Origin of the sequence: Streptacidiphilus pinicola (assembly GCF_003258295.1) — a bacterium.
GTDB classification, from domain to species: Bacteria; Actinomycetota; Actinomycetes; order Streptomycetales; family Streptomycetaceae; genus Streptacidiphilus; species Streptacidiphilus pinicola.
On the sequence record NZ_QKYN01000022.1, the window covers coordinates 1 to 57,671 of the forward strand.

A 57,671-nucleotide genomic window follows, 5' to 3' on the forward strand; every position below is an offset into this window, starting at 1 on the left:
CCCCCGCCACGTGGCCGTCAACGAACTGCTCGTTCGCTCCACCGAGCAGGGCTGTCCCACCGAGCCCGCCCCTGTGCCTGCCCCCGCCGGGCAGGGCAGGGCCTCAGGGGAAGTTCGGGTGGGTGGGGTACGCGTGGGCGGCCAGCGGGGTCTCCGGGCGGGTCATCAGCGGTACGGTCCGCCACTCGGCGTCGAAGGTGCCGGTGCGCAGGTCGCAGGTGAGGCGGAGCTTGTGCGCGCTCCGGACGAGCTGGAGGTGGGCGACCACGGTGTCCGGGCTCGTCCTTGTCGCCCGCGCCGCGATGTGTCCGGTCACCGGCCAGGAGCCTGCATGGAGGCGCAGAGTCGTGGTGGCGCCGTGCTTCTCGTACAGCGTCAGCTCCGTCGGGGCGAGGGTGATCCGCTCCAGCAGGGGGAGGGCCGAGCGGGCGGCGGTGAACTCGCCGCGCGGCACCGCGTCGCCTTCGGGGAACGGCAACTGAAGTCCCGTCAGCCTGCGTTGCAGCAGCGCGTCAGCTGTGGCGGAGCCCGTGCCCCCGTCCCCGAGCGCGGGGAGGAGGTGGGCCCACGCCGCGTCGAGTACGCCCTGCATGTTCTCGGTCTCGGCGGTCAGGGCCAGGACGGCGTCCTGTTCGGGCAGGACGACGCAGAACTGGCCGAAGGCCCCGTCACCGCGGTAGCCGTGCCGGGACATCCAGAACTGGAAGCCGTACCCCTGCGTCCAGTCCGGTGTCGCGCCGGTTCCGCTGTTGTCGACCTGGGCGCGGGTCGCGGCGGCGACCCACTCCGGCGCCAGCAGCTGCCGTCCCTCCCAGACTCCGCCCTGCAGATACAGCTGACCGAGCCGGGCCACGGCCTCCGTGGTGGTGTGCAGGCCGGCGAAGCCCGCCTCCCGCCCCGCCGGGTAAGGGAGCCAGAACGCCTCACCGATCCCCAACGGCTCGAACAGTCGGGGCCGCAGGAACTCCGTCAGTGTCTGCCCCGTCACCCGCTGGACGATCGCGGCCAGGGTGTAGGTGGTGGACTGGCTGTAGGCGAAGGTGACGCCCGGAGTCCCGTCCGGCGGCTCCAGCAGGAAGCCGCGCACCGGCTCGGCCGGATCGGTGGCCAGGGCCCGGAACCACTGCTCGGTGGTGTGACCGGCGGACATGGACGCGATGTGCCGGACCAGGATGGACCGGCTGCGTGGGTCCGTGATCTCCGCGGCCAACTCCGGAAAGTACGAGACGACCGGGGCGTCGAGGTCCAGCCGCCCCTCCGCCCGGGCGAGGCCGACCGCCGTGGCGGTGAACAACTTCCCCAGCGAGTAGAGCTGCTGCACCCCCTGCGGAGCGTAGGGGGCCCACCATCCCTCCGCGATCACGTAGCCGTGCCGCAGCAGCATGACGCTGTGCGGCTCGATCCCGGCCACGCCGTCGATCGCGTCGAGGAAGGCGACGACTCCGCGCGCGTCGGTGTCCTGCGCGGACGGCGAACAGCGGGGCACGGATGCCATCGGACCTCCTGACGGGGCGGACGACGCGTCGCGCCCGCACGGTCAATCATGCTCGACCACGACCATCGCGTGCCCGTCCAGGACGGTGACGCGCAGGGTGCCTCGACTGGGTGCGGGTACGGGTGCGGTCCTGGGTGCGGTGAGGGTGCCTGGTCCCGGGGGTGTGTCCGGGGCCAGGCACCGTGTGGGTGTCGGGTGGGTCAGCCGAGGGTCCATTTCTGGTTGCTCTGGCCGCTGCAGGTCCACAGTTGGACCAGGGCGCCGTCGGCGGTTGAGGCTCCGTTGACGTCCAGGCACAGGCCCGACTGGACCCCGGTCACCGAGCCGTCGCTGTTCAGGCGCCACTGCTGGTTGGCCTGGCCGTTGCAGGGCCATTCCACGGCCTTCGTGCCGTTGGTGGTGCCCTGCCCGTACGCGTCCAGGCACAAGGTGGTCCCGGAGTCCGTCACGGTCAGCTGACCGGCCGCGGTGTGGGTCCAGGTCTGGTTCGCGCCACCCCAGCAGCTGTAGATCTGCACCTGCGTCCCCGCCGTCGTCGAGGCGTTCGGCACGTCCAGGCACTTGCCCGCACCCACCGCATGCAACTCACCCGTGGTGCTTCCGGTGGTGCTCGTGCTGTAGCCGGCGGCGGTGATGTTGGCCTGGACGGCGTTCTCGGTGGCGTCGGAGGGGTAGCCGGAGGTCATGACGCCCTCGTAGAAGGTGCCGGTGGCGCCGTTGCTGTTGTCGCCGCCGATGCCGAGGATGATCGCGCCCTCCTTGTGCATCGGGTTGTAGCCGGACACGTTGGGGCGCGGGCCGCTGTAGTCGGTCGACAGGCCGCCCGACTGGGCGTTGCCGGAGCGGATCGCCCACTGGTTGGGCTCGCCCTTGACGATGGCGGTGACGAAGCGGTCGTTGATGCTGGGGTCGTTGGCGTTGTAGCCGGCGTTCACGCCGGAGAACAGGCCGTTCTCCTGGTCGGCCATCACCCACGGCCCGTTGCCGCTGCCGTAGCCCCAGACCTTGATGTTGCCGAAGTAGATGGCCTCCATGGTGCCGTTGCCGTCGTCGTGGTTGGTGGTCTCGGCGTTGCCGTAGTCGAAGCAGCAGCCGCCGTTGTAGTGACTGCCGTCGAAGATCGCGTACTCGCCCTCGGGCTGGTCGCCGGTGGCGATGCCGTTGGTGGAGTCGTCGCGGTAGCCGGTGCCGGGGGCGACGTAGACGCCGTAGGCCTCGTGCCCGCCGACCGAGACGGGCGCGGCGGTCGCGTTCGCGAGGTTGTCCGGGCCGCCGGCCGCGCCGCCCGCCGGGGCGTCGGTGAGGTTGTTGCCCTTGCCGGACTGGTCGTAGATGACGGTGATGACGCAGCTGGTCCCGGCGCAGAAGGAGTCCTGGGCGGCGGCGTCGGCGTAGCCGCCGGCGCTCAGCAGGCCGATGTCCTTGGTTGCCCCGTCCGAGGCGCGCTTCACCTGATACAGCGAGCCGTTGTAGGCCCCGTACAGGGCGCGGGTGCTGCTGTGCGCCGCGACGCACGGGGTACCGGCCGCGGCGTAGATGTCGCAGGGTCCCTGGGCGGCCGCCTGTGCCGGGCCGGTGGTGGCGCCCGTCGTGACGAGTGCGCCGAGCACGATGGCCGCGGCAGCGCCCGTGCGGGCCAGGGCGCCCGTCCGAAGCAGCCGCCAGAGGCGGAATTTGCTCATGCAAATACTCCCTAAGTAGCGCAACTTGGTGGTTGTTAGCGCTAACATCCTGTTCCGTCCTGAGCTGCCGGGCTGCAGGATGGGTGGGATGCTCTGGGGGGAGACGGTGCAGCCTGACCGGACGCCGTGTCAAGTACATGCACGGAGAGACTTGTTGATCGGGCCTTGGTCGGGCCAGTGGTTTCCGAAACTTCTACGAAAGTTTCCGCCGCGTCTTGACGGCTCGCGGCGGCTCCGAGTTACTTGGCGGCGGGACAAGCTCACCGAGCACCGTTGCCGGACGGCTGCCGTGTCGCTGCTCCCGTTCCCCGAACCGGCGGCTGGAGTCCGCCGTCATCGCTCTCGCGCCACATCCGCGCGGAGCGTCGCGGGGCATGCCGTTCCCCCACCCACACATGCAGGAGGTCCACCATGCTTCTCGGCAGGATCCGCACCGGATTACACCCTGCGCGGGCCGTCGCGCCGACCCTGGTGCTCGCCGTCGCGGTCGGCATGCTGGCCGCGACGAGCCCGGCCGTGGCGTCCGGCAGCACGCTGAAGGCGGCCGCGGAGTCGGGCGGCCACTACTTCGGCACCGCCCTGACCGACGGCGACCTCGGCGTCAGCGGCGAAACTTCCATCGCCGGCGCCCAGTTCGACATGGTGACCCCGGGCAACGAGATGAAGTGGGACACCACCGAGCCGTCCAACGGCTCGTACAACTTCGCCCCCGGCGACCAGATCGTGCAGTACGCCCAGGCCAACGGCATGCGGGTGCGCGGCCACAACCTGGTGTGGCACAGCCAACTCCCCTCCTGGGTCTCGAGCCTGCCGCTCAACCAGGTGCAGTCCGTCATGGAGTCCCACATCACCACCGAGGCCACCCACTACAAGGGCAAGGTCTACTCCTGGGACGTGATCAACGAGCCGTTCAACGACGACGGTTCGCTGCGCCAGGACGTCTTCTACCAGGCGATGGGCTCCGGCTACCTCGCCGACGCGCTGCGTACGGCGCACGCCGCAGACCCGGGCGCGAAGCTCTACATCAACGACTACAACATCGAGGGCGAGAACGCGAAGAGCAACGCCCTCTACAGCCTGGCGCAGTCGCTGCTCGCCCAAGGTGTGCCGCTGGGCGGCATCGGCTTCGAGAGCCACTTCATCGTCGGCCAGATCCCCTCGGACATGCAGGCCAACCTCCAGCGGTTCGCGAACCTGGGCCTGGACGTGGCCGTCACCGAGCTCGACGACCGGATCCAGCTGCCCACCACCAGCGGCTCCCTCCAGCAGCAGGCCACCGACTTCGGCGCGGTGGTGCAGGACTGCCTGGCCGTATCCCGCTGTGTGGGCGTGAGCCAGTGGGGCGTGGACGACGCGCACTCCTGGATCCCCGGCACCTTCCCGGGGTACGGCGCCGCCACCATGTACGACGGCAACGACCAGCCCAAGCCGGCCTACTCCGCTGCCCTCTCCGCTCTCGGCGGCAGCTCCGGGACCGGCGGTGGCGGTGGGACCACGGGTGAGTTGCATGCGGTGGGTGCGGGCAAGTGCCTGGATGTGCCGAACGCCTCGACGACGGCGGGGACGCAGGTGCAGATCTACAGCTGCTGGGGTGGCGCGAACCAGACCTGGACCCACACCGCGGCCGGTCAGCTGACCGTGACGGACTCCGGGACCACCTTGTGCCTGGACGCGTACGGGCAGGGCACCACCAACGGCACGAAGGCCGTGGAGTGGCCGTGCAACGGCCAGGCCAACCAGCAGTGGCGCCTGAACAGTGACGGCTCGGTGACCGGGGTTCAGTCGGGCCTGTGCCTGGACGTCACCGGCGCCTCCACCGCCGACGGCGCCCTGGTCCAACTGTGGACCTGCAGCGGCCAGAGCAACCAGAAATGGACCCTCGGCTGACCCACCCGACACCCACACGGTGCCTGGCCCCGGACACACCCCCGGGACCAGGCACCCTCACGGTCAGCCCCAGGGAGAGGCGGTGAGCCAGCTGGTGTCCTGGCTCCACGAGGACGCGGAGTCCCAGGCGTTGGAGCCGCCGTCGCTCGCCACATACACCGTGTAGTCGTAGTGGCGGAGGTACTTCGTCGCGTAGTTGACGGACTGGAAGGAGTGGCCGACCCCGCTGTTGCCCGGGGTGGGGCAGAAGGTGGCGTCCTGGGCGAAGGTGCTGCCGCCGTCGTCGGTGTTCAGGTAGAGCTCGAAGGCGTAGTGGCGCAGGAACTGCCCGGGGTTGTTGGCGGACTCGAAGGACAGGCAGGAGCTGTCGGCCAGCCCGGCTCGGACGATCCAGCTGGCGTCGGCCTTCTCGGTGGCCGAACTCGCGGAGTTGACAGCCGAGATGACGACCTTGGTGTCCGCGTCGTCGTGGCGGAGGTAGTCGGAGGTGCAGCACGCCGTGGTGGCCTGCAGGGACACGCGCGAACCGGGCGTCAGCGAGCCGGTGCTCGTCGAGGCGCTGCTGTAGCCGGCGGCGGTGATGTTGGCCTGGACGGCGTTCTCGGTGGCGTCGGAGGGGTAACCGGAGGTCATGACGCCCTCGTAGAAGGTGCCGGCCGATCCGTTGCTGTTGTCGCCGCCGATGCCGAGGATGATCGCGCCCTCCTTGTGCATCGGGTTGTAACCGGAGACGTTGGGGCGCACGCCGCTGTAGTAGGTGGACAGGCCGCCCGACTGCGCGTTGCCGGCGCGGATGGCCCACAGGTTCGGGCCGCCCTTGGCGACGGCGGTCAGGAACCGGTCGTTGACGCTCGGATCGTTGGCGTTGTAGCGGGCGTTGACGCCGGAGAAGAGGCCGTTCTCCTGGTCGGTCATGATCCAGGGCCCGTTGCCGCTGCCGTAACCCCAGGTCTTGCTGTTGCCGAAGTAGATGGCCTCCATATGGCCGTTGCCGGTGTCGGTGCTGCTGGTCTCGGCGTTCCCGTAGTCGAAGCAGCAGCCGCCGTTGTAGTGCGTGCCGTCCAGGACCCCGTACTCGCCCTCCGGCTGGTCGCCCGTCGCGATGCCCGAGGTGTGGTTGTTCCGGTAGCCGGTGCCGGGGGCCACGTAGACCCCGTAGGCCTCGTGACCGCCGACGCTGACCGGCGCCTCGAAGGCATTCGCCAGGTTGTCGTTCCCGCCGGCGGCCGGGCCGGGCCAGTAGCCCTTGAGCGCCTGGGTGAGGTTGTTGCCCTTGCCGGACTGGTCGTAGATGACGGTGATGACGCAGCTGGTCCCGGCGCAGAAGGAGTCCTGCGCGGCGGCGTCGGCGTAGCCGCCGACGCTGAGCAGGCCGATGTCCTTCGTTGCTCCGTCGGAGGCGCGCTTCACCTGGTACAGCGGGCCGTTGTAGGCCCCGTACAGGGCGCGGGTGGTGCTGTGCGCCGCGACGCACGGGGTGCCGCCCGCCGCGTAGATGTCGCACGGCTCCTGGGTGGCGGCCTGCGAGGTGGTGGCCGTGGCGGTGAGCAGGCCGCCCGCGAGCACGGCGGTGGTGCCGGCCGCGAGGAGGGCGCGTCTGACGCGGTGGATCCACGGTCGCTTCATCAGGAGGAACTCCTTCACAGGGTGGGGTGTGAGGCGCGGTTCTCGGAGGGGCTGCTCGTCAGCTCCAGGGGGAGGCGACCAGCCAGCTGGTGTCCTGGGCCCACAACGCGGTCGTGTCCCAGGCGTTGGTGCCGCCGTCGCCCGCGACGTAGGCGGTGAAGTCGTAGTGGCGCAGGTACTTGCTCGGGTAGTCGAAGGACTGGAGGGAGTAGCCGGTGCCGCTGTTGCCGGGATGCGGGCAGAAGGTGGCGTCGTCGGCGAACTGCGTGGTTCCGTCGGTGGCCTGCAGGTAGAGCTCGAAGGCGTAGTGCCGGAGGTAGCGGCCGGGTTGGTCGGCCGACTCGAAGGAGAGACAGTTGCCGTCGGCCAGGCCGGGCTCGACGAGCCAGGTCGCGGCGGCCCTGGCGGTCGACGAACTGGCCGAGGTCACCGCCGCGATCACGACCTTGTCGTCACCGGCGTCGTGCTGCAGGTAGTCCGAGGTGCAGCAGGAGGTGGTGGCCCGGAGCGAGATCCTCGCCCCCGGGGTGAACGGCGTGGCCGTCGTGGCGTAACCCGCCGCGGCGATGTCGGCCTGGACCGCCGCGTCCGTCGCGTCGGAGGGATAGCCCTTGGTGACGGCACCCTCGTAGAAGGTGCCCGCGCTGGCGTTGTGGTTCGTCTGGCAGCAGTCGCCGCCGCTGCCGAGGATGATGGCCCCCTGCTTGGCCATCGGGTCGTAGCCGCTGGGCAGCGCTCCGCTGTAGAGCGTGGTCAGGCTCCCGGACCGCGCGTCGGCGGCCTTGAGCGCCATCTGGGTCGTCCCGTTGTTCTTGAGCATCGCCGTGACGAAGTGGCTGGTCTCCGCGACCTGGCTCGGGTTCCACTGCGCGCTGCCCCCGGAGAACAGGCCGTTCTCGAGGTCGGCCTGGACCCACGGACCGGATCCGCCGCAACCGCCGAACCAGCACTCCGTGCCGAAGTTGATCGCGTCCATCGCGCCGTTGCCGTCGGCCCTGTGGTTCGTCTCGGTGTTGCCGTAGTCGAAGCAGCAGGCGTTGTCGGTGTGGGTGCCGCTGGTGACCATGTACTCGCCCTCCGGCGAGCTGCCGGTGGGCACGCCGGAGGAGGAGCCGTCGACCCAGTAGCTGTTGCCGGGGTTGACATAGAGCGCGTACGCCTTCTGGCCGTTGACCGTCACCGCCTCCGAGGTCGCGGTGGCCGCGGTGTCGGCGCCGCCGGTTCCGCCCGGCCCTTGGTAGAGCAGGGTGTTGCCGTGACCGGACTGGTCGTAGACGCGGGTGATGGTGCAGACGGCGCCCGCGCAGAAGGCGTCCTGAGCCGCGGCGTCCGCGACGCCTCCGGGGGAGAGCACTCCGATGTCCTTGACGGCGCTGTCCGAGGCGCGCTGCACCTGGTAGAGCACGCCGTCGTAGGCGGCGTAGAGGGCGCGGGTGGTGCTGTGGGCGGCGACGCACGGGGTGCCGCCGGCCGCGTAGATGTCGCAGGGCTCCTGCGTGGCGGCCTGTGACGGGCCGCTCAGCGCGAGGAGTCCGGTCATGGCGAGCGCGAGGGTGGCGAGGAAGGCGAGTAGTCGCCTCAGCGTGGGGTGAGAAGCGCACAGGGCAGGCAACACGCGCGGACTCCCGAATGTTAGCGCTAACAATTTTGCGGGTGCCGAGCCCATGGCGAAATCCACGGTGATGGCCGGCCCCTGGGGGCGTTGCGGCCCTCACTATCGAGTAGGTGCTGAAGCCCCGTCAAGGCTTACGACACGGTGCATTCGAACCGGTTCGATGATGGGCGCCGGCGCGCTCAGTGGGCCGCGAGCACCAGGGCGAGCGCGATCAGGGCGGGAACGGTCTGCACGAACAGGATCTTCCGGCTGGCCGTGGCCGCACCGTACGCGCCGGCCACGGCCACGCACACCAGGAAGAACACCTTCGCCTGGAAACCCACCGGGTCGGAGGCCACCGCACCCCACACCAGGCCGGCGGCGAGGAAGCCGTTGTACAGCCCCTGGTTGCCCGCGAGGGCCTTCGTCGCGGCGGCGAACTCGGCCGTGGTCCCGAAGGCGGCGCGCGCCCTCGGTCCGGTCCACAGGAACATCTCCAGGACCAGGATGTAGGCGTGCAGGGCGGCGAGAAGCAGGACCGCGACGGTTGCGATGATCGACATGGGCACCATGGTCACACACGGACATGGCCGGCCCGGGCAGGTGTGGGAGGGGCGGCCGTGGCACCGAGCGGCCCCTCCCGGGAGCCGGTGTTCAGAGCGCGACGAGCTGCCAGTCCTGGTTGGCGCCGCCGGTCGAGGGCCACTGGATGATCTGGGTGCCGTCGGCGGTCGAGGCGTTCGCGACGTCCGCGCACCAGCCGGTACGGCTGTTGACGAGCCGGTAGTACCCGCTGGTGGTCGAGGGGACCAGCTGCCACCACTGGTTGTCGCTGCCCGTGTCGGTCCACTGGTCCAGGCTCGCGCCTTGGGCGGAACCGCCGGGGCTCTCCAGCAGCAGGCCGCTGTGGCCGTTGACGAGCCGGGAGGACCCGTCCACGTTCGACACCAGGTTCCACTGCTGGTTGGACCCGCCGCTCCAGGGCCACTGGATGACCGCGGCGCCGTCGGCGGTCGAGGAGCCGTTGACGTCCAGCACCTTGCCGCTGTTGCGGTTGACCAGCTTGAACGGGCCCGAGACCGCCGAGAACGGCCGGTCGTAGAGCTCCAGGCTGCGGATGGAGGCCCACACGCCGGACGGCAGCCCGGTGACGGTGACGCGTACGAACCGTGCCTGGGCCCGGAAGGCGGCCGCCTGCACCTGGCTGGTCGCGGTGGTGGCGGTGTTGTCGACGAGCGTGGTCCAGGAGCGGTTGTCGGTGGACGCGTCGATCCGGTACCGGTAGTTGGTCTTGTCCATTTCCCAGGCGATCCGGGTGCCGGTCAGCGAGCGGGTCGAGCCGAGGTCGACGGTGAGCCAGTGCCCCGTGTTGCCGTCGTTCGCGCACCAGCGCGTCGCGGTGTTCCCGTCCACCGCGTTCGCGGCGACGTTGCCCTTGGACGCCTCGACGCTGTCGGCCGTCGCCGTGCTGCCGACGGCGATGTCGGCCGGCTGCACGGAGCGGTCCAGGGAGACGCCGACGACGCTGTCCTCGGGGTGGGCGGTGCGGTCGATGCCGTTGATGGTGACCCGGCCGTCGCTGCCGGTCGAGTACGTCAGAGCGGCGCCGGAGCGGACGTCGAAGACGCGCGTGACCTGTGCGTCACCGATCGGCGGGGTGGTGAAGGAGGTGCCGCTGTACCCGGGCAGCAGGTGGACGTAGAAGGTGTCGCCCAGGTAGGTGAAGCCGTACTGGCCGTCGACCGGGTTCCACGGGCCGCCGCGGGTCTTGTAGATCGACTGGCCGCAGTCGGTCATGAAGGCGCCGATCTGCCGTAGCAGGGCCGCCTGCGGGGCGGAGACCGTGCCGTGCCGGTCCGGACCGACGTTGACCATCGCGGTCATGTTCCGGATCCAGCAGTTGACCAGGATGTCCATGGCGGTGCCGTAGCTCATCACGGTGGCGGTGGCGTTGTAGCCCCAGGTGCCGTCGACGGTGAAGACCTTCTCGACGAGCTGACCGGTGCGGATCGCCCCGCTCGGCACCGAACCGCCCTCGTCGCTGGCGTAGTCGCCCATCCAGCCGGAGCGTGAGGTGGCGACGATGCCGGGCTGGTGCTTGCGGACCACGCCCATCAGACCCAACGGGTTGCCGCTGCTGTCGGTGTCGCCGTAGACCGCGTCCACCGGCCACTGGTTGGCGGTGTCCCGGTACTGGCCGGGCTCCCAGAAGAAGGCGGCGTCGGCGTCGGTGCCCTGCTCCGCGATCCAGCCGCCGTCCCACCACAGGTCGTCGATCACGCCGTACTGGGTGACGAGCTCCTTGACGGACTCGTACACCTCGGTCTTCATGATCCGCGCGTTCTCCTTGTGCGCGGGGTCGGTGGTGTAGTTCCAGGGGTTGGGCGCGCAGTTGGTGCCGTACACGTCGTAGTAGCCGGGGTAGCGCCAGTCGATCGGCGAGTAGTAGAGGCCGACCCGCAGCCCGGCCGCCCGCACCGCCGCCACGTACTCCTTCACGAAGTCGCGGCTGAGCGGCGCCTGACCGGAGTTCCAGCTGTTGGGGTGGTTGAGCGGCCACAGCGCGAAGCCGTCGTGGTGACGCGTGGTCAGCGTGACGTACCCGGCGCCGAAGTCCTTGGCCAGCTGCACCCAGGCCGACGGGTCGTAGGCGTCCGCGGTGAACTGCTCACTGGTGGCGTCGGTGACGTACAGCTGGTAGTCGGCGGGGGTGATGGCCGCGTTGTGCATGTACCACTCGCCCTTGGCCGGGCCCGCGTACACGCCCCAGTGGATGAACATGCCCAGCTTGGCGTCCTGCAGCCACTGGATCCCGGAGTCCGGCTGCTGTTCGACGCCGAGGTCGGACTGCGGGATCCGCAGGGGCGGCAGGGGTAGGGGGTCGGCCGTGGCGGCGAACGCGGGCGTCGCCAGGGCGACGGGGCCGATCGCGGCGGCCGCGGTCATGGCCGCCATACCGGCGAGCACCGCCCGGCGGGATAGGGGTTCCGGCATCGTGGTTCCTCCAGTTCGATCAGTGCTGAGTTCGGTGGCGGGAGGGGATCACAGAGCGACGAGCTGCCATTCCTGGTTGGAACCGCCGTTGGCCGCCCACTGGATGATCGGGGTGCCCGCCGCGGTGGAGCCGTTCTGGGCGTCGGCGCACCAGCCGGTGCGGACGTTGACGAGCCGGCCGTAGCCGCCGCTCGTGGGGGCGAGCTTCCACCACTGGTTGTCGCTGCCGCTGTCGGTCCACTGGTCCAGTTGGGTGCCCTCGCCGGAGCCGCCGGGGCTGTCCAGGACGAGACCGCTGTTGACGTTGCGGAGCCGGAAGGAGCCGTCCGCGTTGGTCTCCTGCCGCCACTGCTGGTTGGGTCCGCCGGACCACGACCACTGGATGAGGCCGCCGCCGTCGGCCGTGGACGCCCCGCTCGCGTCGAGGACCAGGCCGCTGCGCCGGTTGACGACGCGGAAGAGCGTGGACGGCCCCAAGCTGAGCGTGAGGGTTATGCCGGTGCCGGCGGTGAGCGTCACCCGGCGCGCGTCCGCGCCGAGGGGGGAGGAGGTGACCGGGGCGCTACTGGTGACGGCGTTGATGCCCCGGCGGCAGATCACGGTGAGCGTCTGGTCGATGTCCGAGGTGAGGGTCACCGTCGCCGTGGGGACGGTGGTGTCCCAGGTGAGGGACTGGATGTGGACGCGGTTGCGGCCGCGGATCCCGTTGATGGCGCCCTTGGCGAGCTGGTAGGGCAGCGCGGGGAGGAGTTCCAGGATTCCGGGCCGGGTGTAGACCAACGCCTCGGCGAGTACGGCCGGGAGGGTGTTGGCGACGTCGCAGTTGTAGACGCTGAGGTCGGGGTAGTGGGAGGTGATCATCCCGCGGAAGACCATGTCGTTGCCGAGGATCTTCAGCAGGTCGGTGTAGACGCCGGTGCCGTCCTTGAGGCGGGCGCGGGCCAGGGCGCGGTGCAGGCTGCCGTGGCCGGCGAGGTTCTCGTCGCCGCGCAGGTCCAGGGCGCGCAGGGCGGGTTGGACGAGTGCGGGGTTGTCCTCGGGGTTGATCTCGTGCAGGGGCCAGGCGCCGTAGAGGTGGGAGATGTGGCGGTGGTCGTAGTGGTCGGTCAGGCCCGGCCAGGACCATTCGGCGAGGGCGTGGTCGCTGTTGACCGTGTAGGCGGGGAGTCGGGCCAGCAGGGCGGTCCAGCGCTGGACGCCCTGGCTGCTGCCCTGTTCGACGCCGAGGGTGTCGGCGGCGTCGATGGCGGCCTGGAGGGCGTGTCTGGCGGCGGCGATGTCGACGGTGGCGTTGACGGCGTAGGACTGGCCGGTGCCGGCGGGCTGGTTCTCGGGGGAGAAGGAGGGGACGAACACGGCCTTGCCGTTTTTGTCGGTGGTGGTGAGGAAGTCCTCGTAGAACAGGGCGAGGGTCATCAGGGCCGGGCCGAGCTTGTTCTGCAGGAAGGTGCTGTCGCCGGTGACCTGGTAGTACTCCAGCAGCGGCCACAGCAGCCAGTCGGCGCCGCCGGTCCAGGCCTCGCCGGGGAAGCCCCCGCTGTCGAAGTGGAGCATGTGCCCGTACTCGCCGTCGGTGCGGGTGGGGGCGAGGTAGCCACGGCAGCCGTAGATGTTGCGGGCGTTGGTCTGCCAGTCGGGGAGCTGGCCGAGGACGAGGTCGAAGTACCCCTGCATGGCGTCGCTGAGGTCGAGGATGTTGCCCCCGGCGACCTGCAGGTTGACGTTGGCGTCGGTGGTGAAGTCGTCGGCCCAGGACCCGCTCCAGGTGCCCGTCCACAGTCCGGTGAGCCGCGGTGGCAGGACACCGCACGAGGAGACGAAGACGTACCGGCCGGAGTCGTACATCCGCTCCAGCAGGGCGACGTCGACAGCGCCGCGGTTGGCGTTCTGCCGGGCGATCAGGTCGCTGGTGGCGAGCGCGCGGTCGGCGGCCGGGACGTCGAGGTCGATGCTGGACCGGTTGAACATCGCCGCGTGCAGCGGGCTGTGGCGGGTGAGGAGGGTCGCGTAGTCCGCGGTGAGCCGGGCGAGCGCCGTCTGCAGGGGGTGGGCGTTCCAGTCGGTGGCGTTCTCGTAACGCCCCAGCATGCTGAGCAGCAGCAACCTGCTTGCGCCGGAGACGGTGACGGTCTGCCCGTTCGCGGTGACCGAGCCGCCGATGGGCACGATGCGGGTGGTTCCCTCGAACCCGTAGGCGCCGCCGGCGGGGTAGATCCCGCGCAGGTCGAGGTAGCCGTCGCCGTTGGCGACGGTGGCGGTGGTGGTGAAGGCGACGCTGCCGGGGACGCCGTCGAGCGCGGTGTTGACGCTGAGGGTGGCGCTGAGGGTCTGGCCGGAGGCGGGCAGGAGCTCGTGGACGACGACCTTGTCGGCGCGGGAGACGAAGCCGTGGCGCAGCCAGGTGCCGCTGCTGTCGCTCCAGGTGGCGCCGACCTCGCCGGTCTGGAAGTCGGTGGTCCGCGCGTAGTTGTCCGCGGTGGTCATACCCGGGGTGCTGATCTGCAGTTCGTGGCTGGGGTGGAAGGTCTGCGTCCACCGCAGCTGCCAGCCGTGGTCCAGGGTGGCGGCGGCCTGGGCGTAGTTCCCGGCGAGCGCCTGGCTGCGGGAGGTGGCGAGCTGGGCTGCGACGACGGGGGGCTGGAGGTCCCGGGTGCCGTTGGGCAGGACGAAGTGGTGGCAGGTGAGGATGACCTTCTCCAGCGTCGGCGCCCCGTGGAAGACGGCGCCGAACTCCCCGTTGCCGCTGACGAAGCCGTCCGTCCAACTGCTGGCGGAGGCGCTGTCCCAGATGCCGCGTCGGGGCAGGGTGACGCCGGGTGGCACTGGCGCCGCCGCGGACGCCCTGGCGGTGAACACGGCGGGCAGTGCGGTGGCGCCGGCGGTGAGGGCGGCGGCGACCAGGAAGCGCCGTCTCCCTAACGGAACGTTGGGCATATCCATGACAGGTACTCCTTCGGCTCGGGCCGGACACGGGGTGGGTGCCGGGTGGTGCTCCAGGAAGTCGGTGTTCCAGGACGTCGGTGCTCGGGGACGTTGGTGCTGCGGGAAGGTCAGTCCTGCGCCTTGCCGCCGGTGATGCGGGAGATGACCAGGGCGACCAGGATGATCGCGCCGTTGAGGGCGCCGATCCACTGGGCCGGGACGCCGCCCAGGGTGAGCACGTTCTGGATCAGGAAGAGCAGCAGGATGCCGGTGAAGGCCCCGAACATGCTGCCCTTGCCGCCGTTGAGGCTGATGCCGCCGATGACCGCCGCGGCGAAGACGGTGAAGATGTCGCCGTTGCCCTGCGCGGAGGCGACCGAGGCGAGGCGTCCGGAGAGCATCAGGCCGCTGAGCGCGGCCAGCAGGCCGGCGGTCACCATCACCGTCCACAGCACCCGGTCGGTCCGGATGCCGGCGGCCTTGGCCGCGTCGATGTTGCCGCCGATGGCGTACAGGGAGCGGCCGAAGCTGGTGAAGCCCAGGACGACGATCCCGGCAGCGAACAGCAGCAGGCAGATCCACACCGAGGCGGGGACGCCGAGCCACTCGGTGGTGCCGAGATAGAGCATCGAGCCGGGCAGGTTGAAGAAGGTCTGGCCGCTCGAAATGCCGGTGAGCAGGCCGCGCAGAACGATCAGCATGCCCAGGGTCACGATGAAGCCGTTCAGTCCGAAGCGGATGATGAACAGGGCGTTGACGGCGCCGACCACCAGGCCCACGGCCAAGGTGACCGGGACGGCCCAGGCGCCGGGAAGCAGGCCGAGCCCGTGGCCCGCCCCGGCCGGGACGGTGAGCCAGGCGGCGATGCCGGGCGCGAGACCGACGGTGGACTCGAGCGAGAGGTCCATCTTCTTGACGATCAGGACCAGCGTCTCCGCCAGCACCAGGACGGCCATCTCGGACATGGTCTGCAGGACGTTGACGAGGTTGTCGGTCTGCAGGAACACCGGGTTGACGAGCTGTCCGACGATCGCGATCACCACGATCGCGGGGATGAGCGCCAGGTCCCGCAGCCGCGCCACGGCGATCCGGCGCACCGGGCGGGCGCCGGCCGGTGCGCTCGGAACGGTTGTCGTGGTGGTGGTCTCGGTGGTCTCAGACACGGAGATCCATTCCTTCCATGGCGGCCACCAGGGCGTGGTCGTGCCAGCCGCGTTGCATCTCGCCGACGATCCGGCCCTGGAAGAAGACCAGGACCCGGTCGCACAGCCGTAAGTCGTCCAGTTCGTCGGAGGCGACCAGCACGGCGGTGCCGCGGTCGGCGGTCTCCTCGACCTTGCCGAGCAGGAACTCCTTGGAGCGCACGTCCACACCCGCGGTGGGGTTGATCAGCACCAGCAGTCCGGGGTCGTTGGCCAGGGCGCGGGCCATGACGACCTTCTGCTGGTTGCCGCCGGAGAGGCCGGAGACGTGCTGACCGGGCCCAGGGGTCTTGATGGCCAGGTTGTCGATCATGGTGTGGGCGAGGGCGTCCCGGCGGCGGCCGTCGATGAGGCCGCGGGGGCCCAACCGCTCCGGGACGGTGAGCGTGCCGTTGTCCGCGATGGACATCTCCGGCACATAGCCCTGGTGGTGGCGGTCCTGGGGTACGAAGCCGACCCCGGCCGCCAGCGCGGCCGGGACACTGCCGGGGCGCGGCCGTCGCCCGCCGATGCGCACCTCACCGGCGTCGGCCGCCCGCAACCCGACCACGGTCTCGGCCAGTTCGGTCCGGCCGCTGCTCGCCGCGCCCGCCAGGCCCACGATCTCGCCGGCACTCACGGCGAACGACACGTCCTGGTACCCGCCGGTGGCGGAGAGGCCCGCCACCGACAGGACCTCCGCCGTGCCGTCGGTCCGGGCCGGACGGGGCCGCCCACCCGGTGCCGCTCCGCGGTCCGCATCGCCCGTCATCGCGGCTACCAGCTCCGTCCGCGGCAGGTCGTCGACCCGGGAGGTGAGGATGTGCCGGGCGTCCCGGAAGACCGTCACCGTGTCGCAGAGGTCGTAGATCTCCTGCAGGTGGTGGCTGATGAACAGGAAGGTGACGCCCTGCTGCTGGAGTTCCCTGATCCGGTCGAAGAGCCGGTTGATCGCCGCGCCGTCGAGCTGGGCGGTGGGCTCGTCCAGCACGATGAACCGCGCACCGAAGGAGAGGGCGCGGGCGATCTCCACGAACTGGCGTTGCTCGACCGAGAGTTCGGCGGCCGGGGTGCTGACGTCCACGTCGACCGACCAGGTCTCCAGCAGCTCGCGGGCTTGGCGCCGGACGGTACGCCAGCTGATCAGGCCGCCGCGGGCGTGCGCGTGACGGTTCAGGAAGAGGTTCTCCGCCACGGTGAGCTCGGGAATGATCGTCGACTTCTGGTAGACGCAGGCGACCCGGCGTCTCCAGGCGTCCCGGTCGGCGACGCGGGGCGCCGGCTCGCCGCCGAACGTGACCGTTCCCTCGTCGGGTGCCTGCAGGCCGGTCAGGATCGAGACCAGCGTGGACTTGCCGGCGCCGTTGCGGCCGACCAGGGCGTGGGTCTCCCCGGCCAGGACGGTGAGGTGCGCGTCGCGCAGGGCCACCGTCGACCCGAACCGCTTGGTGACCGCCGTCGCCTCGGCGACGGGCGGGGTCGTGCTGCCCATTTCACGCACCGCCTTCCGGTCAGCCGAGGTGGTTGCCCCACAGGGAGGAGTCCGTGCTCGTCAGGGAGGTGATGCCGCCGTACGTCCCGCCGTCGGCGGTGACCAGCGGGGCGGAGAGCTGGTCCTCCAGCAGACCGGGCCGGACCTGCACGATCTGGCTGCCGTGGTCGGTCGGGCCGGGCTTGAACACCTTCCCCGCGATCGCGGACTGCAGGTAGTACAGGGCGTACTTCGCGTAGAGGTCGGCGGGCTGCGAGACCGTGGCGTCGATCTTCCCGGCGGCGATGTCCTTCAGCTCCTCCGGGATGCCGTCGTTGGAGACCACGAACACGTGCTTCGGATCCTTGGGGCCGGCCAGCAGCCCCTTCTGCTGGAGGACCTGGAGGGTGCCCGCAAGGGCGAAGCTGGACTGCATGTAGACGCCCTTGACGTCCGGATGCGCCGTCAGGTCGGTCTGCAGCTTCTGGGCCGCGGTCGCCGCGTCCCAGTTGGTGGCCTCGCCGTAGACGGTGACGGAGGGGAAGTTCTGCTTCATGCAGGCGTTGAACGCCTCGGTGCGGTCGCGGCCGTTGATGGAGGCGAGGTCGCCCTCCAGCATGACCACCGAGCCCTTGCCGCCGAGCTTGGTGCCGAGGAACTCGCACGCCTTCTGCCCGTAGGCGCGGTTGTCGGCGCGGACCACCATGTAGACGTCGCCGGTGTCCGGGCGGGTGTCGACGGTGACCACGGGGATCTTCTTGGCGTTGAGCTGGGCCAGGGTCGGCGCGATGGCGGCCGTGTCCTGGGGCGCCATGGCGACGCCTTTCACGTCCTCGGCCACGAAGGTCTGGACGTTCGCGGCGAGCTTGGCGACGTCATTCTGCGAGTTGGTGGTTTTCAGGCTCAGGCCGAGCTGCTTGGCGTACTGCGGTGTGTACTGGATGTAGGAGTTCCAGAAGTCGGTGTCGGACCGGGGGTAGTCGACGCCGACGACCTGGGCCCCGGCACCGCCGCCGGCGGATGTCGTGCTCGCGCAGCCGGCGAGCGGGGCGAGGGCGAGGAGAGCGGCGGCACGTACGGTGAGGTGTCTGAGCTTCATGGTGGCCTGCCCAAGGGATACGAGGGTGGTGGAGGGTGGCTCAGCTGGGACGGGGAGGGCGCAGGCGGAGGCCGTCCATGCCTCCGTCGACGGCCAGGTCGGTGCCGGTGGTCGCGCCCGCGAGCGGGCTGGCGAGGTAGGCGATGGCGGCGGCCACCTCGTCGGGGGTGACCAGTCGCCCGAGGGGCTGACGGGCCCTGAGCGCGGCGCGTTCGTCGGCCGGATCGTCGGCCCGGCCGAGCAGCCGGTCGACCCAGGGGGTGGCGACCGTACCGGGGTTGACACAGGTGACGCGGATGCCGTCGGCGACGAGGTCGGCGGCCATCGCGCGGGTCATCGCGAGCACGGCGCCCTTCGAGGCCGAGTAGAGCACGCGGTCGGGCAGCCCGGCGGTGGCGGCGACGGAGCAGGTGTTGACGATCGCCGGGGCGGCCGACCGCCGCAGGTAGGGTAGGACGGCGCGGGTCGTTCTGACCACGCCGAGGACGTTCACCTCCAGGACCTGGCGCCATTCGTGGTCCGGGTTGTCCTCGATGCCACCCTGGGCGCCGATCCCGGCGTTGTTGACCAGGATGTCCACGCCACCGAGGAGTTCGGCGGCCCAGGTCACCCCGGCGCGGACGGACTCCTCGTCCGCGACGTCGACGTGGGCCCTGACCATCGGCTCGGGAACGTCCTGCGGGTTGAGGTCCAGACATGCGACGCGAGCGCCGCGCGCGGTCAGCAGTTGGGCGGTGGCGAGCCCGATGCCCGAGGCCCCTCCGGTGACGACGGCGGTCAGGCCGTCGAACTCCAGGTCGCTCATGCGGGGTGCTCCTCGCGCCAGACGGGGCCGTCGGGGTAGCGGTGCTCGGCGGCGGAGGCAGGGTGGAGTTCGGCGCCGATGCCGGGGGCGGTGGGCGCCAGGTAGCGTCCCTCGCGGATCCGTACCGGGGCGGTGAAGTGCTCATGCAGGTGGTCGACGTACTCGACGACCCGGTCCTCGGTCGTGCCGCTGACGGCCACGTAGTCGAACATCGCCAGGTGCTGCACCATCTCGCACAGCCCGACGCCGCCCGCGTGCGGGCAGACCGGCACGCCGAACTTGGCGGCCAGCAGCAGGATCGCGACGTTCTCGGTGACGCCGGCGGTGCGGCTCGCGTCCAGCTGCAGCACGTCGAGCGCCTGGGCCTGGAGCAGCTGCTTGAACATCACCTGGTTGTGGCAGTGCTCGCCGGTGGCGACCTTGACGGGTGCGACCGCGCGCCGGATCGCCGCGTGGCCGAGGATGTCGTCGGGGGAGGTCGGCTCCTCGATCCAGTACACGTCGTGCGCCGCGAGCGGGGCCATCCAGTCGATCGCCTGCCGCACGCCCCAGGCCTGGTTGGCGTCGACGGCGATCCGGATGTCAGGGCCGACCGCCTGGCGGGCCAGGGCGACGCGGCGCAGGTCGTCGGCCGGATCCGCGCCGACCTTCAGCTTGATCTGGGTGAAGCCGTCGGCGACGGCCTGCTTCGCGAGCCGGACGAGCTTCTCGTCGGTGTAGCCGAGCCAGCCGGGGGAGGTGGTGTAGGCCGGGTAGCCCTCCGTGAGCAGGCGCTGCCTGCGTTCGGCCCGGCCGGGCTCGGCGCGGCGCAGGATGTCCAGTGCCTCGTCGCGGGTGAGGGCGTCCTCCAGGTACCGGAAGTCGACCAGGTCGACGAGTTGTTCGGGCGTCAGGTCGCTGAGGAGCTCCCAGACCGGCTTGCCCTCGCGGCGGCCGTACAGGTCCCAGACGGCGTTCACGATCGCGGCGGCCGCCATGTGGATCGCGCCCTTCGCCGGTCCCAGCCAGCGCAGTTGGCTGTCGCCGACGAGCCGGCGGGAGAACCCGCCGAGGTCGCCCAGCACCTCGTCCACCGGCAGGCCCACGACGAGTGGGGCGAGCGCCCGCACCGCCGCGACCTCCACCTCGTTGCCGCGCCCGACGGTGAACGCCAGCCCGTGGCCGGCCTGGCCGGTGCTCGTACGGATCGTCACGTAGGCGGCGGAGTAGTCGGGTTCGGGGTTCAGCGCGTCGGAGCCGTCCAGCTGACGGGAGGTCGGGAACCTGATGTCGGCGGCCTCGACGGCGGTGATCACTTCGGTCACGGCGCCTCTTTTGCCTTGCCTGGATACATGGGATGGATTTATAGGAGGAGCGGCTGTCGGCGTCCAGGGGTCGCGCAGTGGAAGTTTGAAAGTCCCAGGTGAATAAGGTTTTTTGACAGGCTGGCATGGCTTGGTCAGATGACAGGCGATCCAATGTCTTCCGTAGACATGGGATCTCCTGTTAGGTTGTGGCCGTGTCACTGACCGACAAGGCCATCGCCCGTATCCGCCGGATGATCAGGGACGGTGAGCTTCCCCCGGGGTCCAAGCTGCCCCCGGAGCAGGAGCTCGCCGCCGAGCTCGGGCTGTCGCGGAACATGATGCGCGAGGCCGTCAAGACGCTCGTGGTCGCCCGGGTCCTGGAGATCCGGCGAGGCGACGGCACCTACGTGACCAGCCTGGAGCCCGGCCTGCTGCTGGAGGGCCTGGGCGGCGCCGTCGAACTGCTGCAGGGGGACACCGTCCTGGAGCTGACGGAGGTGCGCAGGCTCCTCGAACCGGCCGCCACCGGTGTGGCCGCGGCGCGCATCACCGACGACGCCCTCGCGGAGGTGGAGCACCACCTGTCCGCCATGCGCGCGGCGCGGGACGACGTCGAGCGCTTGAACCACCACGACGCCGCCTTCCACCGCGCCGTGATCCGCGCCACCGGCAACGAGACCCTGGCCACCCTGCTGGAGCACATCTCCGGTCGCACGCTGCACGCACGGATCTGGCGCGGGCACGTCGACGCCGACGCGGCCGACCGGACCATCGCCGAGCACGAGGCCATCCACCAGGCTCTCCGAGCCCACGACTCTGCCCTGGCCCAGGCTGCGGCGCTGCTCCACGTCGACACCACCGAGCGCTGGCTGCGTGAGCACCTGGCCGAGGGAGCAGCCCTCCCCGCCGACGCCTCCGAGCCCGCCTTGGACCCACCCCGTTCTGCCTGAACTCCTAGCGACCCACCACACGCCGACCGAGGAGCGTCGCGGGTGAGAATCGACGCGCACCACCACATCTGGCAGTTGACCCGCCGTCCGCAGTCCTGGCTCGACGTACCGGAGTTGGCGCCCATCCGGCGCGACTTCGGCCTCGCCGACCTGGCGCCGCAGGCCCGGGCGGCGGAGATCGAGGGCACCGTGCTGGTGCAGGTCCTGCCGGACCTGGACGAGACCCGCGAGTTCCTCGTTCTCGCCGCCACCTCACCGCTGGTTGCGGGCGTCGTCGGCTGGGCGGACCTCACCGCGCCGCAGCTCGCCGACACCCTGGCCGAACTGCGCCGAGGCCCCGGCGGCGAACTGCTCGTCGGCGTGCGCCACCTGGTCCAGGGCGAGCCCGACCCGGCCTGGCTCTCCCGGCCCGACGTCCGGCGCGGACTGCGCACCGTCGGTGACGCCGGACTCGGCTACGACCTGCTCACCCTGCCCCGCCAACTGCCCGCCGCCATCGACACCGTCCGCGCCCTGCCCGGGCAGACGTTCGTCCTCGACCACCTCTCCAAGCCGCCGATCGCCCGTGGCACGCTCCAGCCCTGGGCCGCCCTGCTGCGCGAACTGGCCCGCGAACCCAACGTGTTCTGCAAACTCTCCGGGCTGGTCACGGAGGCCGACCCCGCCGCCTGGAGCGTCGCCGACCTGCGCCCTTACACCGAGACCGCCCTCGACGCCTTCGGACCCGAACGGGTCATGTTCGGCTCGGACTGGCCGGTCTGCCTGGTGGCCGCATCGTACGAGCAAGTCGTCAGCACCGCCGACGAGTTGACGTCATCTCTTGACCCGTACGAACGGGCGCAGGTCTTCGGCGGCACGGCGGCCCGGGCCTACGGGCTGCCGCGCGAACCGAAGCCGCCGGGCGCCGAGGAGGAGCCGGCATGAAGGTCCGCCTGGCCTACGGCGAGACCGGACTCGACATCGACGTCGACCCGGCCGTCACGACCGTGGTCGAGCCCCTGCACCACCCCGGCGCCGCCGACGAGTCCGCCGTGCTGCGGGAGGCGCTGCGCCGTCCGGTCGCCGGGCCGCCGCTGCGGGAGCGGGTCAGGCCGGGGCAGACGGTGGCCATCTCCGCCTGCGACGGGACCCGACCGCAGCCGCGCCACCTGATGATCCCGGCCGTCCTCGCCGAGCTCGACGGGATCGTCCGCCCCGAGGACGTGGTCGTCCTCGTCGCCACCGGCACCCACCGGGGTAACGACCCGGACGAGCTGCGGCGCATGTTCGGCGACGAGGTGGTCGACCGGATCCGGATCGTCAACCACGACGCCCGCGACGCGACCCGGCTCGCGTGGATGGGGATCTGGGGCGACGGCGTCCCGGTTCGGCTCAACCGCGCCTGGGTCGAGGCCGACGTCCGCATCACCACCGGTTTCGTCGAACCGCACTTCTTCGCCGGCTTCTCCGGCGGACCCAAGCTGGTGGCACCGGGCCTCGCCGGACTGGAGACGGTGCTGGTCCTGCACGACGCCGAGCGCATCGCGGACCCCCGGGCCACCTGGGGCGTCACCCACGGCAATCCCGTCCACGACGACGTACGGGCCATCGCCGAGGGCACCGGTGTGGACTTCGCCCTGGACGTCGTCCTCAACCGGGAGCAGCGCATCGTGGCGGCCTTCGGCGGCGACCTGCTGCCGATGCACGCCGCGGCCACCGCCGCCGCCCGCCGCATCGCGATGTGCCCGGTCGACCAGCGCTTCGACGTGGTCGTCACCACCAACGCCGGACATCCGCTCGACCAGAACCTCTACCAGTCGGTCAAGGGCATGTCCGCAGCGCACACCGTGGTCCGGCCCGGCGGGCTGATCGTCTGCGCGGCCGAGTGCCGCGACGGCTTCCCCGACCACGGCTCCTACCGCGAGGTGTTGGCCTCGGCGCCCTCCCCGCAGGCGCTGCTCGCCGACATCCGCGCCAGGTCGCAGACCGTGCCCGACCAGTGGCAGGTGCAGGTCCAGGCCCGCATCCAGGCCTCGTGCCGCGTGGTGATGCACACCTCCCACCTCAGCGACGCCGAGCTGGCCACCGCGCACCTGGAGCAGACCGCCGACATCTCGGCGACCGTGGCCGAGGCGCTGGCCGCGGCGGGCCCGGACGCCCGGGTCTGTGTCCTGCCGGAGGGGCCCATGACGATCCCCTACCTGCGGAACGGCGCCGACACGGCGAGATGACGCGCGCCAGGATCCTGCCGCGCCCGCCGTTCGGCCGCTCACTCTTCTCGTAACAACTGCACCAGGAGCACAGCCACATGCACCCCACCCGCGTCCACGATCTCGACTTCGCCCAACTGGACGTCGGCCGCGAGCAGCGCCAGGGACTGCCCGAGGTCGTCTACGGCCCCGGCAAGACGCCCGCCCAGATCCGCGCCATCACCGCACAGTTGCTGCAGCACAACGCCGGACCGGTGCTGGTCTCCCGGGTGGACGCCGAGACGGCGGCCGACGTCCTCGACGACGTCCCCGGAGGGTCCTACGACGTCACGGCCGGACTGCTCGTCTGGCGTCCGGCCGCGCCGAACGGCTTCGCGCTGACCGTTGTCTCCGCCGGAACCTCAGACGGGCCGGTCGCCCAGGAAGCCGCCGCCGTGGCGCGGGCCGTGGGCCTGTCGGTCACGACCGTGAACGACGTCGGAGTCGCGGGCCTGCAGCGCGTACTCCGGGTCCAGGAACAGCTGCGCGACAGCGACGCGGTGGTCGTCGTCGCCGGAATGGAGGGCGCGCTCGCGAGCGTCGTCGGCGGCCTCGTCGGCTGCCCGGTGATCGCCGTGCCGGTCTCGACCGGCTACGGGGCGTCGCTCGCCGGCGTAACCGCCCTGCTGGCCATGCACGCCTCCTGCGCCGCCGGGATCACCGTCGTCAACATCGACTCCGGCTTCGGCGCGGCCATGGCAGCCCACCGTCTCGCCTGGGCGAGGAGCCGGCGCACATGATCTGCTGGATCAACCCCTTCACCGGCCTGGCCGGAGACATGCTCCTGGGCGCCCTGCTGGACGCGGGAGCGCCGCTGGACCTGGTCAGGGCCGCGATCGGCGCGACCGGCCTCACCGGCTGGGAACTCGACGCCGAGCGGGTCACCACCCACGGCCTCGTCGCGACGAGCGCGCGGGTGCGGGTGACCGACACCGCCACCGAGCGGCGCGCCGCCGAACTGCTGGAGTTGGCCGCTCGCGCGCGGCCGGAGCCGGTGGCCGCGTGGAGCATCGCGGCGCTCACCGCGATCGCCCGCGCCGAAGGCCGCCTGCACGGCACCGATCCGGCCGAGGTCCACCTGCACGAACTCGGCGGCCACGACGCCCTGGTGGACATCGTCGGCGTCGCCGCCGCGCTCCACGCCCTCGGCGTGACCGACGTGGTCTGCGCGCCGCTGCCGCTCGGGACCGGACACGTCTCGGCGGCCCACGGCCGGCTGCCCTGCCCGGCGCCCGCCACCCTGGAGCTGCTGCGCGGCGCAGCCGTGGTCGGCACCGACCTCGGCGGGGAGACCGTCACGCCGACCGGCGCCGCCCTGCTGCGCGCGGCCGGAGCCCGCTACGGCCCACTGCCGCCGATGACGCCGACCGCCACCGGATACGGCGCGGGGACGCGCGAACTGGCCGACCGCCCCAACGTCGTGTCCGTCACGCTCGGCCATCCGATGTCTCCGCCCGGCCCGCCCGGCCCACCCGGCCCGATCGGTCCGGCCGTCGCGACGGAGGACGTCGTGACCCTGGAGAGCAACCTCGACGACGTCACCGGCGAGACCCTGGCCCACACGATCGCCCGCGCCCTCGCCGAAGGCGCGCTGGACGCCTGGACGACGCCGGCCGTGATGAAGAAGGGCCGTCCCGCGCAGGTGCTGCACGTCCTGGCCCGGCCGGAGGACGTCGGTCGGCTCCGCGAGCTGATCCTGGCCGAGACCGGCACGCTCGGCGTCCGGCAGACCGCCCAGACGCGCGTCGCGGCACCCCGTCGGACGAGCGGCGTCGAGGTCGACGGGCTGCCGGTCCGGGTGAAGTACGGACCCTTCGGCGTCAAGGCGGAGCACGACGACGCCGCGGCCGTGGCCGGGCGACTCGGCCTGCCGTTGCGCCTCGTCGCCGACAGGGCCCGGAGCCTGGCCGAGCAGGAACACCCCAACGCGTCGACGACGGAAGGCGGAACCCGATGAACAGCCCGACCGAGGGCGAGCACGCGGTCGAGGCGAAGGCCGCCGCGCTGCTGTCGACCGTGCGCGAGATCGGGCCGTTCGCCGTCGCCTACTCGGGCGGCACCGACTCCGCCCTCGTGCTGGCCGCAGGCGTCCGCGCGCTGGGAGCCGGCCGGGTGCTCGCCGTGACGGCGGTCTCCGAGAGCCTGGCCGCCGGCGAGCTCGCCGCCGCTCACGCCCTCGCCGACGCCCTGGGCGTGGCGCACCTGACGCCCCGCACCGACGAACTGAGCCGCCCCGGATACCGCGCCAACGGCCCGGACCGCTGCTACTTCTGCAAGTCCGAGGTGCTCGACGTGATCACGGCGCTGGCCCACGCGCACGGCTTCGCGCAGGTCGCGACCGGCACCAACGCCGACGACGCGGCCGACCCCTTCCGGCCGGGCATCCGCGCCGGACAGGAGCGCGGCATCCGCACCCCGCTGCGGGACTGCGGGCTCACCAAGACGGACGTACGCGCCGTCAGCCGCCTGTGGTCCCTGCCCACCTGGGACAAACCGGCCACTCCGTGCCTGGCCAGCCGGATCCGCTACGGCATCCCCGTCACCGGCCACCGTCTGGCCCGCGTCGACCGCGCCGAGGCGGCCGTGCGCGCCTCACTCGACAGCGCCGGGCTCAGATCCGGACAACTGCGTGTGCGCGACCTCGGCGACACGGTCCGCATCGAACTCGACATCGAGATCGTGCAGGCGGCCGCCCGGCTGCCCTCCCTCGTCGACGCCGTCGCGCGGGCGGGCTTCGGCGCGGCGCCCGTCGTGGTTGACGGATTCGCCTCGGGCCGGCTCAACCACGAGCAGCGCTGAAACAGGAAGGGTCACCCGCCAGATGTCCACCGTTTCACCCCATGCGTACGTCGAGGACCCGTCGCCCGGCGCGGGCCGCCTTCGTCCGCGCGCGTAGGACCTCCACCTCCGCCTGGACGCCGACCACCACTGCATCGGCAGCGCCGCGTGCGGTCCGCTGCTGCCGGCTCCGCACACCCTGGCGGCCGTCCCGACGACCTTCACGATCGGAATGACACCGTGCTGACGGACTCCCACCACTCCTGCATCGACCGGCTCTGGTACCGCGGCCCCGCCGACGCTTTCCTGGAGGCGCTGCCGCTCGGCAACGGCCGACTGGGCGCGCTGGTGTACGGCGGCGTGCACACCGAGCGGATCGAACTCAACGCGGACACCCTCTGGTCCGGCGGACCCGGCCCCCGGGACCGGGCCGGAGCCGCCGACCACCTGCCCGCGCTGCGGGAGGCGGTGCTACGCGACCGCGACTACGCCCGTGCCGACGCGATCGCCGCCGCCCACCACCAGGGCCCCGACACCGAGGCGTACCAGCCGCTGGCGGCCCTGCTGCTGACCTTCCCGTCCGTGGGCGCGCTCGGAGCGGCGGACGCGGAGGACATGACCGACGTGACGGACTACCGGCGGGTTCTCGATCTCGACCTGGCCGTGCACACCGTCTCGTTCACCGCGGGCGGGGTGCGCTACCGGCGCGAGAGCTTCGTCTCCGCCCCGGCGGGCGTGCTGGCGGTGCGGCTGACAGCGGACACGCCCGGCGCGCTGTCCTTCCGCGCGGGCTTCAGCACGCCCCACCTCGGCGCGGAGGTGACCGTCGGGCCCGACGGCGCGGGCCTGTCGATCCAGGGCCGCGCCCCGGCACGCGTTCCCCGCGGGCAGGAGGCCTCGACCGCGTACCGAGCCGGCACCGGCTCGGGCTTCGCCGCCGCGCTGCGGGTCCACGCCGTGAACGGCCGCATCACCGCCGACGCGGGCGGCATCGAGGTCACCGGCGCCGACGAGGCGGTCATCCTCACGGCCGTCGGCACCGGGTACCGGGGCTGGCAGGAGAAACCCGGGGGCCCCGAGGCGGCGCTCACGGAGGCGCGCCGGTGGCTGGACGAGGCGCAGGCGCAGGAGTTCGACACGCTGCGCGCCGCCCATCTGGCCGACCACCGGCGGCTCTTCGGTGCGGCCGGGCTGCGCCTGCACGGGCCGGCCGAGGCGGACGAGCTGCCGACGGACGAGCGGATCGTCGCCGCGAACGGCGGCGCCGACGATCCGGGCCTCGCGGCTCTGCTCTTCGCCTACGGCCGCTACCTGCTCATCGCCTCCTCGCGGCCCGGCACCCAGCCCGCGAACCTCCAGGGCATCTGGAACAACGAGGTCGCTCCGCCCTGGAACTGCGACTGGACCTCCAACATCAACCTCCAGATGAACTACTGGCCCGCCGAGACCACCGGCCTCGCCGAGTGCCACGAGCCGCTCTTCGACCTCGTCGCCGATCTCGCCGAGTCCGGGCGGAACACCGCACGGGCCTACTACGACGCGCCCGGCTGGTGCTGCCACCACAACGTCGACGTCTGGCGCGCCACCAACCCCGTCCTGGGCGACCCGGTCTGGGCCAACTGGCCGATGGCCGGGCCGTGGCTGGCGGCCCACCTGTGGGACCACCACCTCTTCCACGGCGACCGTGCCTTCCTCGCCGAGCGCGCCTACCCGGTCCTGCGCGAGGCCGCCCGGTTCCTCACCCACCTGCTGGTCGAGGACCCGGACGGCACCCTGGTCAGCTGCCCCTCCACCTCGCCCGAACACCACTTCCGGCTCGACGGCGACACCCTGGCCGCCGTCTCCGCCGGCTGCACCATGGACTACTGGCTCGCCGCCGAACTGCTCGACAACACCGTCGCCGCCGCGCGCGAACTCGGCATCGACCAGGAGTTCGCCGAAGAACTGGCCGGCGTCCGCGCGCGGCTCCGGCGACCGGCCGTCGGGGCGGACGGGCGGTTGCTGGAGTGGTGGGAGGACCTCCCCGAGGAGGACCCCGGCCATCGGCACCTCTCCCACCTCTACGGCGTCTACCCGGGCAGCGCCGTCGACCCGCTCGGCGACGACACCCTGCTGGCCCCCGCGCGCCACGCGCTGGGCCGCCGCCTCCAGCACGGCGGAGGCGGCACGGGGTGGAGTCTGGCCTGGGTGGCCGCACTCGCCGCCCGGCTGGGCGACGGTCCGCTAGCCGGACACGCGGTCGCACGCCTGCTGGAGACCTCCATCGCGCCCAACCTCTTCGACCTGCATCCGCCGCAGCTGTTCCAGATCGACGGCAACTTCGGCATCACCGCGGCAATCGCCGAGATGCTGGCGCAGAGCCACAACGGCATCCTGCGGCTGCTGCCCGCCCTCCCGCCGTCCTGGCCGGACGGCGAGGCACGCGGGCTGCGCGCACGAGGCGGCGTGGTCCTCGACCTGAGTTGGCGTCACGGTGCCTTGCATCGAGCGGAACTGCGCGCCGTACGGGACACGAGCGTCGAACTGAGCCTGCCCGAGCGTGCGGGCCGCCCGAGCGTCACCGATGAGGGCGGCGCCGAGGTCACGCTCACCCCCGTCCCGGGGGCGGGTCTGCTCCGGCTGCACCTCGCGGCGGACCGTGCGTACCGGCTCACGTTCACGGGCGCGGGTGCCGGACGCTGATCGGGTCGTGCCCGCCGGCCCTGTGCGTGGGGACGCACAGGGCCGGCGGTGTTTCAGGAGGCGTTGCCGGTGACGGAGTTGCCCCACGCCGTCACGTGGTACGTGACGGCCGCGCCGCTCCAGAAGCGGACGGTGAGAGTGACCTGCGCGCCCTCCTTGATCCCCTTGAAGAAGTCGGGGGTGAGGGCGAGGGTGTTGTGCGCGTAGTCGGGGACGAAGTCGGTGTCGAAGCCCTGGAACGGCGTCCAGCTGTTCGCGCCGGCGTTGCTGCCGTCGGCGTAGTGGGCCTCGATGGTCGCCAGCACGTCACCGTGGAACTGCGCCGGGACGGTGAGGCCGCTGGTGCTGCCCGAGGCGCCGGACAGGACCGGGGTCGCGGAGGAGATGACGTTGATCTGCCACGGCGCCCCCGCCGAGAACCGGGCCGTCAGCGTGGCGGCGACGCCGTAGCCGTGGTGCGCCGTCAGCCGGGCGAGCAGGGCCGGGGTGAGGGTGAGGCGGTTGCCGGAGAGTGTGTAGTCCCGGCCCTTGACCAGTGCGGTGTGGCCCTGGAACAGGCCTCGGAAGGCGGTGCCGTTCGGGTTGAGGATCAGGGTGCGGGCGGTGACGTGACCCGACGCCGGGACGAAGACCTGATCGCTGGAGGCGGTGCCGGAACGGGTGGTCCAGCCGTCCTTGATCTCCGCGAACAGGCCCGGGTCCCGCCACCGCAGGGTGGTGCGGTTCAGGTAGGCGCCGTTGTCCCACAGGAAGCCGGTGATGCCGTTGACCCGCTCCAGGTGGCCGATCTCCTCGAAGTACTTCAGCGCCTCGCCCCGTTCGACGATGTCCGGGTGGTTGATGTCGGGGTAGCTGAGCAGCCCGTACTCGCCGAGGATGGCGGGGATGCCCTTGGCGACGAACGTGTTGTGGATACGCGCGAAGACGGTGGTCATATCCCGCAGGCCGGTCGCGTCGAACCGGACCACGCCGGCGTTGTCCGAGCTGAACGGCCAGTAGCCGTAGTAGTGCAGGCTCGCGATGATCCGGTCGTCGTGCAGCGAGGCGATGGTGGTCGCCAGGTCGTTCATCAGCGACTGGTCCGGCGTGTCGACGACGGTGGGCAGGACCAGGAAGCGCGTCGCGTTCGCGCCGCCCGACGCGCGCACGATCCGGTGGAACGAGGTGTTCAGCTCGTTGAGGAGGGCGGTCTTCTGGGCGTCCGACGCACCGGTGAAGGTGGGCTCGTTGACGCTCTCGAAAACCAGGTGGTCGGACTCGTCGCGGAACTGCGCGGCGATCTGCGTCCAGGTGGCGTCGTAGCGGGCCAGGACGCCGTCGTGGTCGGCGGGCATGGCGGAGATCCACTGCCAGGAGTCGTGGTGCACGTTGAGGACCACGTAGAAACCGTCCGCCAGCGCCCAGTTCACCACCTGCCTGATCCGGGCGAAGTAGGCCGGGTCGATCGCCCAGCCGGGGCCGGAGCCCTGGTGGGCGCTCCAGGTGACGGGGATGCGGATGCTGCGGAAGCCCTGCGCGCGGATCGCGTCCAGCTGCGCCTTGGCGACCACCGGGTTGCCCCACGAGGTCTCGGCCGGGATGGCGTCCAGGCTGTTGCCCAGGTTCCAGCCGGGCTGCATCGCGGCCACTGCCGCCACGACGCCGGACGTCGCGTGGTTCACCGCCGCGGTCGCCGGGACGGGCGCGCCCCCGCTGGTCGCGCCGGACGCTGTGCCGTAGACGAGCCCACCGGCGGCGATCAGCGCCACCGGGGTCCCCACCATCAGCCCGAGCTTATTGCGACGGTGCCGTGCGGCCTGGCGGATTGCCTTCATCTCTCAGTCCTTCGTGACGAACGAACGTGATCCGCTCCCTTGTTGCCGCAGGGGGAGCGGAAGGTTGCTCGTGGGAAGGCAGAGATCGCGAAAGGGCGGTTCCTCGGATGTCAGCGCGGCGCGGGGGCGGAGCTGGAGCGCAGCGAGATGGGCGGGGTCAGCAGGATGTGGCGCGGGATGGTGTCGGGTGCGGCGATCCGCTCGACGAGCAGTTCGACGGCCTGCGCTCCCATCTGTTGGGCCGGCACGTCGGCGGCCGTCAGCGGTGGGCGGAAGTCCTGGGCCCACTGGGCGGCGGCGACACCGACGATGGACACGTCCCGGGGCACCCGCAGGCCGGCGTCCTCCAGCCCGTGCTGAACGCCGGGCAGCGCGGCCTCGTTGAGGGTGGCGATGCCGGTGACCTCCGGGTGCTCGGCACGGATCCGCTCGACGACGGAACGGCCGGAGGCGGCGTCGTCCCCGCACAGGTACGCGTAGCCGGCGATGCCGCGCTCGGCCACAGCGGCGCCGAACCCCTCCGCGGCGCGCAGCCCGGGCCCGTAGCCGGAGGCGACCAGCTCGGGCGAGCGGTTGACCAGCGCGACGGCGCTGTGCCCGAGGTCCGCCAGGTGGTGCACGCAGCGGCCGATGAGCGTGGCGTAGTCGACGTCGATCCAGCACATGCGGTCGGCCCGGGCGGTGTGGCCGATGCCGACGAACGGCAACTCCTCGTCGAGAAGTCGCTCGACGCGGGCGTCCTGGACCCGGATCTCCATGACGATGGCTCCGTCGACGCGGCGCCCGGAGATCATCCGCTCGAAGGAGCGGTCGTGGTCCCCCCCGGAGGGTGACAGCAGCACGTCGAGGTCGACCTTGGCCGCGGCCTCGACCACGGCGGCGACGAAGTCGAGCTGCATGTGCGTCAGCCGGGCGGCGGCAGGGGGGATCACCAGGCCGATGGTGCGCGTGCGGCCCTCGGCCAGGGCGCGGGCGGCGGCGTTGGGCTTGTAGTCCAGTTCGTCGATGACGTCCTGGATCCGCCGCCGGGTCGCCTCGGAGACCGGACGCTTGCCGGTCAGCGCGTACGAGACAGTGCTGCGGGACACGCCGGCGCGGCGTGCGATCTCCCCGATGTTCATCGTGCTCCTGCCGCTCTGGCGTCGTCGATCCCTGGTCGAACCGTCGTCGAACCGTGGTCGAACCGGTTCGTCGAGCATAGCCCGGCCGACAACGGCGGTAAAGAAGCAGTTCTGCCCAACCTCTTGACGGTGGGCCTCGGCGTCCTTACGGTCCAGTCGAACCGGTTCGCCGAACCGGTTCGACAGTCGAAGGGACCGACTCCGCATGACCAGATCCGCGCGCCGCCTGGCCGCCGTCTCGCTCGCCGTCGTCGTGGCCGCGTCGGCCGCGGCCTGCTCCACCCCCGCGGCCTCCACCGCGTCCAGCTCCGGTTCCACCGGCACCTACGCGGTCTGGGACCCGTACCCACAGTTCGACGCCGGCTCCGCCTGGGCCAAGCTGCTGGACACCTGCGGCACCCAGGCCGGAGTGACGGTCAAGCGGACCGCCTACGACACCTCGGACCTGACGAACAAGACGCTGCTGGCCGCTCAGCAGGGCGCCTCACCGGACGTGCTGATCGTCGACAACCCCGTCGTGTCCACCCTGGCCGACGCCGGGGTGCTGACCACCACCGCCGACAACAAGGTCGACACCTCCGCCGTCCAGCCCAACCTGCTCGCCGCGGGCCAGGGGGGCGGCAAGACGTACGGCATCCCGATCGGCGCCAACACGCTCGCCTGTACTACAACAAGGCGGTCCTCAAGGCCGCCGGGGTGGACATCACCCAGGTCAAGGACTGGGCCTCGCTCACGGCCGCGCTGGCGAAGGTGAAGGCCGCGGGCAAGAAGGGCATCACCTTCTCCGCGATCGGCACCGAGGAGGGCAGCTTCCAGTTCCTGCCCTGGTTCTGGGGCTCCGGCGCGCAGCTGACGAAGCTGGACTCCGCCCAGGCCACAGCGGCGCTCTCGCTCTGGAACGGTTGGCTCAAGGACGGCTACGCACCCAACTCGGTGCTGCAGAACACCCAGACCACCAGCTGGCAGGAGTTCGCCACCGGCGACTTCGCCTTCGCCGAGAACGGGACGTGGCAGCTCGCCAACGCCAAGAAGGCGGGCTTCGACTACGGCATCATCCCGATCCCCGGCCAGTCCGGCGGCACCGCGCCGGCGCCGACCGGCGGTGAGTTCGTCACCGTGCCCGCGCAGAAGGACACCGGCCGGTACACCGTCTCGGACAAGATCGTCACCTGCCTGACCAGCGCCGCGAACGCCGTCGCCACCGACACCACGCTGTCCTACATCGGCGCCACCGACGCCGTGCAGGGCCAGCAGGCTTCGACCGACCCCGAGTTGCAGGTGTGGATCCAGGCCGTCAAGGCCGCCAAGGGCCGCACCAGTGACGACCTCGGCACCAAGTACCCCAAGATCTCCGAGCAGCTGTGGGGAGCCGTCCAGAACACCCTCAGCGGCTCGAAGTCCCCACAGGCCGCGCTCGCCGCCGCGCAGAGCGCCGCCGGTCAGTGAGGCACCGGCCATGACCGTCCTCATGACGCAGCGGCGCCGCGCGACCGGCTCGGCGGGGTCCGCGTCCCCGCCGTCCACGCTCCGGCGCCCCAAAGCCCCCGAACGGTTGGCGGCCTGGGGGTTCCTCGCCCCGGTCGTCAGCTACCTGGTGCTGTTCTACGCCTACCCGCTCTACCGCAACCTGGACCTGAGCCTGCGCGACTACACGGTGCGGTCGTTCGTCCAGGGCGACGCCCCGTTCAGCGGCCTGGCCAACTACCGTGCCGTCTTCGCCGACCCGACGTTCGTCCCCGCCCTGGTGCACACGCTGGTGTTCACCGCGCTGTCGCTGCTGGTCCAGTACGCCGCCGGGCTGGCGCTGGCCGTCTTCTTCAACCAGAACTTCCGGCTCTCCGCCACGCTGCGGGCACTGTTCCTGGTGCCGTGGCTGCTGCCGCTGATCGTCTCCGCGTCCACCTGGGCGTGGATGCTCAACAGCGACTCGGGCGTGGTCAACGCCGTGCTGCACTGGTTCGGCGTCGGGCCCGTCGACTGGCTCACCTCGCCGCAGTGGTCGCTGGCCTCGGTCGTGATCGCGAACATCTGGATCGGCATCCCGTTCAACCTGGTCGTGCTCTACAGCGGCCTGCAGGCCATCCCGGCCGGCCTGTACGAGGCGGCAGCGGTGGACGGGGCGAGCGCCTGGCAGCGGTTCTGGCGGATCACCTTCCCGCTGCTGCGTCCGGTCTCGGCGATCACCCTGCTGCTGGGCCTGATCTACACGCTCAAGGTCTTCGACATCATCTGGATCATGACCAGGGGCGGTCCGAGCGACTCCTCGACCACACTCGCGACCTGGTCCTACCGGTTGGGCTTCGGCAGCCCGCTCCCGCAGTTCGGCCCGGGCGCGGCGGTCGGCAACCTGCTGGTCGTCATAGCCCTGGCCTTCGGCCTGCTCTACATCCGCCTGCAGCGCCGGCAACAGGAGGCGACATGAGACGCGACCTCGCCCGCCGCGCGAAGACCGCACTCGGTCTGGTGCTCACCGCGCTCATGCTCTTCCCGGTCTACTGGATGGTCAACGCCTCCTTCACCCGCGACCAGGACCTGCGCCGGACCCCGCCCAGCTGGTTCCCTTTGCACGGCACGCTGGAGGGCTACCGCGCCGTCCTGCGCGACCAGCTCCCGTACCTGGCCACCAGTCTGGTCGTCGCGGTCGGCACCGCCGCGCTGACCGTCGCCCTGTCCGCTCCGGCCGGCCACGCGCTGGCCAAGCTGCGCCCGCGCGGCGGCGGGGTGCTCGGATTCGTGCTGCTGGTCGCCCAGATGATCCCCGGGATCATCATGGCGATGGGCTTCTACGCCATCTACCTCAGCGCCGGCATGCTCCAGTCGATCGGTGGACTGATCGTCGCCGACTCGACGCTCGCGGTGCCCTTCGGGGTGCTGATCTGCACGGCGTTCATGTCCGGCATCCCCGGCGAGCTGCTCCAGGCGGCCCGCACCGACGGGGCCGGACCGCTGCGGACCTTCTGGTCGATCGTGCTTCCGATGAGCCGCAACGCGCTGGTCACCGTCTCGCTGTTCGCGTTCCTGTGGGCGTGGTCCGACTTCGTCTTCGCCAGCACCCTGGACGGCGGCGGCGCCTACGAGCCGATCACCCTCGGCATCTACCACTACATCGGCAACAACAACCAGCAGTGGAACGCCATCATGGCCACCGCCGTGGTCGCCTCGCTGCCCGCCGCCGTCATCCTCGTCCTCGCCCAGCGCTATGTCGCCGCGGGCGTGACCGCCGGGGCCGTCAAGGACTGACACCCCATCACAGAAGCGAGTAACCCCTGATGACCGACGCCTCCGGCGGCCCGGCCTTCTCCCTCCACGAGATCCCGTTCAGCCACCACGGCTCCTGGTTCGACATCTCACCCGTGATCGGGGAGCACACCTACGCGGAGGACCTGCACCTGGTCTCGCACCAGAACGGCATGCACCCGGTGCTGCGGCTCACTCCGCCGGCCGGCGCCCACTGGCAGGCCACACCGGGCCAGTTGAGCTGGGTCTCCGAGGCGGGCCGGATCGACCTGGCCTACGAGACGCCGGACACGCTGCGGCTGCGTGGTCGCGGCCTCGGCCTGCGCCTCACCGCCGTGGCGCCCGTGCTGACGCCGTTCAGCGGGACGTACCTCTACCGCGACCCGGTCGACGGCGCGTTCACGTTCACCTCCTACGAGACCGGCCGTCGCTACCGGCTGACGGTGCTGACCGGCGCGGTTCAGGCCACCGGGGTCGAGGCGCTGGGGGAGGGGGAGCGGGGCGTGCTGCTGGACGGCGAGTGGGAGGCCGCCATCGAGGAACTGGACAGCGCGCGGGAGCCGTACTCCTCGACCGCCGCCTTCGAGAAGATCGTCGCCTCCGCCGGCGCCGCGTTCGCGGACTTCGTCGACGCGATCGCGCCCTGGCGCACCGCCGGGACCCCGGCCGCGGACCTGGCCGCCTACGTGCTGTGGTCCGCGACCGTCCGTCCGGCCGGACTGGTCGGGCGGCCCGCCGTGCTGATGTCCAAGCACTGGATGGACAAGGTCTGGAGCTGGGACCACTGCTTCAACGCGCTCGCCCTCGCGGCGGGTGCGCCCGAACTCGCCCTGGACCAGTTCCTGCTGCCCTTCGACCACCAGGACGAGAGCGGCGCCCTGCCGGACTCCGTCACCCACTCCGAGGTCCTGTACAACTTCGTCAAGCCGCCCATCCACGGCTGGACACTGCGCCTGCTGCGCGAGCGCCTTCCGGAACCGCTGTCGTCGGGCGAACTCTCGCTGATCTACCGGAGCCTGGCCGCGTGGACCCGGTTCTGGCTGCGGCTGCGGCGCGCACCGGGCAGCGCGCTGGCGCACTACCAGCACGGCAACGACAGCGGCTGGGACAACGCCACCGTTTTCGACGCCGGTCGGATCGTCGTCAGCCCCGACCTGGCCGCCTTCCTGACCCTCCAGCTGGGCGAACTCGCGGCCACGGCCGCCGAGCTGGGCCGTCCCGACGAGGCCGTCGAGTGGAGCCGAGCGGCGGCGGACATGCACCAGGCCCTGTTCGCGGAGCTCTGGGACGGCGAACGCTTCCTCGCCCGGAGCGCGGACACCGGTGAGCCGCGCGCCACCGCGAGCCTGCTCCACCTGCTGGTGGTCGTGCTGGGTGCCGACCTTCCGCCCGAGGCGAGAGCGGTGCTCTCCCAGCAGATCAGCGCTCATCTCACCGCGTTCGGGCTGGCCACCGAACACCCCGACTCGCCCCACTACCAGCAGGACGGCTACTGGCGCGGACCCATCTGGGCCCCGGCCACCGTCCTCGTCGAGGACGGCCTGCGCCGCGCCGGACACACCGCCCTGGCCGACGAGATCAGCGCGCGCTTTCTCGCGCTGTGCGAACGGTCGGGCTTCGCCGAGAACTTCGACGCGCTGAGCGGCGAAGGCCTGCGCGACCGCGCCTACACCTGGACCGCCGCCGCCTACCTGCTGCTCGCGGAGGCGGCCGCCCGCCGCAGCCGCGCCGCCGACTGACGGACCGAGCGCACCGAGCTAAGCCGCCGATCACAACCCCGAGCCGCACCACCCCGCATCGCACCATCCCTGCCACCCGGAGGAGATCCGACATGCACCTGCCCCGAAAGGCCGCGGCACTCGCCTGCGCCCTGGCCGCCGCCGTCGCGGCACCGCTCACCGCAGCCCCCGCACACGCGGCCGACACCTCGGTGACGGTCGACTTCGCCACCGCCGGAGGCGCCCCCACCTACCACGCCTCCGGCACCCTCTACGGGATGACCCCGGACGGGTCGCTGCCGCAGGACCACTTCTACAAGGACATCAAGTGGCACCTCGAGCGGGCCGGCGGCGCCCAGCTCAACAACGGCGGATACGCCACCAGCCTCGCCGACTACCAGACCCGCTGGGCCGCCACCCTCGCCCAGTACAAGCGCACCGCCGCCCTCGGCGGCACCTTCGTCCTGCTCCCGCACGACCTGTGGGGCGCCGACGGCACCACCAACCAGGCCTTCCCCGGCGACAACGGCGACTGGACCACCTTCGACAACTTCCTGAACCAACTCTTCTCCGACGTCAAGGCCAACCACATGACGGTGGAGTGGGACCTGTGGAACGAGCCGGACGGGAGCGGCTTCTGGGCGCGCACGCAGACCCAGTACCTGCAGATGTGGTCCCGCTTCTACAGCGCGGTCCGGGCGGACTTCCCCGGCCAGCTCATCGTCGGCCCCAGCATGGCCGGCCAGCCCACCTCCGGCAACGGCTGGTGGAACACCTACCTCGACTACGTGAAGACCAACAACGACGCCCCCGACATCTACAGCTGGCACGATGAGCCGGCCGATCCCGTCCCCGGAGCCGCGAGCGCTGACTCCACGCTCGCCGCGCACGGTCTGACCACCACCCGCCCGTTCCAGATCAACGAGTACGGGGCCCTGTCGCAGCAGAACCCCGGCGGCGGCGCCTGGTTCATCGGCCGCCTGGAGCGCGCCGGAGCCGACGGGCTGCGCGGCAACTGGGGCTCCGGCAGCGGGCTCCACGACGACGAGGCCAACCTGCTGACCAAGAACAGCGCCGGGCAGTACCTGCCGCTCGGCGAGTGGTTCACGTACCGCTACTACGGCTCCCAGACCGGCAACATCGTCAACCTCGTCCCCGGCAACGGCATCGACGGCCTGGCCACCAAGGACAACGCCGCCGGCAATGCCAAGATCCTGCTCGGCTCCGACGGCAACACCGGCAACGTCACCGTCAACCTCACCGGCCTGAACACCACTTCGGTCGTGCAGAACGGCCAGGTCCGCGCCGTCGTCCAGCGCGTCCCCGACAACAACGGCGCCGCGGTCGAGGGCCCCGTCACGATCGCCGACACCACCCTGACGGTCAGCGACAACGCCGCCTCGGTGACCATCCCCTACACCGACGCCAAGGACGGCTACACCGTCACCCTGCTGCCGCCGTCCGACGGCACCGTCTCCACCGTGGCCGTCAGCGAGAACAGCGGGCAGTGCCTGGACGACGCCAACCTCTCCACCAGCGCCGGTACGCAGTACCAGCAGTACGACTGCGAGGGCGGCTACCAGCAGATGCTCGACCTCAAGCCGGTGGCCGGCAAGCCCGCCACCTACACCGTCGTCAACGAGCTCAGCGGCCTGTGCCTGGACGTCTCTGGCGCCTCCACCGCCGACGGCGCGGCGGTCATCCAGTGGACCTGCAGTGGACAGCCCAACCAGCAGTTCACCCTCCGGGCGGTCACCGCGCTCGGCAACAGCCAGGACTACCAGCTCGTCGCCGCCCACAGCGGCAAGTGCGTCGACGTCACCGGCGTCTCCACCGCGCCGCACGCGCTGATCCACCAGTGGACCTGCGACACCGGCAGCACCCTGAGCACCAAGACCAACCAGATCTGGCGCCTCCTCGGCAAGAACTGACGAGCCGTCCTACGCGCTCCGCACATCCAATGGGTGCCGAGTGGCGGCGGTGCTGGTCACACGGTCTCGCGGGTTCCGTTGGGCGGATCAGACCGGTGCGAATGGGCCCGGCCGGTTCTGGCGGGGCGCGCCGTACGGTTCGTCAACAGCAGTCCTGTCAGGGCCGCGGCGGCGAGCACGAGGATGAACAGGGTGTAGTCGCGGGCGGTGGAGACCAGTCCAGCGCCGTGGACGATCAGCACTCCGGCGCCGACCGAGGGCGCTCCCAGGCCTAGGTAGCAGACGACGAACAGGACGGACAGCAGGCCGGCTCGGTCGTGCGGTGCCGCGCGAGGGACGACGGTGCGGATGCCGCCCTGGTACCCGGCGCCGAAACCGAGACCGGCAACCGTCGTGCCGCCGAAGAACCCGAGGGTCGATCCCGTGTCGACCGCGGCCAGGGTCGCCAGTGCCCCGGCCGTCAGCAGCGCGATGCCCAGCAGCATCACGGTGCGCGGTGCGGTGCGGTCGAGTGCGACGGCGGCCAGCGACCCGGTCACCGCCAGCAGAAACAGCCCGAGGCCGGCCACCACGGGCGAGGCGGAGCCGGACAGGTGGCGGACCAGCGCCGGGCCAAGCGAGCCGTAGAAGCCCGCGAGCGCCCAGACGGCGAACAGGATCGGCACCGCCGCGAGGACCGGGCCGCGCAGGTCGGACGGCACGGCCAGTTCGGGGCGCAGCGCGGCGCGTACACCCGGGGTGCGGCTCGCGGTTTCCGGCATGCGGATCAGGGCCGCGCCCTGGGCGACGAACACGGCGGTGAGGACCAGGTAGACCAGGTGGGTGGGGGCGGGCGCGCACTGGACCAGCCATCCGGACAGCAGAGCGCCGGTGCCGGTGCCGATACCTGGCACGGCCGCGTTGGCGAGAGTGCCCCGGCGCCGGTCGATGTCCAGCATGGCCGCGCCCAGCGCGCCGAGGGCGCCGCCGGTGGACAGGCCTTGCAGGACGCGTCCGAGGAGCAGGGCGTCCAGGCCTGCCGCGGTGGTGAGTACCGTCATCGCGGCGATCTGCAGGACGAGCGCGGCCAGCAGCACCGGCCGCCGGCCGAGATGGTCGGACACGCGTCCGAAGACCAGCAGGGACAGCAGCACCGCGATCGCGTAGACGCCGAAGACCACGGTCGTGGTCATCGATGAGAAGTGCCACATGCGGGCGTAGGTCGCGTAGAGCGGAGTCGGAGCACTGGAGGCGGCCAGGAGGGATACGACGATCAAGGCCAGCAGCACCAGGCTGCCGACGCCGGGCCCGCGCCCGGGAACGGCAGCCCGGCCGTGTCGCCGCGGCGTCTCTGCGAGGGCAGGGACGGGATTCACGTGCAGGTCCATGGGCGCGCCCAGGTGCACCGGTGACGGAGCATGGGCGGCCGACTCGGGCGCGGGTTGGGGGATTGTTCCAGCCATGCCCTCAAGCCTGGCTGTGCGGACCGGCTCCCACGAGTGGCAGAATTGCCTGTCTTCGGTAGAATTCCGCCATGACGGTTCACCGAGTGGCAGTGCTGGCGCTGGACGGGATGGCCCCGCTCGACCTGGCCATCCCGCTGCAGATCTTCGGCCCGCGAGCGGAGACCGCCTACCAGGTGACGGTGTGCGCACCGAGCAGTTCCGTCTCTGTGGGCGGCGGTTTCACGCTGGCTGCCACCGGCGGACTGGACGCCCTGCGCTCGGCGGAGACCGTGATCGTGCCGGGGTTCGGCCTGGGATTCGAGCCGCAGCCGCAGTCGCAGCCGGTTCCGCCGGCGGTGCTCGACGCGCTGGCCACGGCCCGCGACGAGGGCAGGCGGGTCGTGTCCATCTGCACCGGCGCCTTCGCGCTGGCCGCCGCAGGACTGCTCGACGGGCTGCACGCCACCACGCACTGGCAGTACGCCGACGAACTCGAACGCCGATACCCCGCCGTGCACGTGGACCGCGACGTGCTCTACGTGGACGAGGGTGACATTCTCACTTCGGCCGGGGTGTGCTGCGGCATCGACCTGTGCCTGCACATCGTCCGCCGCGACCTGGGCGCCGTCGTGGCCAATCAGATCGCCCGCAACATCGTCGCCGCGCCCCACCGCGAGGGCGGCCAGGCCCAGTACGTCCCCGCACCCGTTGCCACGACCGGCGACACGTCCCTCGCCGACACCCGCGCCTGGGCTCTGGAACGCCTCGCGCAACCGCTCACCGTGCCCCAACTCGCCCGCCACGCCGGCATGTCCGAACGCTCCCTCCTGCGCCGGTTCGCCGAGGAGACGGGGACGACACCACTGCAGTGGCTGGTGAACGCCCGGCTCGGCCTGGCCCGCGAACTCCTGGAGACCACCGACCAGTCGATCGACCTGGTCGCGCGCGACTGCGGCCTGGGCTCGGCCGCCAACCTGCGCCTGTACTTCCGGCGAGCGCTCAACACCACACCCACCGCCTACCGGCGCGCATTCACCCGCCAGGCCCCGGACCCAGCTATGTGACGGGTGCTCCGCCTCCTTTCGCGATCGCGGTGACGAGCCGGACACGCTTCTTCGAGGCGTATGCGATCTCCGCGGTGCTCGGCTGCAACAAGCCGGACCCGCGCATGTACCACCATGCCAGCGACGCGTTGGAGCTCGCGCCCGCGGTCTGCCGGCCGCAGGGGCGATGGTGCCGCCAGCGGGCCGCCGGTCACCTGCCGAGCGTCAGGCCGGTACTGCCGAGGCAGCCGTCGACCGTGTAGGAGACGAGGAACAGGCTGGTGATCGGGCCCGGCACCACCGCTCCACCTTCCGCCTCGCCGATCCGAAGCACGGGTCAGAAGTGGGTGGCGATGCCGAAGGCCTGTCGGAGCTGCGCCATGTCGTGACGGTCGCGATCGACCGGTTCGTAGCCCTGGTGGAAGTAGACCTGCTGATCGGCCGACAGGCAGGGGACGGCGGTCCCCTGGATCGTTCCCGCGACAAAGCACGAGGCGGGATAGGTGAACGGGTGCTCAGCGTCGGTCGAGGCCTGGACCGCGGACCCGTCGGCGGCGAAGAGCAGCGGGTGCAGATCGATCTCCCGACCGCCGGGGTCGGTGACCACGAACCGTACCGGTCGCCAATCCAGGGTCTCGGCGAAGCCGGCCCGTGAGAGGGCCGCGACCACCTCTGGCTCCTGATCGATCCGGTGCATCAGGTCCAGGTCGCGGTGCTGGCGGGTCTGCTCACCGACGAGGGCGTCGATGCCCCAGCCGCCACCGATCCAGATGTCCACCTCCGCGCGCCGCAGAAGGGCGAGGATGGCCAGTACGTCGTCTGCTGTCATCACTTGCGGACGTTAACGCTGATCGCCCCCGGTGGGCGACCTGATTTGCCACGTTCGCTGGTCGAACCGGTCCCCGCCCGATTCGGACGAGGCAGGACTGAGTGTGGGGGTGGCGTTGGCCGGCCGGTGCCGAACCCGCCCGGTCCTTGCTGACACGGCATCGTCCCGGCAGACGACTGCCGGGACGATGCCGATGGGGGGTCAGTGCAGGATCGCGTGGGAGATGGCGCAGTTGTTGGTGTCGTTGGACCAGCTGGCCTGCTCGGCGTAACTGCCGTACGAGCCGAAGGAGATGTTCGCGGCGCCGCCGGGCTGGCCGGGGGCGATCCACGCGCACTCGTCGGAGTTCTCTTCGCCGTTGTACGTGCTGCCGGTGTGGTTGGTCCAGCCGCCGGCCGGGTTCTGGTCGGACATCATCTCGTGCCACTCGTGGCCGAGGGTCATCGTGTAACCGTCGAGCTTCCCCGCCGAGCCGGAGTTGACGAAGTCGACGCCGCACTCGCTCTGGCCCAGGAAGGAGAAGTCCATGTTGTAGGGCTGGTTGGAGAACGCGACGTCGCCGTAGGGCGAGGTGACCGCGCCGCCGCTGAGGCTGGAGTCGCCGTTGTAGTCGTGCCAGGCGCAGAAGCCGGTCAGCAGGTTCTCGTAGTTGTCCGGGTCGGTCCCGTGCGGGGAGAGGACGATGTAGTAGGCGTCCCGGTTGGACGCGGCCGTGGTGTTGCCGAAGTGGCCGGCCGCCTTGACGGCCTCCACGCCCAGCTGGTGCCCGCTGGCGGCGCTGGGGGAGGCCGCGGAGTTGTCGTACCAGACGCCGGCCAGGACGCCGCCTGCCTGGTAGGGGATGAAGTTGGCGTTGCTCGGGCAACTGGTGGCGCCGGCTGAGACGTTGTGGCCGTCGCACCACTGGGTCAGGTCGGCCGACCACTTCTCGCCGTTGGTGCCGATGCCCTTGAACATCTGCTGGGCCGCCGAGGCCGCGTGGTCGGGGTCGCCGGTGAAGGCGGCGTTGCCGTGCGAGTCGGTGGTCTTGGTTCCCCACTGGGTGCCGTAGAAGACCAGGTAGACCTTGGAGTGTCCGCTCTGGACGCCGATGCCGTCGATGCCGCCGCCGTAGGACAGCGTCTCCGAGCCCGTCGCGGCCGCGGCGGCGTGGGTCTTCGCCCACCGCTTCATCTTGAGGTTGCCTTCGAGGGTGGCGACCACGCCGTGCCGGTAGTCGTGGTGGTACTCCGGGCTGTACGGGTTGGCCTGAGGGGTGGCGCTCGCGGCCGTCGCGGGGGACTGCGCGACGACGAGCGCGGTAGCGGTGATCAGGGTCAGCGAGGCGAGTCCGGTCAGGAGTGTGGGGCTGGTGCGGCGCTGGTGGGGGTGGCCCATGGACGAGTGGTCCTCTCTGCATGCGAGGCCGTCTCCGGGTGGTGGCGCATGTCTCCAGAGCGGTCCGTGCTGTGGGTACGCCACGTAGTGAACCGCCAACTGGCGGTCCCGGAGACGTGCTTGAGGGGTCGGCTGGAGCGTGCGAGCGATGCACGCCGGCCGGGCTGAAGCGAAGCAGACTTGTTGAAATACGGTCAATGCCCCGCACAAAGTTTCACGGGTCCGTCAACAGACCTGCAACCGGTGAGTAACTTCGCCGAGGACCGGAGGGCCCGGGGCGAGGTCGCCGAGGCCCGGCCTCTCCACAGGCGCCTCATCGAAGTCGCACAAGTTACCGGCAGGTCACGACGGTTTGGGTTCTGTGAAGAATCGCCACCGCCCTCTGGAGCGGAACCTCGCCCTCACCTTAGGTTCTGGCCTCGTGCTCAGCGCCCGCCAGTGATCTCTTCACCGGCACGGCCCGTGAGCGGAGCCGAATTGCTTCCCGTGCATGCCCCAGACCAGGAGGGCCTCCCCTTTGGGTGTCGAGATCCGCGTGGAGGGCTTGACCAAGTCCTTCGGGCACCAGGTCATCTGGCAGGACGTGTCCCTGACGCTGCCTGCCGGCGAGATATCGGTGATGCTCGGGCCGTCCGGCACCGGCAAGTCCGTCTTCCTGAAGACGCTGGTCGGTCTGCTGCGGCCGGACCGCGGCTCGGTGCTGATCCAGGGCCAGGACGTCAGCAGGCTGCGGGAGCACGCGCTCTACGAGATCCGCAAGCTCTTCGGTGTGCTGTTCCAGGACGGTGCGCTGTTCGGGTCGATGAGTCTGTACGACAACATCGCCTTTCCGCTGCGTGAGCACACCCGCAAGCCGGAGAGCGAGATCAGGCGCATCGTCCTGGAGAAGATGGACATGGTCGGACTGATCGGTGCGGAGGGCAAGCTGCCTGGTGAGATCTCCGGCGGGATGCGCAAGCGCGCCGGGCTGGCGCGGGCGCTGGTGCTCGACCCGGAGATCATCCTCTTCGACGAACCCGACTCCGGGCTCGACCCGGTGCGTGTGGCGTACCTGAACCAGTTGATCGTCGACCTCAACGCGCAGATCGACGCGACGTTCCTGATCGTCACCCATGACATCGCGTCCGCCCGGCAGGTGCCCGACAACATCGGCCTGCTGTTCCGCCGTGAGCTGGTCATGTTCGGCCCGCGGGAGCAACTGCTCACCAGTGACGAGCCCGTGGTCGGGCAGTTCCTCAACGGCCGGATGCAAGGACCGATCGGGATGGCGGAGGAGAAGGACGCCGCCCAGGTCGAGCAGGAGCTCGCCGAGTTGGACGCCGGCCGGCACACCGGCCCGCGGGGTGGCAAGGGTGCCTCGGGGGAGGGCGTGGTCCCGCGACTGCTGCCGAGCCCCGGCATCACGCGTTCGCCGCGCTGGCAGGCGATCGCCGAACGCGAGGAGATGGCCGCGCTCCGGGCGCGCGTCGCCGACCACGCGCGCAGCCGCCGCAGCGCGCGCGACGCAGCGGAGGAGGTCGACTGATGAGCCCGTCCGCGACCGCCGCGCTGACCGCGAAGGCCACGAACGGCCTGCGGCACTGCGGCAACCTGTTCGCGCTGGCCCTGGACGTGCTCCGGACCGTCCCCCGGCGGCCGTTCCAGGCGCGCGAGTTCATCCAGCAGGCCTGGTTCGTCGCCAGCGTCACGATCCTCCCCACGGCGCTCGTCTCCATTCCGTTCGGGGCGGTGATCTCGCTCCAGATCGGCTCGCTGACCCGGCAGCTCGGCGCGCAGTCGTTCACCGGCGCGGCGTCCGTGCTGGCCGTGCTGCGCGAGGCCTCGCCGATCGTGACGGCGCTGCTGATCGCCGGGGCCGGCGGCTCGGCGATCTGCGCCGATCTCGGCGCGCGCAAGATCCGCGAGGAGATCGACGCCATGGAGGTGCTCGGCATCGACCCGGTGCACCGCCTGGTGGTGCCCAGGGTGCTCGCCACCATGGCGGTGTCGGTCCTGCTCAACGGTCTGGTGTCGGTGGTCGGCGTGGCCGGCGGCTACTTCTTCAACGTCGTGCTGCAGCACGGCACTCCGGGTGCCTACCTGGCTTCCTTCACCGCACTCGCGCAGCTGCCGGACCTGTACGCGGCCGAACTGAAGGCGCTGGTCTTCGGGGCGATCGCGGCGATCGTGGCCGCCTACAAAGGGCTGAACGCGCGCGGCGGACCGAAGGGCGTCGGCGACGCGGTCAACCAGTCCGTGGTGATCACCTTCATGCTGCTGTTCGTCACCAACTTCGTGATGACGGCGGTCTACTTCCAGATCGTTCCGCAGAAGGGCGGGTGACGGACATGCCGGGCATCCTCGTTCGCAAACTGGCGGCGCCGCTGCACGCCCTTGACCAGCTCGGCAGCCAACTCCTCTTCTACGCACGGTCGCTGGCCTGGACCCCGCGCACCGTGCGTCGCTACAAGAAGGAGGTGCTGCGGCTGCTCGCCGAGGTGAGCCTCGGCCGCGGCGCCCTCGCGGTGATCGGCGGGACGGTCGGTGTGCTGGCCTTCCTCACTTTCTTCACCGGCACCGAGGTCGGCCTGCAGGGCTACGCCGCGCTCAACCAGCTCGGCACCTCCAACTTCGTCTCCTTCCTGTCCGCCTACTTCAACACCCGCGAGATCGCCCCGCTGGTCTCCGCCCTGGCGCTGTCCGCGACCGTCGGCGCCGGGTTCACCGCGCAGCTCGGCGCGATGCGGATCAGCGAGGAGGTGGACGCGCTGGAGGTGATGGGCATCCCGTCGCTGCCCTTCCTGGTCACCACCCGGATGCTGGCGGGCTTCGTCGCCGTCATCCCCCTGTACGTCATCGGGCTGCTCTCCTCCTACCTGGCGGCGCGCACCATCACGACCGACTACTACGGCCAGTCGACCGGCACCTACGACCACTACTTCCACCAGTACCTGCCGCCCGTGGACGTGCTCTGGTCCTTCGGCAAGGTCATCGTCTTCGCGATCGTGATCATCCTGATCCACTGCTACTACGGCTACCACGCCAAGGGCGGTCCGGCCGGTGTCGGCGTGGCCGTCGGACGCGCGGTGCGCACCTCCATCGTCGCCGTCAACATCCTCGACTTCTTTCTCAGCCTGGCGATCTGGGGAGCCACCACGACCGTCCGGATCGCGGGCTAGGGGGACGGAGATGAACGAGACGACCACGAGTCCGGCCCTGCGGCTGCGGCTTTCCGGGGTGGTGTTCCTGCTGGTGCTCGGCCTGCTGCTGGGCCTGTCCGTCGCCGTCTACCAGCAGGCGTTCACCCCGGTGGTGGGGATCCGGCTGCAGGCGGACTCCATCGGCAACCAGCTGGAACCCGATGCGGACGTCAAGCTGCGCGGCCTGATCGTCGGCGAGGTGCGCGGGGTGCACGCCGACGGCACGCGGGCCACCGTGGACATCGCGCTCAAGCCCGAGGACGTCCAGGACATCCCCGCCGACGTCGACGCGCAACTGCTGCCCAAGACCCTGTTCGGAGAGAAGTACGTGAACCTCGTGCTCCCGGCCGGCGGAGGATCAGGCGGCACGACGGGCCGCCACATCCGGGCCGGCGACGTCATCACCCAGGACCACACCACCATTGGTACCGAGGTGCAGCACGTACTCAACGACCTGCTGCCGCTGCTGCGCACGCTGCAGCCGGGCGAGCTCAACGCCGCGCTCTCCGCGATCTCCGACGCCCTGGAGGGCCGCGGCGACGCCATCGGCGGCAACCTGGTGCGCGCCGACACCTACTTCGCCGCGCTCAACCCCCACCTGCCCGCCCTCAAGCAGGACATCACCGCACTCGCCCAGGTCGCCGACGTCTACGCCGACGCCGCCCCGGACCTGCTGCGGATCCTGCAGAACACCGTCACCACCAGCCGGACCCTGGTGGACAAGCGCGACGTGCTGGATGCGTTCCTCACCAGCACCACCACCTTCGCCCACACCGCCACCGGCGTGCTGGACGAGGACCAGCAGCGGCTGATCACCCTGGCCGGCGTCTCCCGCCCCACACTGAGCCTGCTCGCCACCTACGCGCCCGAATACCCGTGCCTGCTCAGCGGCCTGGTGAAGTTCGAGCCGATCGACGAGCAGACGTTCAGCGGCGGTCACCTGCACATCACGTTGGAGGTCGTGCTGCCCCGCTCCGCCTACCACCCCGGCGAGTACCCCGCGTACGAGGACACCTCCGGGCCCAACTGCCGCGGGCTGCCCGACCCGCAGGTGCCCGCGCCGGGCGTCGACCTCAAGGACGGGACGACGGCCGACAACACGAGCCCGCTCGCGTCCGGCCCCAACACCGGACTGGCCGGCACGGCCGCCGAGCAGCACGTCGTCAACTCACTGCTGGCGCCGGTCATGGACGTGCCCGCCGATCAGGTGCCGCCCGTCGCCACCCTGCTGATGGGCCCGCTCATGCGCGGAACGGCGGTGAGCGCGTCGTGAGAGCCCGCGAGACCACCGGACCGCTCGTCAAGTTCAGCCTGTTCGCCATCGTGACCACACTCGCGACACTGCTGCTCGCCGCGACGATCGCCAACATCCGGTTCACGCCCACCCACACCTACACGGCGGTCTTCACCGACGCCACCGGCCTGATCCCGGACGACGACGTGCGCGTGGCGGGCGTCCAGGTCGGGAGCGTCACCGACGTCCGGATCAAGGACCGCGACCTGGCCGAGGTGACCTTCACCGTCTCCTCCGACCGGCCACTGCTCACCAGCACCCACGCGGTGATCCGCTACCGCAACCTGGTCGGCTCCCGCTACCTGGCCCTGACCGAGGGCACCGGCGACGGCGCCGCCCTGCCGCCCGGCGGCGAGATCCCGCTGTCCCGCACGCAGCCCGCGCTGGACCTGACCGCGCTGTTCGACGGTTTCAAGCCCCTCTTCGCGGCCCTGAGCCCGAACGACGTCAACCAGCTTGCCTACGAGCTGATCACCACCCTGCAGGGCGAGGGCGGCTCGGTGGACAGCCTGCTCGCCCACACCGCGCAGCTCACCTCCACCCTCGCCGACCGCGACCAGGTGATCGGCTCGGTCATCGACAACCTGAACGGGGTGCTGACCGCGCTCACCCAGCACAGTGGCGCCTTCTCCGAGCTGCTGGACCAGCTGCAGCGGCTGGTGTCGGGCCTGGCGGCGGACCGCGTCGCGATCGGCGACTCGCTCGGCAACATCAGCGACCTGGCCGGCGCCACCGCCGGGCTGCTCGACCAGGGCCGGCCCGCGCTCAAGGACGACATCGCACAACTCTCCACGCTCGCCGGAACGCTGAAGGACAACCAGCAGACCGTCCAGGGCGTGCTGCAGCGCCTGCCCAGCAAGCTCAACGCGGTGATCGGCACCGCCTCCTACGGCTCCTGGTTCAACTTCTACCTCTGCGACTTCGACGGCCGGATCGTGCTGCCGAAGACCCAGCAGGTGATCACCCCGGACTTCCACGTGGACCAGGCGAGGTGCAGCCGGTGACCCCGTTCCGTGAACGCAATCCGCTGGTCATCGGCGCGGTGGGTCTCGGGCTGATCGTCGCGATGCTGGCCGCCGCCTTCAACGCGCAGGACCTGCCGCTGATCGGCGGCGGCACCGACTACGCCGCCGCCTTCTCGGAGGCGGGCGGTCTCAAGCCCGGCGACGACGTGCGGATCGCCGGGGTGAAGGTCGGGCAGGTCCAGAGCCTGGACCTGGAGGGCGACCACGTGCGCATCGACTTCCGGGTCCAGGACGGCGTCGACTTCGGCACGCAGACCGGCGCCGCCGTCAAGATCAAGACCGTGCTCGGCGCCAAGTACCTCGCCCTGGAGCCCGCCGGCCCCGGGCAACTGCCCGCCGGCCGTGAGATCCCGCTGGACCGCACCGTCTCCGCCTACGACGTGGTGCAGGCCTTCAGCGATCTGGCCACCACCACCGACCAGATCGACACCAGGCAACTGGCCGTCGCGCTCGACACCGTGGCGGCCACGTTCAAGGACTCGCCCACCGACGTCAAGGCCTCCCTGGCGGGCATCTCCCGGCTCTCGCAGACCGTCTCCAGCCGCGACTCCGCACTGCGCGACCTGCTCGCCCACGCCGACAGCGTCACCGCCGTCCTCTCGGACCGCTCCACCCAGCTCACCACGCTGATCGACGACGGAAACGCGCTGCTCACCGAGATCCAGGGCCGCCGCGACGTGATCCACACCCTGTTGGTCAACACGGCGGCCCTGGCCGCCCAGCTGACCGGCCTGGTCCAGGACAACCAGACGCAGATCACCCCCGCGCTGTCGCGCCTCGGGGACGTCCTCGCGGTCCTGCAGCGCAACCAGGACAACCTCGACCACAGCATCCGGCTGCTGGCCCCGTTCGTGCGCGTCTTCGCCAACAACCTCGGCAACGGCCGGTGGTTCGACACGTACGTGCAGAACCTCGTCGCCGCCCCGGTCTCCGCGCAAGGGAGCACGACCCGATGAGCCGTCTCCTGAAGATGTTCCGCTTCTTCCACCGCTTCCGCTCGCGGCGCGCGCTCGTGTGCGTCTGCGTGCTCGCGCTGGTCGTGGGCGCCGTGGTGGCCTTCTGGCCACAGCAGCGGACCGTCCGTGTGACCGCGTACTTCACCCGGACTGTCGGCATCTACCCCGGCTCGGACGTCCGGGTGCTGGGCATCCCGGTCGGACGGGTCGTCAGCATCACGCCGCAAGGCAGCCGGGTGCAGGTGGTGCTGGAGTACGACGCGGGCCGCAAGGTTCCGGCAGGGGCCAAGGCCGCCATCATCAACTCCTCCGTCGTCAGCGACCGTTACGTGCAGCTGCTGCCCGTCTACCGCGGCGGGCCGACGCTCGGCGACGGCGCCGTCATCCCGCTGGACCGCACCGCCGTACCGGTGGAGCTGGACCGCGTCTACTCCAGCCTGGACATGCTCGCAGGCGCGCTCGGCCCCCAGGGCGCCAACGCCGACGGCTCGCTGTCCCGCCTGCTCGGCGTCTCGGCGGCCAACCTGAACGGGCAGGGCGACAAGCTGCACCAGAGCGTCCACGACCTCTCCGCGGCCCTGACCACCCTCGCCTCCGGGCGTCAGGACCTGTTCGGCACGGTGCGCCAACTCCAGGTCTTCACCGCCGCACTGGAGACCGACGACACGCAGGTGCGCCAGTTCAGCGAGAACCTCGCGGGCGTCTCCGCGCAGTTGGCGGGCGAGCGGGAGAACCTGGGCTCGGCGCTGAAGAACCTGGCCGTGGCCTTCGGCGACATCGCGGGCTTCGTCCGCGACAACAAGAGTGTGCTCGGCTCCGACCTGAAGGGCCTGCGCGACGTCACCGGCGTCCTGGTCAAGGAGCGGTCCGCGCTCACGGAGTTCCTGGACGTGGCCCCCACCGCGCTGTCCGATCTCAACCGCGCCTACAACCCCACCGCCGGCACCCTCGACACCCGCGACAACGCCGAGCAGACACAGGACCCGGCGCTGTACCTGTGCTCGCTGCTCGACTCGATCGGCAAACAGACCGACTGCACGGCGCTGCGCTCCCTCTTCGGGTCGCTCCCCAAGCTGCCGCTCGGCAACTCGCTGACAGGCCAGGCGCTCCCCGGCCTGCCGTCGGCAGGAGCGGTGGACAAGACCCTCGGCGGCATCCTGGGAGGTGCGGCATGAGCAGCCACCACCGGAAGGCCCTGCGCGCAGCAGCCCTCGCCGGCGCCGCGGCACTGCTGCTGAGCGGCTGTCAGTTCAACGGGCTCTACGACGTGCCGCTGCCCGGCGGCGCGGCGGAGGGCGACCACGCCTACCACGTGACCGCGGAGTTCGAGGACGTCCTCGACCTGGTGCCGCAGTCCGCGGTGAAGGTCAACGACGTGACCGTGGGGGCCGTCGAGAAGGTCACCCTCGACGGCTGGCACGCCCGGGTGCGGCTCCGCCTCGACGGCGCCGTGCAACTGCCCGCCAACGCCGAGGCGGAGATCCGCCAGACCAGCCTGCTCGGCGAGAAGTACGTGGCACTGGTTCCGCCAGCCGCCACGACCCCCACGGGCCGGCTGGGGGACGGCGCCGTGATTCCGCTCTCCCGCACCGGCCGCGACCCGGAGGTCGAGGAGGTGCTCTCCGCGCTCTCGGCGCTGCTCAACGGCGGCGGCGTGGCCCAGCTGCACACCATATCCGTCGAGTTGAACGACGCGCTGAGCGGCCGCGAATCACGGGTGCGGGACCTGGTCACCCAACTGGACACCTTCGTCGGCGCCCTGGACGAGCAGCGGGCGCAGATCGTGCGCGCGCTGGACGGCATCGACCGGCTCAGTCGCACCCTCAACGCGCAGCACGCCGCCATCGCCCAGGCCGTCGACACCATGCCCGGTGCCCTGAAGGTCCTCGCGGACGAGCGCGGGAAGCTGACCGGGATGCTGACCGCCCTCTCGGACCTCGGCACCGTCGGCACCCACGTGGTGCAGGCGTCGAGCGCGAACACCGTCGCCGACCTGCAGCAGCTGCAGCCGGTGCTGACCCGGCTCAACCAGGCCGGGACGGACCTGCCGAACGCGCTGGAACTGCTGACCACCTATCCGTTCCCGCGCAACGTCGTGAACGCGGTCAAGGGCGACTACGTCAACCTCGACGCCACGGCCGACCTCGACTTCTACAACCTCTACCACAACCTGACGACAGGTCAGCAGCCGGGCGGCGGACCGACCACCCCGACTCCCGGGCTGCCCGTGCCCACGCCGTCCCTCCCGGTACCGCTTCCCTCCCTGCCCGTTCCGTCCCTTCCGCCAGTGCCGGTGCCCGTGCCGTCCGCCATGCCCTCCGCGCTGCCGTCGGTGCTGCCGTCCTCGACCTGCACGCTCGTCTGCGGCGTCGCCTACGCGGGCGGCGGTCAGCCGGGTTCGGGCGACGGGCCGGGTGCCGCCAACGGCGTCGACCCGGCGCTCGCCGACCTGATGACCAGGGGGTTGTTCCAGTGATCTCGAGGATGGTGAGGACCCAGCTGGCGGCCTTCGCGGCGATCACGGCCCTCGGCGTGGCCTACGTGGGCGCCAACTACGTCGGCCTCGCCGACCCGCTGCTGCACCCCGGCTACACCGTGCGGGCCGACTTCGCCGACTCCGGCGGCATCTACACCGGCGCCGAGGTCACCTACCGGGGCGTCCCGGTAGGCCGGGTCGGCACATTGCAGCTGCGCGCGGACGGTGTCCGGGTCGACCTCCACATCGATGGCGGCCCGCCGATCCCGGCCGACACCGTCGCGGTCGTCGCGGACCGGTCCGCGGTCGGCGAGCAGTACGTCGACCTGCAGCCGCGCAGCGACGGCGGACCCACGCTGCACGACGGCAGCACCATCGACCGCGCGGACACCCGCATCCCGCTCCCCACCACCCAGCTGATGCTCAGCCTCGACCGGCTGGTGCAGTCGGTGAACAAGGGCGATCTGAAGATCACGGTCGACGAGCTGGGCAAGGCCTTCGCCGGCTCCGGCCCGGACCTGACCCGGCTGGTGGACTCGGGCAACGCCCTGGTCGGATCCGCCTCGGCGGCGCTGCCGCAGACCACGGCGCTCATCGACCAGTCGCGCACGGTGCTGCAGACCCAGATCGACGAGGGCTCCTCGATCAAGAGCTTCTCCCACGACCTGGCGCTGCTCACCGACCAGCTCCGCACCAGCGACCCCGACCTGCGCAAGGTGCTCGAGAACGGCACCCCCGCGGCGCAGCAGCTCGACGGCCTGCTCCGCTCCGACCAGCCGACCCTCGCGGTCCTGCTGGACAACCTGGTGACGGTCGGCCAGATCGAGGTCGCCCGGCTGCCCGCGCTGCGGCAGATCCTGGTCACCTACCCGGCGGTGGTCGCCGGCGGCTTCACCGTCGAACCCGGAGACGGCACAGCCCACTTCGGCCTCGTCCTCAACGCCGACTCGCCACCGCCCTGTACGCAGGGCTACGACACCGCACGCCGCGTCCCCCAGGACACCTCGCAGCGCCAGGCCAACCTCGACGCCCGCTGCACCGCGCCGCGCGGCAGCACGACCGACGTCCGCGGCGCGCAGAACGCCCCCTCGCCGGGCGGCTCGGCGGCCGGGGCGCAGTACGGCGCCTACACCGGCTACGACCCCCTCACCGGAGCCGCCCTCGGCCCGGACGGACAGCCGGTCGACATCGGCTCGACCGGCGGCGAACAGAGCCTCTTCGGAAAGGAATCGTGGCAGTGGATGCTCGTCGGCCCGATGACGGGAGCCCGGTCATGAACAGCATGAGTGGCATGAATGGTCTGAGCGGCGTGCGCCGACTGGCCCACCGCGTGGTGTCGATGCGGCTGCCGTCGGGCAAGGCGCTGACGATCGGCCTCGCCTGCGCCCTGACCCTGGCGGTCGCCCTGACCGGCTACCTCGGTGTCCAGGTGCACCGGCACCACCAGCAGGACCTGCGCGAGCAGGACATCCTCGGCGCCGCCCGTCAGGAGGCGCTGAACTTCACCTCGGTCGACTACCGGGACTTCGACCGGGACAGCAACAACGTGCTGAGCGGCGCCACCGGGGACTTCAAGACCCAGTTCGCGGCCCAGGCCAAGCAGCTGAGCAGCCTGGTGACAGCCAACCAGTCGGTCTCCCAGGGCCAGGTGCTGGACGCGGGCATCGTCCGCGCGGACGGCGACTTCGCCCGCGTGCTGGTGGTCGCCGACAGCAAGGTCACCAACACCGCCGCCCCCGCGGGCCAGGTTCGCAACTACCGCCTCCAGCTCGACCTGGTCCTTACCGGCGACCGCTGGCTCACCTCCGACGTGTCGTTCGTCGGCTGAACCGAACCGGAAGGAACCGATCACCATGGCGCCATCGACTCTCCGGGGACGTGCTGACTCGACTCGCTCCCGCCAGGCACGCCCGGCCGGCCTGGCCGCAGCCGAACGCGCGGCGGCGAAGCGCGCCGCGCGGAAGCTGGGCGGGGGTGACGCGGACGCATCGTCGGACACCGCAGGGACCACGGGCGTGGTCGACACGGCCGCGACCACCGAATCCACCTCGACCGGGGCGGAGCCAGGGGCGGCCGGCGCGGCCGCGAGGGCCGAGACCCCGTCCGGCGACCGTGCCCGCAGCGGCCCGCGCCTGCTCCCGCTCGGTCTCTGCGCGGGCCTGATCGCGGCGTTGGTCACCGCGGTGCTGCTCGGCCTCCAGTACCGCGCCGCCGAGCGGACCGACCAGGCGCGCAACGAGGCGGTGGCAGCCGCCAGGACCGCCGCGCCCGTGATCTTCTCCTACGACTACCGCCACCTCGACGCCGACTTCGCCACCGCGTCCGGCTACCTCACCGGCGCCTTCCGCTTCCAGTACGCCCGGACCACCTCCACCGTGGTCAGACCCACGGCTGCGCAGTACCACGGCGTCGTCAAGGCCACCGTCGCGGCGCCTCCGAACGGGGGCGACGCGGCGGCCGCGGTGGTGTCCGCCTCGCCCGACCAGGTGGTGGTTCTGCTCTTCGTGAACCAGACCACGACCAGCACCGCGATCACCGGTACCCACCTCGACCAGAACCGTGTCCGGATGACGATGGTGCGCACCGCCCAGGGCTGGAAGGTCGACGCCGTCGACGCGCTCTGAAGGGGATCCGTAAGGGCTGACCTCGAGTCACGAACGTGGGCATGCTCGAAGGGTGTGGCCGACGGCTCGCGCCGTCGGCCACACCTCAGTCTGCGTCAGCCCAGGTTCCACTGCTGGTTCGAGACTCGGTCCCCCCGGAGCCGAACGGCCGGCCGTGCTCGACACGACCCCCGACGGGCGCACCCGCTACCTCGGCCTCGACGGCATCACCGACGACATCGACGCGGCGTTCTTCGCCTCGGACGGAATCCGTCGGGTGCGCGAAGCGGTCGCGGGCAGCCTGCTCCGCGCACTGTCCCTTACCGCCGGCGCAGGGCGGATCGGCGCCCCCGTGGCCAGGCCGGGCAAGGTGGTCTGTATCGGGCTCAACTACCGTGACCACGCCGAGGAGATCGGTGCGGCGATCCCGGAGCGTCCCGTGGTCCTCATGAAGGACCCCGGAACGGTGGTCGGCCCGTTCGACGAGGTGCTGATCCCGCGCGGCTCGCGCAAGACGGACTGGGAGGTCGAGCTCGCGGTCGTGATCGGGCGGCGGGCCCGCTACCTGGACTCCCGCGAGGAGGCGCTGGCCTGCGTCGCCGGGTACGCGATCAGCAACGACGTGTCCGAGCGGGAGTTCCAGCTGGAGTTCTCCGGCCAGTGGGACCTCGGCAAGTCCTGCGAGACGTTCAACCCGCTGGGCCCGTGGCTGGTCACGGCGGACGAGGTCGACGACCCGCAGGCGCTCGGCCTGCGGCTGTCGGTGGACGGCGTGCTGCGGCAGGAGGGCCACACCAAGAGCATGATCTTCGACGTGGCCGAGGTCGTCCGCTGTCTGAGCCAGTATCTGGTGCTGGAGCCCGGCGACGTGGTCAACACCGGCACTCCGGCCGGTGTGGCCCTCGGTCTGCCCGGCCATCCCTACCTGCGCCCCCGCCAGACCGTCGAGCTGACCTCCCTGCTGCCCGACGCCAACCGGCGCGGCGTCTCCGTGGTCGTCGGCGGCGTCTTCAACTCCGGCCTGCTGGCGGACCCGACGCCTGCCGCCACCTTCGACTACGCCCCCGCGCCCGCCGCTCTGCTGGAACGGGCCCTGCGCCTCAAGGACCTGTGCGGCGAGGCGGGCGTGCCGCTACGGGCCGCGGCCGTGCAGTTCCCCCTCGGCCATCCGGCCGTCGCAGGGGTCCTGGTCGGCGCGCGCAGCGCCGCCGAGGCCCGCGACGCCGCCGAGATGGCCCAGGTGGACATCCCGGCGCAGCTGTGGGACTCGCTGCGCGCCGAAGGTCTGCTGCCCGGGGATGCCCCCGTGCCGACCTCGTAGCGGGCGGCGGCGACACCCGCGCCGCGCGGACAAGCCCGAGGACGGCCCGTGGGTCAGCGGGTGGAGTCCCAGGGCTCGGAGCCCGGTACCTCGCCTGCGGCGCGGAGGGCTCCCAGACGGTCCGTCAGCAGACCCGTCATGGCCCGCACACCGTGGCCGATCGCCCGCTCGTCGGCGGCGAAGTCGGGGGTGTGCGGCGCGCCGTTCATCCCCGCCTCGGCGTCCGCGACGCCGAGGTAGAACTGTGCGCCTGGGGCCTCGTTGAGGAACAGGCTGAAGTCCTCGCAGTTGAAGGGCCAGGAGGCCCGGGCCCACAGGACGGACTCCGGCCCCAGCGCCGCGCTGAGGTACCGGCCGGCCGCCCTGCTGAGCTCCGGCGAGTTCACCAGGGCGGGGAACGGATCGCCGGTGAACTCGACGTGCCCGCCTGCGGCGGCCGCGAGCCGACTGACCTGCTCGCGCAGCTCCGGATGCCGCTCCGGCGGCCAGATGCGCAACAGTCCGTTCAGGACGGGCCGCGCGTCGGAGGTCTGCGCGGTCCACTGGGCGACACAGACGGACTCCTGGACGGACGCGGCCGTTTCGGGATCCAGCAGGGCACGGAAGCCCGCGTCGTAGTCGGCCAAGCTCTGCGGGAACCCGACGGTGCCGAGCTTCGCCACCTCGGCCGCGAGGGCGGCCGCGGCCGCTTCGTCGCCGCCCGGCAGCACGATCCGGAAGTGGTCGAGCCCGGGCAGGCCGTAGCCCGGAGACACCCCGATCCTGCCGGAGGGGTACGGACTGCAGTGCACCGAGTAGAACTCGCGCGGCGCGAGCCGTTGCACCAGGCCGGTCGCCAGCATCGCGCGGGCGCCCTGCAAGGGCTCCTCGGCCGGCTGGAAGACGAACACCAACCGTCCACGCACCGACGCGGATTCCTGAGCCAGCGTTCGGGCGATGCCGACGCCGATCGCGGTGTGCAGGTCGTGCCCGCACAGATGCGCGACGCCAGGGACGCGCGAGGCGAAGCCCTCGTCGAAGGCTTCGTCCGTCGTCCGGAAGGGCAGCACATTGGTCCGAGCGTCGACGGCGTCCATGTCCGCCCGGTACGCCACCGTCGGGCCGTCGGCGGACCCGTCGAGCACCGCGACGACTCCGTGCCCGCCGACGCCGGTCGTCACCTCGAGCCCGGCCGCGCGCAGCTGCTCCGCGACCAAACCCGCCGTCTCCCGCTCCTCGCCCGCGAGTTCGGGGCGGCGGTGGATCTCCCGGCGGAGCTCGATCAGTTCTTCGTCAAGGGTTGCCACCGCCCAAGCTTGCGCCCGGCCTTCGGCTTTGCGCACGCCAATATTCCTCCGAGCCTGGACGATGAAAGCTACATCGTGCTTCCTCCCCGATCACCGCAGGTGAGCCCGCCGAACTGCGCCGATGGCAGGCGGCACCGTTGACGTCCGCCGACGCACCGGCCGACTCTCGGGGCACCGTCGGCGGTCCGGACCCACCACCACCCGCGATGCTCCGGCGGCACCCCACCCGCCGAGAGAAACCGGTCCAGCCCATGCGAGCCCCATCGCGCACGTTACGCCTGCCCGTGTCCCTGGCCACCCTGGCCCTCCTGGCGGCCGCGCCGCTCTGGAGCTCCGCACCGAGCGCGGGCGCCACCA

Annotated in this window: 43 protein-coding genes and 2 pseudogenes (1 of these 45 running past the window's edge); 27 read left to right on the plus strand and 18 right to left on the minus strand. The window is 71.2% G+C overall.

Translation table 11 applies throughout. The features are described 5' to 3' along the window. Positions 1-103 precede the first annotated feature (103 nt). Both DN069_RS05105 and DN069_RS05110 read right to left on the minus strand, forming a co-directional pair. A complete protein-coding gene (locus DN069_RS05105) occupies positions 104-1,495 on the minus strand; it encodes a serine hydrolase domain-containing protein (RefSeq protein ID WP_111499616.1) in 1,392 nt (463 codons plus the stop codon). A 200-nt stretch (positions 1,496-1,695) separates the two neighbouring features. Then, positions 1,696-3,177 (minus strand): arabinofuranosidase catalytic domain-containing protein, encoded by a 1,482-nt coding sequence (locus tag DN069_RS05110; RefSeq protein WP_111499617.1) that lies wholly within the window; start codon positions 3,175-3,177, stop codon positions 1,696-1,698. A gap of 411 nt (positions 3,178-3,588) precedes the next feature. Here DN069_RS05110 and DN069_RS05115 point away from each other — a divergent pair, with 411 nt between their 5' ends. After that, positions 3,589-5,064, plus strand: coding sequence for an endo-1,4-beta-xylanase (locus tag DN069_RS05115; RefSeq protein ID WP_111499618.1), 1,476 nt, complete (start codon positions 3,589-3,591; stop codon positions 5,062-5,064). 63 nt (positions 5,065-5,127) lie between these two features. Here the strand turns inward: DN069_RS05115 and DN069_RS05120 are convergent, their stop codons facing one another. From DN069_RS05120 to DN069_RS05165, 10 genes are all read right to left on the minus strand, one after another. After that, entirely contained in the window at positions 5,128-6,690 is a 1,563-nt protein-coding gene (locus tag DN069_RS05120) for an alpha-L-arabinofuranosidase B (RefSeq protein ID WP_111499619.1), read from the minus strand. Positions 6,691-6,748: 58 nt separating this feature from the next. Then, positions 6,749-8,230, minus strand: a complete 1,482-nt coding sequence (locus tag DN069_RS05125) for an alpha-L-arabinofuranosidase B (protein WP_111499620.1) — start codon at positions 8,228-8,230, stop codon at positions 6,749-6,751. A 254-nt stretch (positions 8,231-8,484) separates the two neighbouring features. Beyond that, positions 8,485-8,847, minus strand: coding sequence for a DUF1304 domain-containing protein (locus tag DN069_RS05130; RefSeq protein WP_111499621.1), 363 nt, complete (start codon positions 8,845-8,847; stop codon positions 8,485-8,487). Positions 8,848-8,938: 91 nt separating this feature from the next. Further along, on the minus strand, positions 8,939-11,278 hold the full coding sequence (locus tag DN069_RS05135) for an alpha-L-fucosidase (RefSeq protein ID WP_111499622.1): 2,340 nt from the start codon (positions 11,276-11,278) through the stop codon (positions 8,939-8,941). 48 nt (positions 11,279-11,326) lie between these two features. Beyond that, positions 11,327-14,218, minus strand: coding sequence for a glycosyl hydrolase family 95 catalytic domain-containing protein (locus tag DN069_RS05140; protein WP_111499623.1), 2,892 nt, complete (start codon positions 14,216-14,218; stop codon positions 11,327-11,329). A gap of 110 nt (positions 14,219-14,328) precedes the next feature. Further along, positions 14,329-15,297 (minus strand): ABC transporter permease, encoded by a 969-nt coding sequence (locus DN069_RS05145; protein WP_243638923.1) that lies wholly within the window; start codon positions 15,295-15,297, stop codon positions 14,329-14,331. Positions 15,298-15,355: 58 nt separating this feature from the next. Next, a complete protein-coding gene (locus tag DN069_RS05150; RefSeq protein WP_111499625.1) occupies positions 15,356-16,873 on the minus strand; it encodes a sugar ABC transporter ATP-binding protein in 1,518 nt (505 codons plus the stop codon). Positions 16,874-16,892: 19 nt separating this feature from the next. Then, positions 16,893-17,951: a sugar ABC transporter substrate-binding protein gene (locus DN069_RS05155; RefSeq protein ID WP_111499626.1), complete on the minus strand. Its 1,059-nt coding sequence runs from the start codon at positions 17,949-17,951 to the stop codon at positions 16,893-16,895. A 40-nt stretch (positions 17,952-17,991) separates the two neighbouring features. Further along, on the minus strand, positions 17,992-18,756 hold the full coding sequence (locus tag DN069_RS05160) for an SDR family NAD(P)-dependent oxidoreductase (protein WP_111499627.1): 765 nt from the start codon (positions 18,754-18,756) through the stop codon (positions 17,992-17,994). Beyond that, on the minus strand, positions 18,753-20,060 hold the full coding sequence (locus DN069_RS05165) for an enolase C-terminal domain-like protein (protein WP_111499628.1): 1,308 nt from the start codon (positions 20,058-20,060) through the stop codon (positions 18,753-18,755). The genes DN069_RS05160 and DN069_RS05165 overlap by 4 nt, the downstream gene beginning before the upstream one ends. Positions 20,061-20,254: 194 nt before the next feature. On the opposite strand from DN069_RS05165, the gene DN069_RS05170 reads away from it, so the two are divergent. From DN069_RS05170 to DN069_RS05200, 7 genes are all read left to right on the plus strand, one after another. Then, entirely contained in the window at positions 20,255-20,992 is a 738-nt protein-coding gene (locus DN069_RS05170) for a FadR/GntR family transcriptional regulator (protein ID WP_111499664.1), read from the plus strand. Between the two features lie 42 nt (positions 20,993-21,034). Next, positions 21,035-21,916, plus strand: coding sequence for an amidohydrolase family protein (locus tag DN069_RS05175; RefSeq protein ID WP_111499629.1), 882 nt, complete (start codon positions 21,035-21,037; stop codon positions 21,914-21,916). Further along, positions 21,913-23,202, plus strand: coding sequence for a nickel-dependent lactate racemase (larA, locus tag DN069_RS05180; RefSeq protein WP_111499630.1), 1,290 nt, complete (start codon positions 21,913-21,915; stop codon positions 23,200-23,202). The genes DN069_RS05175 and larA overlap by 4 nt, the downstream gene beginning before the upstream one ends. A gap of 77 nt (positions 23,203-23,279) precedes the next feature. Beyond that, entirely contained in the window at positions 23,280-23,960 is a 681-nt protein-coding gene (gene larB, locus DN069_RS05185; RefSeq protein ID WP_111499631.1) for a nickel pincer cofactor biosynthesis protein LarB, read from the plus strand. Next, the gene (gene larC / locus DN069_RS05190; RefSeq protein WP_111499632.1) at positions 23,957-25,177 is read left to right on the plus strand and encodes a nickel pincer cofactor biosynthesis protein LarC; all 1,221 of its coding nucleotides are present in this window, start codon (positions 23,957-23,959) and stop codon (positions 25,175-25,177) included. Before larB ends, larC begins: the two co-directional genes overlap by 4 nt. Beyond that, positions 25,174-26,019 (plus strand): ATP-dependent sacrificial sulfur transferase LarE, encoded by an 846-nt coding sequence (gene larE / locus DN069_RS05195; RefSeq protein WP_111499633.1) that lies wholly within the window; start codon positions 25,174-25,176, stop codon positions 26,017-26,019. Before larC ends, larE begins: the two co-directional genes overlap by 4 nt. Before the next feature lie 219 nt (positions 26,020-26,238). Then, positions 26,239-28,680 (plus strand): glycoside hydrolase family 95 protein, encoded by a 2,442-nt coding sequence (locus DN069_RS05200; RefSeq protein WP_243638919.1) that lies wholly within the window; start codon positions 26,239-26,241, stop codon positions 28,678-28,680. Positions 28,681-28,733: 53 nt separating this feature from the next. Here the strand turns inward: DN069_RS05200 and DN069_RS05205 are convergent, their stop codons facing one another. After that, positions 28,734-30,494 (minus strand): cellulase family glycosylhydrolase, encoded by a 1,761-nt coding sequence (locus DN069_RS05205; RefSeq protein ID WP_111499634.1) that lies wholly within the window; start codon positions 30,492-30,494, stop codon positions 28,734-28,736. A gap of 110 nt (positions 30,495-30,604) precedes the next feature. Continuing rightward, complete coding sequence (locus tag DN069_RS05210; RefSeq protein ID WP_111499635.1) at positions 30,605-31,615, minus strand: LacI family DNA-binding transcriptional regulator; 1,011 nt, start codon at positions 31,613-31,615, stop codon at positions 30,605-30,607. 205 nt (positions 31,616-31,820) lie between these two features. Between DN069_RS05210 and DN069_RS05215 the strand changes: the two are divergent. The 5 genes and pseudogenes from DN069_RS05215 to DN069_RS05235 all read left to right on the plus strand — a co-directional run bounded on the left by DN069_RS05215 (position 31,821) and on the right by DN069_RS05235 (position 38,501). After that, a pseudogene (locus DN069_RS05215) lies at positions 31,821-33,061 on the plus strand (sugar ABC transporter substrate-binding protein). Between the two features lie 10 nt (positions 33,062-33,071). Continuing rightward, a complete protein-coding gene (locus DN069_RS05220) occupies positions 33,072-34,037 on the plus strand; it encodes a carbohydrate ABC transporter permease (protein ID WP_111499636.1) in 966 nt (321 codons plus the stop codon). Further along, entirely contained in the window at positions 34,034-34,855 is an 822-nt protein-coding gene (locus DN069_RS05225) for a carbohydrate ABC transporter permease (protein ID WP_111499637.1), read from the plus strand. Before DN069_RS05220 ends, DN069_RS05225 begins: the two co-directional genes overlap by 4 nt. Positions 34,856-34,884: 29 nt before the next feature. Then, positions 34,885-36,591: an amylo-alpha-1,6-glucosidase gene (locus DN069_RS05230; RefSeq protein WP_111499638.1), complete on the plus strand. Its 1,707-nt coding sequence runs from the start codon at positions 34,885-34,887 to the stop codon at positions 36,589-36,591. A gap of 92 nt (positions 36,592-36,683) precedes the next feature. Beyond that, the gene (locus DN069_RS05235) at positions 36,684-38,501 is read left to right on the plus strand and encodes an RICIN domain-containing protein (RefSeq protein WP_111499639.1); all 1,818 of its coding nucleotides are present in this window, start codon (positions 36,684-36,686) and stop codon (positions 38,499-38,501) included. A gap of 56 nt (positions 38,502-38,557) precedes the next feature. On the opposite strand, the gene DN069_RS05240 is transcribed toward DN069_RS05235, so the two are convergent. Then, positions 38,558-39,943, minus strand: a complete 1,386-nt coding sequence (locus DN069_RS05240; RefSeq protein ID WP_243638920.1) for an MFS transporter — start codon at positions 39,941-39,943, stop codon at positions 38,558-38,560. Positions 39,944-40,014: 71 nt separating this feature from the next. On the opposite strand from DN069_RS05240, the gene DN069_RS05245 reads away from it, so the two are divergent. Next, complete coding sequence (locus DN069_RS05245; protein WP_111499640.1) at positions 40,015-40,989, plus strand: GlxA family transcriptional regulator; 975 nt, start codon at positions 40,015-40,017, stop codon at positions 40,987-40,989. 316 nt (positions 40,990-41,305) lie between these two features. Here DN069_RS05245 and DN069_RS05255 read toward each other — a convergent pair whose 3' ends face one another. Further along, positions 41,306-41,797: a nucleotidyltransferase domain-containing protein gene (locus DN069_RS05255; protein WP_207892054.1), complete on the minus strand. Its 492-nt coding sequence runs from the start codon at positions 41,795-41,797 to the stop codon at positions 41,306-41,308. Between the two features lie 201 nt (positions 41,798-41,998). Further along, complete coding sequence (locus DN069_RS05260; RefSeq protein WP_111499642.1) at positions 41,999-43,174, minus strand: hypothetical protein; 1,176 nt, start codon at positions 43,172-43,174, stop codon at positions 41,999-42,001. Positions 43,175-43,691: 517 nt separating this feature from the next. On the opposite strand from DN069_RS05260, the gene DN069_RS05265 reads away from it, so the two are divergent. From DN069_RS05265 to DN069_RS41315, 12 genes and pseudogenes are all read left to right on the plus strand, one after another. Further along, the gene (locus DN069_RS05265; RefSeq protein WP_111499643.1) at positions 43,692-44,699 is read left to right on the plus strand and encodes an ABC transporter ATP-binding protein; all 1,008 of its coding nucleotides are present in this window, start codon (positions 43,692-43,694) and stop codon (positions 44,697-44,699) included. Then, a complete protein-coding gene (locus DN069_RS05270) occupies positions 44,699-45,496 on the plus strand; it encodes an MlaE family ABC transporter permease (protein WP_111499644.1) in 798 nt (265 codons plus the stop codon). Before DN069_RS05265 ends, DN069_RS05270 begins: the two co-directional genes overlap by 1 nt. Before the next feature lie 5 nt (positions 45,497-45,501). Next, positions 45,502-46,332, plus strand: coding sequence for an MlaE family ABC transporter permease (locus DN069_RS05275; protein WP_111499667.1), 831 nt, complete (start codon positions 45,502-45,504; stop codon positions 46,330-46,332). A 10-nt stretch (positions 46,333-46,342) separates the two neighbouring features. Further along, positions 46,343-47,626 (plus strand): MCE family protein, encoded by a 1,284-nt coding sequence (locus DN069_RS05280; RefSeq protein WP_111499645.1) that lies wholly within the window; start codon positions 46,343-46,345, stop codon positions 47,624-47,626. Beyond that, positions 47,623-48,651 carry an MCE family protein gene (locus DN069_RS05285; RefSeq protein ID WP_111499646.1) on the plus strand — a complete coding sequence of 343 codons (1,029 nt, stop codon included), beginning with the start codon at positions 47,623-47,625 and terminating at the stop codon, positions 48,649-48,651. Before DN069_RS05280 ends, DN069_RS05285 begins: the two co-directional genes overlap by 4 nt. Then, positions 48,648-49,628: an MCE family protein gene (locus tag DN069_RS05290; protein ID WP_111499668.1), complete on the plus strand. Its 981-nt coding sequence runs from the start codon at positions 48,648-48,650 to the stop codon at positions 49,626-49,628. Before DN069_RS05285 ends, DN069_RS05290 begins: the two co-directional genes overlap by 4 nt. Further along, positions 49,625-50,803, plus strand: a complete 1,179-nt coding sequence (locus DN069_RS05295) for an MCE family protein (RefSeq protein ID WP_243638921.1) — start codon at positions 49,625-49,627, stop codon at positions 50,801-50,803. The genes DN069_RS05290 and DN069_RS05295 overlap by 4 nt, the downstream gene beginning before the upstream one ends. Continuing rightward, complete coding sequence (locus DN069_RS05300; RefSeq protein ID WP_111499647.1) at positions 50,800-52,104, plus strand: MCE family protein; 1,305 nt, start codon at positions 50,800-50,802, stop codon at positions 52,102-52,104. The genes DN069_RS05295 and DN069_RS05300 overlap by 4 nt, the downstream gene beginning before the upstream one ends. Next, on the plus strand, positions 52,101-53,381 hold the full coding sequence (locus tag DN069_RS05305) for an MCE family protein (protein ID WP_111499648.1): 1,281 nt from the start codon (positions 52,101-52,103) through the stop codon (positions 53,379-53,381). Before DN069_RS05300 ends, DN069_RS05305 begins: the two co-directional genes overlap by 4 nt. 14 nt (positions 53,382-53,395) lie before the next feature. After that, entirely contained in the window at positions 53,396-53,932 is a 537-nt protein-coding gene (locus tag DN069_RS05310) for a hypothetical protein (RefSeq protein WP_341538439.1), read from the plus strand. 187 nt (positions 53,933-54,119) lie between these two features. Next, positions 54,120-54,728: a hypothetical protein gene (locus tag DN069_RS05315; protein WP_341538440.1), complete on the plus strand. Its 609-nt coding sequence runs from the start codon at positions 54,120-54,122 to the stop codon at positions 54,726-54,728. A 154-nt stretch (positions 54,729-54,882) separates the two neighbouring features. After that, positions 54,883-55,659: pseudogene (locus DN069_RS41315) on the plus strand (fumarylacetoacetate hydrolase family protein); the annotation flags it as partial. A 422-nt stretch (positions 55,660-56,081) separates the two neighbouring features. On the opposite strand, the gene DN069_RS05325 reads toward DN069_RS41315, so the two are convergent. Further along, positions 56,082-57,314, minus strand: a complete 1,233-nt coding sequence (locus tag DN069_RS05325; RefSeq protein ID WP_111499651.1) for a M20 metallopeptidase family protein — start codon at positions 57,312-57,314, stop codon at positions 56,082-56,084. Between the two features lie 284 nt (positions 57,315-57,598). Here DN069_RS05325 and DN069_RS05330 point away from each other — a divergent pair, with 284 nt between their 5' ends. After that, positions 57,599-57,671 carry the start of a cellulose binding domain-containing protein gene (locus DN069_RS05330; RefSeq protein WP_111499652.1) on the plus strand. It continues 2,075 nt past the right edge of the window, so only the first 73 of its 2,148 coding nucleotides appear in the window; the start codon lies at positions 57,599-57,601; the stop codon falls past the right edge of the window.

Excerpts from the sequence above, each read along its gene's own strand:
- DN069_RS05125 (WP_111499620.1), bottom strand. The coding sequence starts at position 8,230 with ATGACCGGACTCCTCGCGCTGAGCGGCCCGTCACAGGCCGCCACGCAG.
- DN069_RS05150 (WP_111499625.1), bottom strand. The coding sequence starts at position 16,873 with ATGGGCAGCACGACCCCGCCCGTCGCCGAGGCGACGGCGGTCACCAAG.
- DN069_RS05240 (WP_243638920.1), bottom strand. The coding sequence starts at position 39,943 with ATGGCTGGAACAATCCCCCAACCCGCGCCCGAGTCGGCCGCCCATGCT.
- DN069_RS05255 (WP_207892054.1), bottom strand. The coding sequence starts at position 41,797 with ATGACAGCAGACGACGTACTGGCCATCCTCGCCCTTCTGCGGCGCGCG.
- larB (WP_111499631.1), top strand. The coding sequence starts at position 23,280 with ATGCACCCCACCCGCGTCCACGATCTCGACTTCGCCCAACTGGACGTC.
- DN069_RS05260 (WP_111499642.1), bottom strand. The coding sequence starts at position 43,174 with ATGGGCCACCCCCACCAGCGCCGCACCAGCCCCACACTCCTGACCGGA.
- DN069_RS05120 (WP_111499619.1), bottom strand. The coding sequence starts at position 6,690 with ATGAAGCGACCGTGGATCCACCGCGTCAGACGCGCCCTCCTCGCGGCC.
- larA (WP_111499630.1), top strand. The coding sequence starts at position 21,913 with ATGAAGGTCCGCCTGGCCTACGGCGAGACCGGACTCGACATCGACGTC.
- DN069_RS05280 (WP_111499645.1), top strand. The coding sequence starts at position 46,343 with ATGAACGAGACGACCACGAGTCCGGCCCTGCGGCTGCGGCTTTCCGGG.
- DN069_RS05235 (WP_111499639.1), top strand. The coding sequence starts at position 36,684 with ATGCACCTGCCCCGAAAGGCCGCGGCACTCGCCTGCGCCCTGGCCGCC.
- DN069_RS05220 (WP_111499636.1), top strand. The coding sequence starts at position 33,072 with ATGACCGTCCTCATGACGCAGCGGCGCCGCGCGACCGGCTCGGCGGGG.
- DN069_RS05135 (WP_111499622.1), bottom strand. The coding sequence starts at position 11,278 with ATGCCGGAACCCCTATCCCGCCGGGCGGTGCTCGCCGGTATGGCGGCC.
- DN069_RS05110 (WP_111499617.1), bottom strand. The coding sequence starts at position 3,177 with ATGAGCAAATTCCGCCTCTGGCGGCTGCTTCGGACGGGCGCCCTGGCC.
- DN069_RS05105 (WP_111499616.1), bottom strand. The coding sequence starts at position 1,495 with ATGGCATCCGTGCCCCGCTGTTCGCCGTCCGCGCAGGACACCGACGCG.
- DN069_RS05295 (WP_243638921.1), top strand. The coding sequence starts at position 49,625 with ATGAGCCGTCTCCTGAAGATGTTCCGCTTCTTCCACCGCTTCCGCTCG.
- DN069_RS05245 (WP_111499640.1), top strand. The coding sequence starts at position 40,015 with ATGACGGTTCACCGAGTGGCAGTGCTGGCGCTGGACGGGATGGCCCCG.
- DN069_RS05275 (WP_111499667.1), top strand. The coding sequence starts at position 45,502 with ATGCCGGGCATCCTCGTTCGCAAACTGGCGGCGCCGCTGCACGCCCTT.
- DN069_RS05130 (WP_111499621.1), bottom strand. The coding sequence starts at position 8,847 with ATGTCGATCATCGCAACCGTCGCGGTCCTGCTTCTCGCCGCCCTGCAC.
- DN069_RS05140 (WP_111499623.1), bottom strand. The coding sequence starts at position 14,218 with ATGGATATGCCCAACGTTCCGTTAGGGAGACGGCGCTTCCTGGTCGCC.
- DN069_RS05210 (WP_111499635.1), bottom strand. The coding sequence starts at position 31,615 with ATGAACATCGGGGAGATCGCACGCCGCGCCGGCGTGTCCCGCAGCACT.
- larC (WP_111499632.1), top strand. The coding sequence starts at position 23,957 with ATGATCTGCTGGATCAACCCCTTCACCGGCCTGGCCGGAGACATGCTC.
- DN069_RS05205 (WP_111499634.1), bottom strand. The coding sequence starts at position 30,494 with ATGAAGGCAATCCGCCAGGCCGCACGGCACCGTCGCAATAAGCTCGGG.
- DN069_RS05300 (WP_111499647.1), top strand. The coding sequence starts at position 50,800 with ATGAGCAGCCACCACCGGAAGGCCCTGCGCGCAGCAGCCCTCGCCGGC.
- DN069_RS05310 (WP_341538439.1), top strand. The coding sequence starts at position 53,396 with ATGAATGGTCTGAGCGGCGTGCGCCGACTGGCCCACCGCGTGGTGTCG.
- DN069_RS05115 (WP_111499618.1), top strand. The coding sequence starts at position 3,589 with ATGCTTCTCGGCAGGATCCGCACCGGATTACACCCTGCGCGGGCCGTC.
- DN069_RS05160 (WP_111499627.1), bottom strand. The coding sequence starts at position 18,756 with ATGAGCGACCTGGAGTTCGACGGCCTGACCGCCGTCGTCACCGGAGGG.
- DN069_RS05230 (WP_111499638.1), top strand. The coding sequence starts at position 34,885 with ATGACCGACGCCTCCGGCGGCCCGGCCTTCTCCCTCCACGAGATCCCG.
- larE (WP_111499633.1), top strand. The coding sequence starts at position 25,174 with ATGAACAGCCCGACCGAGGGCGAGCACGCGGTCGAGGCGAAGGCCGCC.
- DN069_RS05225 (WP_111499637.1), top strand. The coding sequence starts at position 34,034 with ATGAGACGCGACCTCGCCCGCCGCGCGAAGACCGCACTCGGTCTGGTG.
- DN069_RS05270 (WP_111499644.1), top strand. The coding sequence starts at position 44,699 with ATGAGCCCGTCCGCGACCGCCGCGCTGACCGCGAAGGCCACGAACGGC.
- DN069_RS05155 (WP_111499626.1), bottom strand. The coding sequence starts at position 17,951 with ATGAAGCTCAGACACCTCACCGTACGTGCCGCCGCTCTCCTCGCCCTC.